The following is a 57671-nucleotide window of genomic DNA, read 5'->3' as shown; positions in this document are numbered from 1 at the left end:
GCAGCAGCATAGGATTGACCGGCAGCGGTTTCAGGCCGACCCCAATTTGTTTCGCCAGATCGGATGAGGTGGTTTCGCCTTTGACATCGGCGCGGATCGCATATAGTTTCGATTCATTCGCGATCAACGTCTGGCCACGCTTCGACAGGACGTAATCGAGCCAGAGTTTGGCGGCGTTCGCATGCCTGGAGGTTTTGCTGATGAACATGACGCGCGACAATACCAGCGTGTAATCCTTGGGCAATTGCACGCCGATCGACGGGTCTTTAGCGGCACGCACCAAAGCGTAGGAACCGAGGACGTTATAGCCAATCAGATTCTCGCCGGAAGAGATACGTTCCAGCATCGTGCCTGTGGACGATTGCACGCGGACGCTGGCGCTGCCGAAGGCTTTGGCGAGTTCCCAGAAATCCTTGTTTTCACGGCTGTCCTGCGTGATGAACATGAAGCCGACACCGGATTTTTCGATGTCGTAAGTCGTGACTTTGTTTTTAAATTTGTCGAGTTTGGACGTAATCAGTTTGGCAAATTCGGCATGGGTTTTTGGCACTTCGTCGGCACTGACCAGGCGCTTGTTGTACACAAACACGGCCGGTTCAAAGGTGGTGCCGTAGGCAGCATCGTTCCAGACGGCCCAGGCAGGGATGCCGTTGATTTCTGGCGACTTATAGGTCAAGCCGTAACCGTCGGAAACCAGCTTGGTCTGCAAATCCATGGCGGATGACCACATCACGTCGGCGCTATTGCCGCCTGCCGCTATTTCGGAAATAAAACGGTTGTAGACCTCGGTCGAGTTCATATCGTTGTACTCGACCTGGACCTCTGGATAGATGCTTTTGAAGTCCTTGAGCAGCGGCTCCACTGCCTTGGTGTCAGTAGCGCTGTAAATGACGATTTTGCCTTCTTTTTTTGCGGCATCGATGATCTTGCTGTAATCGGCAGGATAGCCCGCCGGTATCTGTGCAAAACTCAAGCCTGCCATGCCCAGGCTGATGCTGGCGATGCTCGTGACTATCCATTTTTTTGACATCATTTGTCTTCTCCAATGTTGTTTTTTATAAAAACCGATGAAACAAAATACTGATCTTTAAGACTTACGCAAGCTTAAGCAGATCATTCGAGCGCAAAGACGCTCTTGGTTTCTGCGTTTATTTTTTGCGTCAGTCCTATCAACGTACTAATCCAAATTCTTTGGCCTGCTGGCGATAATGATTGACGGCCTTGTCAATATAATTTGTCAGATCCTGGCCGGTCATCGCGAACGGATACAGGCCGTGTAATTTTCGTTCTTCGTCGAAGCCGGGTTGTGCCATCGCATGCTGGAACACGCCTACCCATTTTTTGTAATCGGCATCGCTGACCTGCGGCCCCATGTACACACCGCGAATGATAGGCCAGGTCACGTCATAGCCTTGTTCGCGCGCAGTCGGCACATTTGCCAGCGCGCCGGGCAGGCGCGCATCGGAGAGCACGGCCAGCACGCGGATTTTGTTGCCGATCGCATGCAGGCTGGCCTCAGACGCATCACCGGATACGGCTTGCACATATCCGGCCAGCAAGGCGGTAAAGGATTCGCCGCCGCCTTCAAACGCGACCAGACGCAGGGACTTGGGATCCACATTCGACTGCCTGGCAATTTGCGCCATTTTTAGCCAGTCCTGGCTGCCGATGGTGCCACCGGTGCCGATCGGAACTTGCGATGGCTTGTCTTTGATGGCGCTCATCAAGTCACGCAGATTTTTGTAAGGGGAATCGCTGCGTACTGCGATCATGCCGTAATCCGTGCCTATGCCAGCCACCCAGCGCACATTGCCGCTGGTCGATTGGCCGAACTTGCCCTCAGCCAGATTCAGCAGGGAACCGCCGGAGTAGGCGACCAGTGTATTTGGCTCCGCGCTACGCTGGGTAATGATCGAGGTCCATGCCACTGCGCCGACGCCGCCCGGCATATAGCTGATCTGCAAGGCCTGCGCGCCCAATGCTTTTTGTGCGAGCTTGCAGGTCTGGTCCATGCCGCCGCCCGGTTTCGCCGGGACGATGCATAGTGCCGGCGGACTCGCAAGCGCTGCTGCCGCCCATAGGCCAAGCAGGCAGCCGGTCAGTGCTAGTGCAGGTGTCGACGTTAATAGACGCATGTTGGGAGACGCAGGTTGGATCAAGGTAAATACAATTTTAAAGCTTGGAACAAAGTGTACGCGTTCCAGTCTTTCAGTAAGCTTTCAGCAGCGTATCTATTGCAATGGCGTGCAATGCAACATGCATAGGACCGACGCAAAAACCAAAACCGCTCACCACGGAGACACAGAGGAAAGGCAAGAGAGGAAAGGCTTCATGGCGTTTGATCTGTATTAAAGGTAACTTCTAAAAACCCCCTACTCGAGCGCATCGCGTCGTTACAAAGCCTCGCAATACCGACGTATTACTGCGTTTTGCGCCTAGCGTTGCATCTCGATTAAAGGGTTTTTAGAAGTTCCCTCAAATGAACCCGCAAGCTGGGTGCGCCCGCTGGCACGAAACGCCTCGGAAAACCGCATCCAGCTTACGGGTTCAATCTGAATTTTGCTAAGCAGCTTGTCATTTTGCGGAAGTTCTAATGAACAAAGCGTAACGGCGATCAATTTCAGTGGAACCTAGGCTGCCGAAGTTCTGTATCATAAAAAAGACGCACGCTACTCCCTTACACCCATTTACGACCATTCAACATGCGCATCCTGCTCGTCGAAGATCACGTAGAACTGTCCCGCTGGCTTTCCAAAGCGCTACGCGATGCGCATCTGACTGTCGAATGCGCGATGAACGGCGCCGATGCGGATGCCTTGCTGCACACCCAGGAATATGCGCTGGTGATACTCGATCTGACCTTGCCCAAAATGGATGGACTGGACGTGCTCAAGCGCATGCGCGCGCGCGGCAGCAAGGCGCCGGTCCTGATACTCACGGCGCGCGGCGGTTTGCATGAGCGGGTGCAGGGACTTAACCTGGGGGCCGACGACTATCTGGCAAAACCGTTTGAACTTGAAGAGCTGGAAGCCCGCGTCAAAGCCTTGCTGCGCCGCTCGCAGGGGAATGAAGCTGTCACCCTGAGCTGCGGCGCATTGAGTTTTGATACCGTCACCCGCTTATTCTCGTATGATGCAGCCGCGCTGTCGCTGACCCCGCGAGAGCATGCGGTACTGGAAGCCCTGATCACGCGCCGCGGGCAAGCGGTCTCCAAAGAAAAATTATTCGATGAAGTATTCGCCCTGGATGATGAGGCGAATCTGGATGCCATAGAAATTTACATCCATCGCCTACGTAAAAAATTAGAAGCCGTCAGCGCCGGTAGCGTGGCAATCACCACCTTGCGGGGAATCGGGTACCTGCTCGAGGTGCGTTGAATATCCGCTTCCTTTACTCTCAACAATACATCAATGAAATACAGCCTGATCCACGCTAAAGAACTCGATGCCTCGCTGATCGCTCGATGGAATCTGCTTCGAGTCTCATCCGCGCAATATCAGAGCCCTTACTATCATCCAACTTTCACCCAGATCGCTGCGCGCCTCCGGGACGACACCCGGATGGTGGTGTGTGAAGATGCCGGACAAGTGGTGGGATTCTTGCCGTTCCATCGCGTCGATTCGATGCAGGCGCGTCCGGTCGGTTTGTTCCTGTCCGATTATCAGGGACCGGTGACTGCGCCGGAGGTGCAATTGCCGTCTCAGCCTTTGCTGCGGGCGATGGGCGTGCGTTATCTGGGGTTTGACCATATGCCGCAAGCGCGCCAGGACTTCGCCCCGTATGCCTGGCAACATAGCCGTTCGCAGGTGCTGGATCTGGATGGCGGTTTTGAGGCGTATGCCGGCAGGCTGGCTGCGCTGCACAAGGTCAAACAGGCTGGCGTGTTGAAAACCATCAGGCAGATGGAGAGAAAACTTTCGCGCGAGCGCGGCGAATTACGTTTCACGATGCAAAGTGTCAGCGATCAGGATTATGAGCAGCTTTTGCAAGGCAAATCGGCACAATATATCCGCACCCTCGGCGCGGCACGCGACACCTTTGCAATTCCCTGGGTCAGGCAGATGCTGGAGCAGATACGTGCGCATAATACGGCGGATTTTGGCGGCTTGCTATCGACCCTGCATGTCGGCGATGAGTTAATCGCCGCGCATTTTGGCATGCGTGCCGGTAAGGTGCTGCATTTTTGGTTCCCCTGGTACCGGCTGGATTACGCGGTGTATTCGGCCGGCCTGATTTTGCTGAAAGAGTGCGCCAGCCATGCACAGGAATTAGGGTTGAGCCTGATCGACCTGGGGCGCGGCGAACAAGCGTACAAGACGCGTTTTGCCACCAGCACGGTGGCTTTATGCGAGGGTGCGATCAGCAATCCCGCCCTGCTAAGGCAAGCGCAACATGCGTATCTGCGCACGCGCCGGGCTTTGCGCGATTCCAGTCTGGGTCAGAAGATCAGAGCCTATAAAAATAAATCCGATCACCACCAATCCTGAACCGGGAGTATCCATTTTCATGCGCTGGCCCTTCTCAGGAAAGATCGATACCGTAGGCAGTTTGCGCGGCCAGTTTTTACGCTGGCTGCTGATTCCGCTGGTCATCCTGGTCGCGTTGAATGCGTTTTCTGTCTACCGCAATGCACTGGATGCGGCAGATCTTGCGTATGACCGCTCGCTGCTGTCTTCGGCCCGGGCGCTGGCTGAGCGGGTCGCTATCGTCGACGGCAAAGTGGTGGCCAACGTGCCGTATGTCGCGCTCGATAGCTTTGAAACCGATACGCTGGGGCGGCTCTACTACAAGGTAACTGGAGTGAATGGCGAATTCGTCTCGGGCTACGAGGATTTGCCGGGCTTGCCGAAGAATGTGCCGCGCTCAGATATTTATCCTGCGCTGGTGCATTTTTTTCATGCCGATTATCAGGGGCAGCCGATTCGTATCGCCGCATTATTGCAGCCCGTATATGACGACCAGATGCGCGGCATCACTTTAATCGAAGTCGGCGAAACCCTGGATGCGCGACGCGGTTTGTCACGTACCATACTGATCGACACCTTGCTGCGGCAAGCGGCGCTGGTGTTGGCGGTCGCGCTGATGGTCTGGGTCGCGGTGCGCTTTGTCCTGCATCCCCTGATGCAATTGAAAGAGCAAGTAGAAACCCGCGAGCCTACCGATTTATCCGGCTTTGATGCAAATCTGGTGCATAAAGAAATACGCCCGCTGATCAATGCCATGAACGGCTATATGGCACGCTTGCAAACCCTGATCAGCGGGCAAAAGCGCTTCATCGCCGACGCCTCTCACCAGCTGCGCACCCCGCTGACCGTGCTGAAAACCCAGGCGGAACTGGCGCTGCGTGAAAATGACGCGGCCGCCATGCGGCACATCGTGCAAAGCATCGCCGACACTACCGATGCCACCGTGCATCTGGCGAACCGCCTGTTGAGCCTGGCGCGCACGGGGTATGGCGCGGCAGAAGCGGCGATGGATCCGGTCGCCTTGAACCAAGTGGCACGTCAGGTCTGCGTGGAACTGGCCTTGCCCGCAGTAAAAAAGCAGATCGATATGTCGCTCGATGCGGATCAGGATGTCGTCATCCTTGGACATGAATTGCTGCTGCATGAAATGATTAGCAACCTGCTCGACAATGCCATCCGGTATACGCCGGAACATGGCCGGATTGCGATGCAAGTGAGGATGGAGGGCACAGCGCAATTGCGATGCGCAGTGCTGGAAATTGAAGACAGCGGGCCGGGAATCGCCCTCAGCGAGCGTGATAAAGTATTTGAACCGTTTCACCGCGCCGCCTCGTCTAGCCAGATGAATCCCGGCGGTGCCGGTCTGGGCCTGAGTATCGTGCGCGATATCGTGGAACTCCACCGCGGGCAATTGCAGCTGGATGCTGCTGCCCGGGGATCGGGCTTGAAACTCAGTGTGTCCATTCCGCTGCTGCCGTCGTCAGTGCACCAGACGGCTTAGTAATTTGACGGGATTTTTTGCCGCCCCGCTTTTAAATGCGGTACGATACTCAGTAGAGTATGATTTAAATCAAATTTTTCCCCATATCAACTAACCGCAGGAGCACCAGCATGGCAGATACTCCCCCACTCAAGATCGTTCAAGGCAGCGCATTAACCGAGCAACAGAAGAAAGATTTGCTGCACCGCCTGGCGCGGGTAGAGGGTCAGTTGCGCGGCATCCAGAAACTGATCGCCAAGGCCGCCGAACCGGCCGATTGCGATGGCATCGCCCAGCAGATGTCGGCAGCGCGCAAAGCCCTGGACCGTTCTTTCGTCACCTTGCTGACCAGTTCCATGGTCACGCATGCGGAAAAAGCCGGCAGCGTAGAAGAAGCGCTGGAGCGTGCCAAACATCTGTCTGCGTTTTTGGATAAATTCGCCTAAACCTGTTGCATGCCTTTTCTGGCTCGTATGTTTCTTAACTGCGCCTGGACAGGTCTGAATTTACCTGACACGACTAGCTGCGTCTTAATGCACCGGTATCCTGGTGCAGGCGCTGCTATTTTTGCTAATACTCTCTAATGCCATGAGGCCATGAGCTTACTATGATGAAGCTGACAATTCCCGTAAGCGTATTGCGCACCACGATTGCCGTTCCCTTTTGTGCTGCGGCGTTCTGCCTGATGTCGCTTGCCGCGCATGCACAGACGGTCAAAGAAGCGCCCTTGCGTGCCCATCTGGCGTTTCTCGCTGACGATTTACTCGAAGGTCGCGGCACCGGCCAGCGCGGCGGCGAGCTGGCGGTGCGTTATCTGGAGACGCAGGCTGCCGCGATCGGCCTGAAGCCCTTGAACGGCAATAGCTATCGTCAAGCCGTTATGCTGACCGGCGTCCAGACTTTGCCGGCCAGCAGCCTGCAATTTAATGTCGGCGGTAAAAGCATCGGCACCGAATTCGGCACGCAAGCCGTGTATGGCACCGGCGGCAATCAAACCGGGATCGCTTTCAACGCGCCCGTCATGTTTGTCGGCTACGGCATTCGCGCCGACGAAGAACGCTGGAATGATTATAAAAATGCCGATGTCAAAGGCAAGCTGCTGATCATGATGGTCAACGACCCGCAACCGACCGCCGCTGAGCCGCATCGCTTTGGCGGCAAGGCGCTGACCTACTACGGTCGCTGGACCTATAAATACGAACAAGCCTTGCGCGAGGGCGCGGCCGGCGTGTTGCTGATCCACACCACGCCATCGGCCTCATACGGCTGGAGCGTGCCGGTGAACAGCTTCAGCCACGAACGCTTCCATCTCGACGGTGCCGGCAATGCGCTGGAAGGCTGGTTGCATGAGAACACCGCCAAAGCCTTGTTCGCCGCTGCCGGCCAAGATCTGGACGCTTTGCGCGCCCAGGCGGAAAGCCGCGATTTTCAACCCGTGTTATTGAACGCGACAGCGCAAGTCGACCTGAAAGTCGCGGTGCGCCAGGTCGAGCAATTCAATGTGGTCGGCATCGTGCCGGGCAGCGATCCCAAGCTGAAAGACGAGGCCGTGATCTATTCCGCGCACTGGGATCATCTCGGAAAAATCGCCGCAGCGAACGGTGAAAAAGCCGATCACATCTGGAACGGCGCGATTGACAATGCCTCCGGCAGCGCATCGCTGATGGCGATGGCGCAAGCGGCGGTCGGACATCCGGCACGCCGCAGCCTGATATTTTTATGGCCTTGCGCGGAAGAGCAATATCTGCTCGGCAGTGCCGCGTATGTCAAGAATCCGCTCTGGCCCCTGGCAAAAACCAGCGCCGACCTGAATCTCGACAGCATGAATTTCGTCGGCAAGACACGCGACATCGGTGTGGCGGGCAGCGAACGCAGCAGCCTGCATGCAACGGCCGCTATCGTCGCAAAGCGGATGGGCATGCACCTGGCACCGCAAGTGCCGGATTTGTCCGGCAGCTATTTCCGTGCCGATCATTTCAATTTTGCCCGTGCCGGGATTCCGGCATTCAATGTCGGCTCTGCGGTGTTCTCAGGCGACGGACATTTTGAATTTGCCAGGGATGATCAAGCCGCGAACGCGATCATGCGCGATTTCACCAGGCACTATCATCAGGAAACCGATCGCTACGACCCAAAGTGGGATTTATCCGGCATGGTGCAGCAAGCGCAATTTACCCTGAATCTCGGTTATGCCGTGGCAAATGCGCCGCGCATGGCAACCTGGAAAGCCGGCGATGCGTTTGGCAAGGTTCAGCGCTGATGTGAGTTAGACGATCAGGCCGCCAGATGCCTGGCCTGTCTTTGCGGCAGAGATTTGGCTTCGGTTTTTTTCTCTGCGCTTTTTTGTGTGCTTTTGTCCAATTTTGCGGCGGATTTATCGCTGACATTTTTGCGGTTTGCTTGTCCGGCGTAATCGCTGCCCAAGATTTGTTCGACCAGCATATCGTCCATCCGGCGTTCCGTGCGCAGCCATTCGCCGACCAGCGCGGCCAGGCGTTCGAGCGCGATTCTGTGGGTTGCATCGGTGCGCTGATACAGCCAGTCGGATAAGTCCATGAAATTCTCAAACGGCGTCGCGCCCAGCAGATGCGGCAGGGTATGGCCGAAGCGACCGGAGTTCGCCACCAGGTCCCAGTAGCGGGCAAACCGCACCAGACGCTGCATGGTGCTGAAATCGATCGTGCTGTTCGCCAGTATGGTGTAAGGCGGATACGGGTCGAACACCATGCCCCATTCTTCGGTATGGCGGATGATAGGCGTGCCGCGCAGGCGTTTCAGGATGCCGAACTGGATTTCGTGTGGGCGGAGCGCGTACAGCTTGTTAAAGCCCGCAGCGAAACTCTCTACGGTTTCGCCGGGCAAGCCGGCGATCAGATCGACATGCAAATGGGCGTGCGAGTTTTCGCACAGCCAGCGGATGTTGTCGGCGGCTTTTTGGTTATCCTGTTTGCGGCTGATGCGCGCCTGTACTTCGGGATTGAAGCTCTGGATTCCGAGTTCAAATTGCAGCGTGCCCGGCGGGAATTTTTTGATGCCTTCTTTCAAGGCATCGGGCAGGTGATCCGGCACGACCTCGAAATGCGCGAACACCGGATCAGCGGGATTAGCTTCCAGTTTATCGAGGAAGAACTGCATGATCTTCAGGCTGGTCTTGATATTCAGATTGAAGGTGCGATCGACAAACTTGAACAAGCGGGCGCCGCGCGCATGCAGGCTTTCCATCTCGGCCAGGAAGAGCTCGATCTCAAACGGCCAGGCGGTTTTATCCAGCGCCGATAAACAGAACTCACATTTGAACGGACAGCCGCGTGAGGCTTCGACATACAAGGTGCGGTGCTGGATGTCCTCATCGCTGTAGAGCGTGTACGGCAAGGCGATGTCGGCCATCGGCGGCTGCACGCCGGCATGGATTTTCATCAATGGCTTCGGGCCGTTCAATACCTGACGACAAATCTCCGGGAAGCTCACATCGCCCCAGCCCGTGATGACGTAATCCGCCAATTTGACGATCTCCTGTTCGGCGGTTTCGTACGACACTTCCGGTCCGCCAAGGATCACGACGACCTCAGGCGCTACGCGTTTCAGCAAGGCAACGACCTTGGTGATTTCTTCGATATTCCAGATATACACGCCGAAGCCGACGATGAGTTTTTCTCCGGCATGACGGTGCGACAAGAGTTTTTCTACGATCTCGGTAGTTTTTGCGCCGGTCACAAATTCCTGCAAGCGGGTCTGCTGCTGCAAGGCGCCCATATTCGCGAGCAGATAACGCAGACCCAATGAGGCATGGGCGTAGCGGGCGTTGAGGGTAGAAAGCAATATGGTCATGAGGCAGGGCGTATGGCGACAAAGCGGCGATAAATTAAGGGGGAAGTCCGTATTGTACGCTGCTAGACCGCGCAAGCTGGGCGATATCCGATTGTTGTCAAAACGGTTGGATCTTTGATTCGCGACGTTCATCCTGCACTTTTTGCGTTTCGTCGCATCGCCATCGCAGGCGATAAACACATTGTCTACAGTGCTTACATCGACAGAGCAAATACCGATTCGGACAACGCACTGTTGAACCTAACTAACCTTCAATGAAAGAGGCACAGCAAATGAAAACAACGTTTACAACATCCGCAATTCTGGGTAGCGCTTTGGTTGCCGGCATCTTCGCCGTCGGCGCAGCGTTCCAGCCTGTTGCAGTCAGCGCCCCCGTTTCAGCAGCGCAAGTACAGACCGTGACGATCATCGCAACACGCATGAGCGCAGCGCAAAAACTAGCTTTCGATGCAGAAGCATCTGGCGTACAAACAGTCGTGATCAGTGCCAAACGTTTGACTGAAGAACAAAAAATCGCGATGGCTCAGGAAGACCGGGTTTTGCAGCTTGGGATTGCGGCTAAAGCGATCCGTACTTCACAAAAAAATGGCTAAGTGCTGAGCACGCAAGAGTCATGCAATACAGAAAAATGTGGACGATGCAGTCACCAGCCGCAGGACGGTAAAGCCAGATCAGTTCGTATCCAAGTCAAAACCATTTTGCAGATAGATGATTTTGCTTTGGACATGAACCAAGGGCGTCCTGAGGTAATCTTTAGCGAAACAATGCCACACGAGGACTTAGGCGCCCGGTGTGGCATTGTTCTTTTGCAGCGCCGCCGTAGTGTCGTATAGCTGGACATGATTCAGGTTAGTGAAACAATCGATCGCTTCTGCCGAGAGTCCGGCGCAGAGTCGCTGATCATTGGATTTCAGTTGGGCGTGATTGACCAATACGCGCATTTTGGCCAGCAGGTCGGCGTTATGCAGCAAATGTCCCAGCGGCGTCCAGACCGGCGCCTTGCTCCCGCCGGCCTGTTGCTGCAAGGCTTGCACCACGGTGGCCGGAAATTCCCAGCGTTGCGCGACCCGATACGACAGGGTGGCGGCGACCGAGGTAAACGCATGGTAAAAACTCGCCGAGTATTTAAACCGCGCTTCCTCGCATTGCTGGTCCAGCAGGCGGAACGCAATGATCAAACCGACGTTTTTCATCAAGCCCGTCAGAAAAGCCTGGAAAGGATCGAGCCCGGTCGCCAGCTGATAGCAGGCCAAGGCGCATTTTTCAGACTGGTTCCAGATATGCGGCGCGGCTCTGCGGGTGAAGTTGCCCGCATTCAGGTTGATGATGGGGCGGAAAGCGACTTTCGCAATCAACAGGCGCAAGCCATCTTCCCCCAAGACCATCACGGCTTTTTCCAGGCTATTGATGCGATCTGCCGGATTGTAGAGCGCGCTATTCACGGCGTTGATGACTTCGCCGACCAGCACGACGTCTTTGACGATATGCGACGACAGTTCAGCGGCCGAGACGGTTTTATTGCGCAGGCTGCCAAGCAATTGCGGAATCACGGTCGGCACGCGGGGCACCACCACCGCATCGTTTAAATCGGATGCCAGCAGTCCGTACAAAGCATGCAGGATTTTCTGTTCTATCTCCATGCTGCTGCCTTCGCCGGGACTGCCCATCAGCCAGTAAAAAAATAGCGGATCGATGGCAATCTGCGGACGCCACGCCTGCAATGCCGGTGGCGCGGTTGCGGCTACTTCAGCCGGTATTTTCGATTCAGCCGTCACAGGTGTAATCGTGCTGACAGGTGGACTTGGCTGCGGCGGGCTTGGCGCTATCACAGGGGTTTGCAGCGGTGCCGCTACCGGACTCTGTGCAGGCGGGGTTTTGCTGAATACTTGATTGAATAACTTGGACAGGAAATTCTGCACGATATTCCTTTCGGTTTATTATCTGAGCCGACTTTGATTCACATTCCAGATTCTCACGCAGTGTAACTTTAATTTCTCAAGCTGCGCGCGTCTGTTGCGGGCATCGGGCCAATTTGTCGTTTCATTGCAAATCCGCCAGGAGCTTCGATGTGCGGAGCAGGATAAGCCCGTTGAGCCGGGCTGGCGCGCTGAGTAACCGGGCCGCGCGGAACAGGCGCTAGTAATGTATGCCGCCAGAGAGGTCGACATGAGGGGGTGTGGGCTGGCTCAAGCCGCGATGCAGCGTGCGTAACAGGCTACCTTGCTGGTCGTCTTGCCCAAGGTGCCAGAACATCGCACCCGCCAGACCTTGCTGCTTCAGATAGGCGGTCTTGTATTCCAGCGACACTTCGTCGTCATAGCTGACGAAGATATGTTTTTCAGGATGCCAGAGCCAGGGGACTTTGCTTTCGCGACTGAAATAACGCACATAGCCCAGATCGGCTTTCAGCATGGCCTGGATTTCTGCATAGCTTGCCATGCGCGGCTCTTTGCGCTGAGTACAGGCGTCGCAGCCGATTAACAGGCTTGGATCGCCCTGATAATTTTCTGCCGATTCAGTCACAAAGCTTTGATACAGGCCGCGATTTTTTGGTGTGACCTGAAAAAATGCCCGACCATAAAATGGCATGCCCAGCACCATTTTGCTGGCCGGAACACCGGCGCGCAAATACTGCTTTACTGCTGCATCGACGGTATTCGCGAGAGGCGATGGGAAGAGTTTTTCCATGTTAACCTGATCCATGCCCGCCGATGTTGCCAGGTTGCGCAAAGGATTGGCGATCAGCGGTTCGCCCGGATCGCCGAATAAATGCGCATTGTGATTGCTGAGCTTTTGCCAGACCCCGTTCAGGTCGTAACTCATTAAATTGATGTAATCGAGTTGCTCGACGATGGCTAGCAATTGCGGGTAATAGCGCGCCATATTCGCCGTATCACCCGGACCTGCGATGGTGAGCTGATACGGTTTTTTAGCGCGATGCAGGTTCTCTTGAGTGAGTTGGCGACGGATTTCCGTTAACAACGCGACAAAGTGACCGGCGTCTTGCGGACGCGGATATTCCCAGTCAATATCGATGCCATCGAAAGCGTAATGGCGCATGAATGCGATGCACGAAGTCGCGAGTCTTCGCCGACTTTCCGGCGTGCTGACCGCGTCGCGATAGCGGTTTACGGTCGGACTGCTGTCGTTGCTGTAAGCCCAGCCGCCGACGGAAAATAAAATCCGCAGCCGGGGATTATATTTTTTCAGCGCCATTAATTCGCGGAACACGAGAGCGGCTTTGTCCGCTGCGACACCCTCCGGTAAATCGCACTCACCTGCCGGATTAATGTTGATGAAGGAAAAGTTGATATGCGTCAGCATCGCCGCCTTGGCCGGCGTAATGCGCACTACCGGGAATTCGGCCGCCTCGGGATAATGATTGATCTGTTCTTTTTCAAGCAGGTAATAGCCGATCACCACGTGCGAGTCGGCATTTTTGTTGGCGAAGCTGGCTAGCGGTAGTAACACGGCCGATATGAATGTTGCCGATATCAATGCGGCGCTGAGCAGAAATTGTTGCATTGTTCGTTTCATCGGATTGATCGACATTGATCCGGCAGGGTTGGCGAGTGCCTCGAGCATGCGATACCAGTGGATGCGGGTCAACAGATTTTTGAATGACAGGCTGGGCAAACATACCAGTAGCGTTTTCTCCCCGACAGAATGTCATCAAGGACAATACCAGAGCGGCTGTCCACTGATCTGGTATCTGGCTTCGCATGATGGTGTCCGTTTGCGTTGACCGCATTTACCTTATACTGCGTGCTTTGCAATACCGGAGGGCAGGATCATGAATGGCAAGGCGATCGATCATCGTTTGGAAGAGTTGGAAATCAAAATATCGCGCCAGGAAGATGTCGTGGATACCTTGAATCTGCTGGTTTATCAGCAGCAGAAAAAAATTTCCGAGTTAGAGGCGCTGTGTACCGCATTGGTCGGGCGTATGAAAGAGATGGCGATCAATGCCAGCCAGCAGAGGATTGTCGATGAGCGACCGCCGCATTATTAGGGCGATTGGATGAGGTAAAAAAAAAGGAACCGCAAGGGTTCCTTTTTTGCTTCAGCAATAATCGCCGGTTACGGTGTCGGCACGTAATTCAACGGTGTCCATGCATACGCCTTGCCTTCGCTACGTAGATAGCCTAGGCCAGGGAAAGACAAATGTGCCGCGCCGACCAGATAGCCTTGTTTGGCTGCATCGGCATAGGCTTTTTTGCGTTCGGCGGCGGCTGATTTGCTGTCAGTATCGAACTGTATCGTGATTTCGGGATGATCGAACTGGACTGCGGCGACGTGCATCAGATCGCCCCATAACATCAGCTTTTGCCCCTTGCTTTCGACCAGATAAATGCTGTGGCCTGCAGTGTGGCCGTGGCTGGCAATCGCTTTGATGCCCGGCACCAGCTCGGTATTGCCTTCAAAGGCCTTGAATTTGTCTGCCTTGACATACGGATTCAAGGATGCCATCGCACCCTGGAAAAAACCTTTAGAGTCAGCCGGTGCTTTATCCAGATTCGCCTGGCTCAGCCAGAAATCGGCATCTTTTTTATCGGCACGCACGATCGCATTCGGGAACGCCAGCTTATCGCCGTCAACCAGACCGCCTACATGGTCGGGATGCATGTGGGTGATATAGATTTCATCGACTTGTTCAGGCTGATAACCGGAGGCTTTCAAGTTGCCGGCGAGTTTGCCTAGGGTAGGACCGAACAAGCCGGCCGCACCGGTGTCGATCAGCACCAATTTGGTGCCGGTATTGATCAGGTAGCCGTTGACGGAGGTTTCCAGCGGGCTCTTTTGATGGAACTTATTCAAGCCTTTGGCAATGTTTTCCGGCGTCGTATTGGTCAGCAGCTTATCGACGGGCAGTTGTACGGTGCCATCAGATAAGGCGGTCACTTCAAAATCACCCAGCATGACGCGGTAGTAGCCAGGTGCCGGGGTTTTCACCATCGGTGCCGCCGCATGTGCGGCACCGATGAACGCGAACGAGGTGGTGGCAGCGATCAGCGCCAGACTACTGGCGCGCATAAAACGGTATAGGGAGCGGGTTGTGAAGTGGGTAGTGGTCACGTTGAATCTCCTGATGTGCGCAAAATAGCGTGGCGCCATTATGCCGAAATTCCCCGATTGCTGCTTCCGGCCTGAACGGAGAAACTAGGTCATTAGCGAGACAGTCAGTGCTTTGACTTCGTTGTCGGACTCTTCAAGGATGTGATGTACCGTACCGTCGCCGACCAGGAAATCAATTTCAGACGCAGCTTGTCGTATCGTTTCGGGCGAACGCGGATCAAGCGGTGAAGCAACCGGTGCCAGGTCATTCGCCAGCACCAGGGTGTCGCCCAGCGTTTCGGGCGGCATCACACGTATGCCCGACCAGAGCGCTTCGACGGCGGTCACGATACGTTTTGGCAGCAGCAGTTTTTTTAATACGGCGCGCCCGATCACGACTTCCGCAGGTTCGGTGATCTCGCCCAGACAGTCTTGATTGCCATCGCTGTCCTCATCCATTAAGGCGGGTAGCTGGTCGGCCCGCGACAACAAATAGAAACCGCTGACTTCATGCACGATTCCTGCAAACATGGCGGTTTCCGGATCGGTATTGCTGACTTTGATTGCCAGCGTATGTGCCAGCGCCGCGACGTGGGCGGAGTGTTCCCATAATTGATAGGCTTTCTGGCGCAGGGCCGGATTGCCGATGGCGTAGCTAAGCTGCCTGACCACCACGGATGCGACAATAGAGCGCAGCGTGCTGAATCCCAGAATCGTGACCGCGGTCCTGACATTGGTGACGCCGCCGCCGAACCGTGCATAGGCGACAGAATTGGCAATCGCCACCACACGCGAGGCCAGCAGCGGCTCGGTGAGAGTGAGCTTGGCGGCGGCTTCCAGGCTACAGTCAGGGTCATCCAGTAATTGCTGGATCTTCAGGGATGCATTGACGTTGGTGGGGAAAACCAATTCGCCCTGGTTTGCTTCCAGAACAATATTTTTGAGCGCTTCTGACTTTTTCATACGTGAAATTATACTCTCGCACAGACACGCTCAGCGTAGTGAAAACGCTGAAATGACGAGAAAGTTATCAGGTATTCTTGTCAAATTTCAATACTTTAATCAGCTTGTTTGCGGTACTGGCAATCAACGATGGCTCGTTCTTTGTCATGGCAACAGCGCTCGCCGCCACCGGCGTTTTACGCACAGGCGCGGCATTCTGATCCAGTTTGAAAGTGGATACGGTTTTGGCAAGCGCTTCCGCCTGTTCTTCCATGCTTTCCGCTGCCGCTGCCGCCTGCTCGACCAGCGCCGCATTTTGCTGGGTCATTTCGTCCATCTGATTAATGGCACGATTGACCTCTTCGATACCGGAACTTTGTTCCTGGCCCGCTGCCGTAATTTCGGCCATGATGTCGGCCACCTGTTTCACCGAGTTGACGATATCCCCCATGGTCTTGCCCGCGGCATCGACGAGCTTGCCGCCGGCATCGACTTTTTCGACCGAGTCGCCGATCAGGGTTTTGATCTCTTTGGCCGCGCTGGCGCTGCGCTGCGCCAGATTGCGCACTTCGGACGCGACTACCGCAAAACCACGGCCCTGTTCACCGGCGCGCGCTGCTTCGACTGCGGCGTTCAGCGCCAGGATATTGGTCTGGAAAGCGATGCCATCAATCACGCCGATGATGTCCACGATCTTGCGTGAGCTTTCTTTGATCGAGTTCATGGTGTTGACCACCTGGCCGACTTCCTTGCCGCCCTTTAAGGCAAAATTGGATGCCGAGACCACCAGCGTATTGGCTTGCCTGGCGTTGTCGGCATTGTGCCGCACGGTGGCGGTAATCTCTTCCATCGAGCTGGCGGTTTCTTCGAGTGCCCCGGCCTGCGTCTCGGTACGCGAGGACAGGTCGGCGTTACCGGTAGAAATTTCCGCCGAGGCAATCGCAATCGCATCGGTGCCGTTACGTACTTCGCCAACGATGTGATGCAGGTTATCGTTCATCTCTTTCAGCGCATTCAGCAATTCACTGATCTCATCCGAACCGCTGGTCGTTTCACGGAAAGACAATTCGCCGGCCGCCACCCGTTTGGCAATTTCGACCGCGTCTTGCAAAGGCGTGGTAATGCTGCGGGTCATCAGCACGGAGAAGGCCGCCCCCATCAACACCATCACCGCACCAATCCCGAACAAGAGCGTGGACAGACGTTTTCCTTTGCTATCCATGTCGCCAGCGACTTCTTGCGCTGCCTTGTTTTGCAAGTCGACCAGTTTATTGATCTCTACTAAAGCCTGTTGCTGCAATGGATCGATCTTGGTCGCGATGACTTTCACCGCTTCTTCGCTATTGAAGTTCAGGATCATCTTGTAAGCCTCTTTATTCGGCTCGTCGATCTGTTGATCCAGTTGATTGATGGTGTCGATGATCTTCTTTTCGTCGCCGCTCAGACCGAGTGCAATGAGTTTGTCGCGGGCTTCCAGAAAGCGGGTACGGTGGGTTTTGACGATGGCTTTTTGCTTATCGATTTCGGCGACATCCGTTTGCAAGCCGATATTCCGCAAGGCCAGGCCGCCTTCGAGCAGGCCGCTTTTCATGGCGGCAGCGAGAGCGGTTTTGTTATTCGAGTATTCGAGGCCGGCAATCATTTGACGACGGTTGCTTGCACTGAAAAAACTGTCGGTAATAAGCAACAATATCAACATCGCCAGGATTGCGCCAAAGCCGACGGCGAGGCGGGTTCCTATGCGTAGATTACGCAGATTCATAGCAGCTCCCAAATGTAAGAATGACGCTTCACCGCAGTCGAGGCGATGTGTATTACAACAAGGTAACAGAGTTTACAGCGTAGAAAATCCCGAATCAGGCAATGATCAGCAAACAAGCTCTGGTGTGCCGGATTAGCTCGTCGAAATTGCTGCCGTGTTCATGTTACGACAAATATTACTGCGGTGCACTAGGGCCTGTTTAGATATCTGATGTCTGTGGCATTATGCTGCATGTCATCATGATCATGGGCGGGAATTTGTTGACGCTTTTCATGAATTAAGTTAGTGGCCCCGGCCTGTTTTCATTCAATCATTTATTTATTCCACCATTCAACTTTGACGCGTATGGTTTTTTTCATTATTTTGCTGGCGGTGCTGTCGATGCTGCTGATGGTGGTCTGGTTGAAGTGGCGCGCTGCAGCCAGAGCCGATTACATACGCAGCTATATGTTTCCGGCCGGACTGTTGGAGCGCATGGCGAAACTCAGGCCGGAGCTGTCGCTGAAAGACCGGCAACTGGTCGCGCGGGCGCTGCGGCAATATTTTCTGGTGTATCTGAAGAGCGGCTATAAGCATGTGTCCATGCCTTCGCAGGTGGTTGATGATCTGTGGCATGAATTTATCCTGTACACCAAGAATTATCAGCAGTTTTGTCATAAGGCATTTGGCCGCTACATGCATCACACCCCGGCCGCGGTATTGGGCGTCAGCCAGCGCAATAACGATGGCCTGCGCCGTACCTGGTGGTTTGCCTGCCTCGAAGAAAACATCAATCCGCGGCGCGCCACGCGCCTGCCTTTGCTGTTTGCGCTGGACGCCAAATGGGATATTGCCGATGGATTCCGTTATGAACCGGATTGCAGCGCCTTGCGTAAAAATGGCAATGGCACGGTGTATTGCGGCGGCGATTTTTCCGATCTCGGATCCGGTGGCAGCCCGGACAATAGCGACAGCGTTTACAGCTTCAGCGACAGCAGTGACTTCGGCGGCAGTGCCGATAGCGGCGGAGACAGCGCTTCTTCAGGTTGCAGCGGCGGTTGTAGTGGCGGCTGCGGCGGCGACTGATTTTTGCGGCTTGAACTGTGCGCGATAGGCGACCGGCGATAAGCTGGTATGCCGTTTGAATAAACGCCGGAATGAGCTGGGATCGGCATAGCCGGTGCGCTCCGCGACTTGTTCCAGGGTAAGCGTGGTAGTTTCCATCAGGCGCTTGGCCAGGTCGATTTTCAGCAATTGCGCATAGCTGGCCGGAGTGGTGCCGAGCGCTTGATGAAAATGCCGGATCACGGTGCGTTCGCTGACCGCCAGATAATCGGCCAGCGCCGCTAGGCGGAAGCTGACATGGCGGTGCTGACGCAGCCATTTTTGCGCCCGCATCACCAGCCCGTCGGCATGCGATTGGCTCTCTTGCTGGGTCATGCCGGACAAATTCATATACGGCGTCTGGGTCGCCCGGTTGGCGTCGATCAGCATGGTTTTAGCCACGCTGGCCGCGAGCTCGGGACCGGCAAAACGGCGCACCATATCGAGCGCCAGATTCATATACGAGCTGGCGGCGCCGCTGGTCACAATGCCGCGGTATTCATCCAGCACTTCGCCCAGACGCAATTCGATTTGCGGATAGCGCGCTTTAAAGACGCGTTCCAGCCACCAGGCGGTCGTCGCATGGCCGTGTTCCAGCAAACCGGCTTCGGCCAACACAAAGCTCGCGCTGCAATTACTGACCAGCAAGCTCCCTTGCGCATGTTTTGCCCTGAGTAGCGCAAAGTAGGGCCGCAAGTCATCCAGCGTGCGCCACAAATCCTGCATGCCGTTACCCAGAAAAATACCCGGCAACATCAGCACATCTGCCTGCACGTCGCTGGCAAAGTCGCCGTTCACTTGCAATACCACGCCGGTAGGGGTCGTGACAGGTGCGCCATCGGCGGAATGGATAGACCAGCTAAACAAGGGCTGACGCTGCTCTTTCGCCTGCCCTTGAGCCATCCAGATGGCATTCGCAATCGCGAAGACATCAAGCGGCGCCGTCACCGGCGAAGCCATGCATTGCGGATAGATCCAGACGGCGATATGGGTCATGAGAAATAGCGTATAAGAAACGGGTCACGAAAGATTTCGGAATGAAAATATGGCAGTATTCGCACTAATTGCGTCAATATTGACACTATGCGATCCTTTGCGCAATACCTATAATGACTTTCAACCACATTTTCGCCAGGAACCCCATGGATACAGCGCACACCAAACGCAGCCTCACACCGGAAGGCTTAAACCAATTCGGCAGCCAATTCTTGCCCGGCCATCTGGGCATACGCATCACTGCGCTGGAGGGCAATACCGTCAGCGCCGAATTGACGGTCACACCGCAACTGCTGGCGCCCAACGGTTTCTTGCATGCGGGTAGCGTGGTGACGCTGGCCGATACGGCTTGCGGCTATGGTTGCATCAGCAATCTGCCGGCAGGTGCCAGCAGTTTCACCACGATCGAACTCAAATCCAATCACCTCGGCACCGCGCGCGAAGGTCTGGTCGAAGTCAAAGCGCAGGCCCTGCACCTGGGACGCACTACCCAGGTCTGGGATGCAACCGTCAGTCACCAGGGCAAGACCATTGCCCTGTTCCGATGCACGCAAATGGTTTTATTTCCCAAGGAGGCAAAATGAGCGAAGCGCAGACCACCGTCCTGCAGCAATGGCTGGCCAAAGAAGCCGAAGTTCGCGCCCGGATGCAAGAACCCGGCGTGATCCCGATGGAAAAAATGAAACAGCTCAGCGGCCTGGAATTTTTGCAAGGCATCCTGAACGGCGATTTCCCGATTGCGCACATAGGCAAGACGCTGGACTTTTTCCCGGTCGAGGGCGAAGCCGGCCGTATCGTGTTTCAGGGTACGCCGGGACGCCAGCATTACAATCCGCTGGGCAGCGTGCATGGCGGTTATTTTTGCACCCTGCTCGATTCCGCCGTGGGTTGCGCGGTGCAATCGATGCTGCCGAAAGGGATCGGCTACACCACGCTGGAAATCAAGGTCAACCTGATCCGCGCACTGACCGACAAAACCGGACCGGTACGTGCCGAGGGCAAGGTGATCCAGGTCGGCCGGCAAGTCGGCACCGCCGAGGGTCGCATCGTCGATGCCGGCGGCAAGGTGTATGCGCACGCGACCACCACCTGCCTGGTGTTTCCATTGCCATAAAGCGGGGGGTGCTTTTCAGCTTTGTCACTGCCCGCATCTGGTGGAGCTGACCCGCCTAAGATCCAGGTTGGCTGACTCAGGCCAGCAATTAGTCAGGTCGCTGCAGGCCAACCCGCCCGCGCCGCCCGGCGCAAACAGGACTGCACGATGGCGCGGTGAAACGGGGCGATCAATCTGATGTACACACGTCCCAACATATTGTGGCAATGCACGACGGTCGACAGTGTCAGGTGACGTTGCGTGTCTTGGCCGAGCGTCGCGCTGTGCAGCATGACGGATAGTCTGAAATCCAGATGCATGTCGTTCTCGCCCAGCACGATTTCCGTCGCGCTTTTTTCAATGATTCTGAAGATCTGGATATGTTGACTGTCGGCGGCGGCGCTGGCTTCCAGCTGGCGCGCAGTCTTGATGCCGAAACCCGCCACCAATATGTCGCGTAAGCGCATTAATTGTTGAGTCCAGGGTGCTTGTTGCGCGAAGATAAATCGGGCCAGCACTTCAGGATCATGGCTGGCCTCTGCTGGCAGGCGCACCGTATAGGCGTCGGCCAGATCGGGTTTGTCATACAAGCGGGTAATGCGGGAATGCTCCGGTAAATCACTGGCAACGGCATGGTGGTAGGCGTACTGCATGATGAACTCCTGTGATGGTCGTTTTAATGATCAGGATGACGAGGTGTTGCAAATTCATATGTATTGCTCAGGACTTCCGGCGCAATAAGCCGATTGCCGGTGGAAACGCCAGCCAGAATCCCGACACAGGCATCAGCACCACGCCCAAGATCGTCAACATCAGCGTACCCAGCCCGATTGAGCGTGCCGACGGGAAATTGCCGGCCTGCTCCAAGGTATGTATTGCCATTCCCAGCAACGCCAGCACGGCACCGAAGAGTAGAAACCAAATCGCAGCGGCAATCAGCGGATCATTGCCGACGCTATTAAAAACGCCGCGTTGTACTACCTGTATAAAAATTTTTCCAAAAACCAGGCAGGCGAACATGGTATGCAGTGCCGCGACCCAACAAAACCATTTGCCTATCCAGGGGCGTTTTGAGCTGGTAGTTAGTGACATGAGAATTTCCTTTTTATTTATCAGGACTTACCCATAATGGTAAGCCAGCGTTCACATTGAATCCGCAGGCCGGATGCAGCTTTCAAAGGCGTTTCGTGCCAGCAGGCGCACCCAGCTTGCGACTTCGTTTTAATATCAATACGCCATGGAGTTTTTCCTCTGGCTTTTCTCGGTGTCTCCGTGTCTCTGGGGTGAGTGGTTTCGGTTTTTGCGTAAGTCTTGTTTAGGATAGATCGGTGCCGTAGAGAAGCTATTTTTCTGACCTCATGCGACCTGAGTCAGCGCTGGCCGAAACAACTCAGGATTGAGCCAGGGATTGCCGGTATCGACGACCGCACCGATTTTTTTCAGCATGTGCATCATGCCCATATAGGCGCGATCAAAATAAGGCATGTCTTCGTGATAGGTTTGCGCCAGCCTGACCAGGGTTTTGCCGTGACTGGTATCCGGTGCCGGATAAGCCGTTTTATGCCGGAAATCAAACCGCCGCATGGTGAAAGGCTGCAACTGCCAATCGATCAGTGCCGCCGCCGCAGGTAGTAATTGCGTTTCAAAATCCTGCAAGCTCAACTCCGGCCGGATCAAACCCAGTTCGATATACGCCAGCCGTACAGGGGCAAAGGATTTCGTCAGCTTGCCGTCCAGCAGGCCGTGCCAGGCTTTGGCCATCGACGCACAAAAGCCATGAGAGATCGATTTGGTGCAGCCAAAGTCGAGCACACCCAATTGCCTGTCCGCCATAAATAAAAAATTGCCGGGATGCGGATCGGCATGCAAGCGACCGAGTTCACAGACGCTATGCCAGAACCAGTCGAACAGCAATTGCCCGTAATGATCGCGCGTTGCCTGATCGGGACCGGTTGCCAGCCATTCGTCCAGATGCAGGCCGTCGAGTCGTTGCATGCTCAATATGCGTTGGCTGGAGTGGCTCGTCAGCACTGCCGGGATCACGATACCCGGCAAGCGCACCCGCTCGGCGAACCAGCGCAGTTGCGCGGCTTCATGTCCATAATCGAGTTCTTCTGCGAGCTTGTGTTCAAGTTCGCTCATGATGCGGTCCACCAGTTCCCTGCGGGGAATCAGATCGGAGCCAAGCGCCATGGTGTGCAGCAGGCCGCGCAGCATGCGGATGTCGCTGCTGATCGATGCGGCGATGCCCGGATATTGGATTTTTACGGCGAGTTGCGTGCCGTCGGCCAGGCTCGCATGATGCACTTGTCCCAGACTCGCGGCGGCAAACGAGACCGCATCAAACTGGGCAAACACCTGCTCGGGCGCTTGTCCGAATTCGCGGCTGAACACTTTATGCACCAGCGCCCGGTTCAGCGGCGTGACCTGATAACAGCCTTTCGCTAATTCACGGCGGATGCCGACAGGTAAAAAGTCGGTTTCCATGCTCAACATCTGAGAAAGTTTGAGCGCCGTGCCTTTCAATTGATTTAAAGCGCGAAATAAGATGCGTCCCAGCTCGGCTTCATGCTGATCCTGCGCCGTGATTTTGGCATCGTCCTTGCGTGTCAACTGCCGCGCCTTATGCCCGACATGGCTGATGCCCACATGCGCGAGCGCCAGGCCGCTGATGGCGCTGCGGCCGAGTTTGCTCGACGGAGGATTTTTGCTCATATAATCTGATCCTTAATCCGACCTGCGCTCAGGCAGCCAGGCCGCGTTTGGCCAGCTTCAATATATCCAGCAAGCCGGAACCGTTTTGCATCAGGCGCGACAATTGATTGCGGATTAAAAAGCTGGCGAGTTCCGACAGTTTATTCACCACGCCGCTCTTCAAGGCCAGTACCAGCACTGCCAGCGTCAGATCCACCAGTTGCGTGGTGTCGGAAAATTCTTCAGATTCATCCTTGAGCCAATACGCAATCACGGCAAACAAGTAGTCGGCGAATAAACCTCCCAGCAGGTTTTTAAAATCGCAGGCAGCGATTTCGCTGCTCTGCTCCGCCGCGGCTATAAACGCAATAACCTGCGCTTTCAAGGCCTGTTGACCCGGCATCTGATCGCGCATCATCAACAGCGGCGATTTACCGACGACGCTGCGGGTCATCTCGACAAACTCACGATCTGCCAGCAGCAATTCCAGTAAGGCGTCGACTAGCCTTTGCAGCCGTTCTTGCAGGCCGAATTGCTCTAGACCCGGCGTCTCCAGCGTGACTTCCAGCACGATTTCTATGCACAGCTCGTAGTAGGCGAGCAGCAGCTTTTCTTTGGTCGGGAAGTATTTATAAATCGTCGCATCACCGATCCCCGCAGCCCGCGCAATCTGCTTCATGGTGCTTGCCTCATAACCTTGTTCGGTCATCATATCGACCGCAGTGCGGATCAGATGGCGCCGGGTTTGCTCTTGCTGGGATTTGGAAGTTTTCATTTTGGATACTTACTATCTTTAAAATTCGAAATTATTGACATCAATGTATATTAAGTATTTTAAAAGTGCAAGTAAATACCATTTTAACGATGGTAAGTATGGATTGATCGTCAGATTGGATAGAGTCGTGAAAGTGCTGGCGGTCAGTTCAAAGAACCAGCGTGGCATGGCGAATTGATGCTGTCCATGTGGGTGGTGTTCTTGCTAGGGCGCTGGATCGCCTTGTTTTTATGCCGATAGCCTTGCTTAGCGTATCAGGGCTGAATGCTGCGTCCTGTTTATCGCAAGACGCACATCAACTGGGGATGAATAGTCGGTTTCCAAAAAATAAAAGCCTCTTTTCCTTACGAAAAAGAGGCTGATCGGCGATCTCAGACAGGTCACCCGGCCTGAGATTGCCGCTTACAAATAGTCTTACAAGCCGCAGCTTACCAATTATTTGGAAGCTGCTGGCGCAGCTGCGGATGCTGAAGCAGATGCCATTTTTTTAGCATGTTTTTTCTTCATAGCTTTTTTCGGTGCGGATGCGTCTGTTGCAGCAGACGCTGCTGGTGCAGATGCCATTGCAGAAGCAGAAGCGGATGGCGCAGCAGTGTGTGCAGCAGCGAAAGCAGAAGCGGCGAACAAGCTAGTAACCAAAGCAGCGATGAGTTTTTTCATTTTTATACCCCTGAAATTAAACGATTAAGTTAAACATCTACGATTCATATGAACCTGTACCTATAACGCAGAATAATTATAAGTGGTTGACCATCTATTTTTTAAAATAAAATCAGATTTATCTGCAGAACTAGAATTGACCTGGAAATAGTCAGGCGAATAGTTGAAGCCTGCCGTCGATTTGTTTCACACTAGCGGCTGCTTAACGTTGTCATCCGGCCAGCGCGACTTGCGCGCTATGGCGCATGTTGTATGATGCCCGGTCGATAGCACCCTGCGATCGCACTCGTTTTTGGAACTCCCAATGCCTTCTTTTGCTCAGGTTCTGTCGCGACATTTTCTCATTTTCGGCCTTTTATTTTGCAGTGCGACAACCAGTTTTGGCGCTGCTCATATCCCGGCGTCGGACGCGACGGTACTCGAACGATTGCCGTTTAAGCCGAACGATCCGGTGGCGCGTGAGCTGGCGCAAATGCGTGCCGAGTTGCAGCGCAACCCAACCAGTCTCGAGGTCGCGGTCAAGCTGGCGCATCGCTATTATGGGATGGTGGGCGAAGAGGGCGATCCGCGTTACCTTGGTTATGCGCAAGCGGCTCTGGCACCCTGGTGGGAGATGCCGCGGCCGCCGGTGGAAGTCCAGGTGTTGCGCGCCGGGTTGTTGCAGTTCCGCCACGATTTTTCCGGCGCTATCGCTGATTTAGACAGCATACTGGCGCGCAATCCTCGCCATCCGCAAGCACGGGTATTGCGTGCCGTGATCGAAATTGTGCAAGCCAGCTACGATCAGGCCAGAACGGATTGCCGTGCATTGCAGGGTCTTACCAGCGATCTCATCGCGATCGGATGCGAGGCGATGGTGGATGGCCTGACAGGTAAAGTGGCCGATGCTTATACGACTTTATTGGGCGCTTATAGCAGCGCAAAGAATGTCGCCCCCGACGTGCAATTATGGGTACTCACCCGCCTTGCCGAATTAAGCCAGCGCCAGGGGAAAATCGCACTTACCGAAACGCATTTCAAACAAGCGCTGGCACTCGGCATCTCCGATACTTTTTTATTCGCGGCTTACGCTGATTTTTTGCTGGACCAACAACGTCCGGCAGAAGTCGTGGCACTGTTAAAAGATAAAACCCGTTCCGACACTTTGCTGCTGCGCCTGGTATTTGCCGAGCGCCGCCTGAATTTGCCGGCGGCCAAAGAGCGTGAAGCAACGCTGGCGGCACGTTATGTGGCCGCTCAACTGAGAGGCGACACCGTGCATCAGCAAGAGGAAGCCCGTTTTGCGTTGCAGGTACAAAACAATCCGAAAAAAGCACTGGCACTGGCCCAGGAAAACTGGAAAGTGCAACTGGAGCCACGCGATGCGCGTATTTTTCTGGAGGCGGCATTGACCCTGAAAGACCCGCATGCAGCCCAGCCCGTGCTGCACTGGCTGGCAAATAGCCGGATTGAGGATGCATATTTAATACGCCTTGGCCAACAATTAACAGCGCTGCAGGCGGCACCTCAATGAAACGTTTATTCCTGATACTCGCTGGATTTTTTTGCGCGCTGAATGCCTGGGCGCATAAGCCAAGCGATAGCTACCTCAGCCTGGTCGTCAAAGACAGCGTGATCAGCGGGCAATGGGATATTGCGTTACGCGACCTGGATTTTGCGATCGGCCTGGATGCGAATGGCGATGCCGAGATTACTTGGGGCGAGGTGCGCGCCAAACATGCGGAGATCGACGCCTATGCGATGTCGCGTCTGCATTTGGCTACCCAGGATAAAGTTTGTCCGATCCAGGTCACAGAGCGCTTAATTGATGATCATACCGACGGTGCTTATGCGGTATTGCGGTTTAAGGCGCAATGCAGCGCAGCAGTTAGCGTATTGCAGGCGCGCTATACCCTGTTTTTTGATATCGATCCCCAGCATAAAGGTCTCTTGCGGCTGGAATATCAGGGCCAGTCCAGCACCGCCATTTTCAGTCCCGACAAGGCCAGCCAGGAATTCCGTTTAAACCAGGTGAGCCGGTTGCAGCAGTTCGTCGATTACGCTCGCGAAGGCGTCTGGCACATCTGGATAGGTTTCGACCATATCCTGTTTTTGCTGGCTTTATTGCTGCCGGCCGTTGTAGTGCGGCAAGATAAGAAATGGCAGGCAGTCAGTGCCTTTAAGCCCGCGTTCTGGTCTGTCCTGAAGATCGTCACGGCATTCACCCTGGCACATTCAATCACGCTGACCTTGGCAACCCTGGGCGTCATCAGCCTGCCGTCGCGCTGGGTGGAATCGACCATCGCGGCTTCCGTAGTGATCGCCGCATTGAATAATATTTTTCCCTTGTTCCGCGAGAGACGTTGGATCATGGCGTTTTTATTCGGCCTGATACATGGGTTTGGGTTCGCCAGCGTGCTGACCGATCTTGGTTTGCCGCAAGGCGCCCTGGTACTGGCGCTCGTTGGTTTTAATCTGGGGGTAGAGGCGGGGCAGCTGGCGATTGTTGCAGGCTTCCTGCCGCTGGCGTTTGGCTTACGGTTTAGCTGGTTCTACCGGCGTCTGGTGTTATTGGGCGGCTCAGCCATCATCGCGCTTCTGGCGGCGATCTGGTTAGTCGAGCGGGTATTCGATATGAAGCTCATGCCGTTTTAAAAACCAGTCGGCATATCAGCTTATTGCTGGTATCTCGCATGAGTTTTGATTGCCTTGCAGCATAAATTCAAGATCCTTTTTCAAAAAAGGGCTATGCATTCCTTCATTGCCATTTGATTAATTAATTTGCATTGTCATTTTTATCACCTAATGTGAAGCTCGCCGGCAGGCATTTGTGCCGGCGGGTGTTTTTAAAAATTTTTCACAAGGAGATTGCAATGACAAACGACATATCGAACCAAAAATTACGTGGCTCGGAAAAACTGTTAAGTGCCTGGAAAAACCGGACACTGACCGAAGAATCGGTACGCGAAATTGCCCGCGCCCTGGATGAATCACCGGCCCAGGTATTGGGTGCCCGCGTAGTCGGCGGCAGCAGCGCAACCGGCGTGCAATTATCGCTTAGCTATGAGGGAGACGATACGCCACGTTGCGGCAACGATATCCTGTTCTGGCTGAAATGGCATCGCGTACATGGCGGCGAAATGCATCCGCCAAGGATCATTATCGACGGCACCCCTTTCCCTGACCTGGTCCGGATGGAGTTGAACTTCGGCGATGTCACACCGGGACTGCCAGACATCCAAGGTTTCGATGGGCAACTGGTTCGCGGCGGCAGTTTTGGCGGCTGATGGTATGACTGAGATCGACGCACATCTTTTCCAAAGCCCGACCGGTATCGCGCCGGTGTTGCAAGTGCACCCGACCCGCCGCTGCAATCTGGCATGCCTGCATTGCTACACCTCGTCTGCGCCTTCGGTGAGCGAACAATTGGACTGGAATTTGTTGTCGACGTGTGTACAAGATGCGGCGCTGCTGGGCTACCGGCAGCTCGCCGTATCGGGCGGCGAGCCGCTGTTGTATAAACAATTACCCGAGCTGTTGTCACAGGCGCGCGCACTGGGCATGCTGACCAGCATCACCACCAACGGCATGCTGGCGACACCGCAGCGCTGGGCGCAGATCAGCGATTTTTTAGATGTGGTCGCCGTCTCGATCGACGGCAGCGAAGCAGAACATGATGCCATGCGCGGGCAGCCAGGCGCTTATGCTAAAACGCTCGCGCACCTGGCTGTGATACGCGCATCCGGTGTGCCTTTCGGCCTGATCTTTACACTGACCCAGCACAATGTCGACAGTCTGGAATTTGTCGTGCAGCTCGCCGCACAACAAGGCGCCCGTAGTGTGCAGGTACATCCGCTGACGCTGTATGGCCGTGCCGCAGAGACCTTAGCCGATGCCAGACCCGATGGACTGGAATTATTGGTCGCGCTGGCTGAAGCCAAAAGATTGGGACAGCAACTTGGTGTGACAGTGCATGTCGATGCCATCAGTTTGCAGCAGCTCCATACCTATCATCGGCACCTGGTGCCCAGTCTTCCGGTTACCCGTTTACCAGAAGTAGCGCCGATCCTCATCGTGCAAGCCGATGGCGCGGTGGTTCCTTTAACTCACGATGTGAATCATCAACTCTGGCTGGGCAGTTTGCATGATGCCCCGCTACACTTGCTGGCACCTGCCTGGATGCAGCAAGGCCGTGCTGATCTGCTGGCGCAGGCCTGCGCGCAAACCTGGGATGAACTTAGCCAGCACTATCATGCCGGCCAGCCAGTGGCGATTCAAAATGCCGCCGTGTATTGGTATGACGAAGTCGCCGCCAGCACGCGCCGTCATCTTGGAATGCCGGTGATGCGATGCGTGCAGGCGGCTTAGGATGCTTTCTCTAAACAGCAGATTCTGGGCAAATAAAAAACAGCAGCTATCAATCAGATAGCTGCTGTTTTTATGTGTGATAGCCCGTTACTGAAGCAATGCAACAGAGTTTAAGTCTGAGTTACTTTGCTGGTGCTGCTTTCACTTCGTCTGCTTTTGGCGCTGTTTTTGCAGCGTGTTTTGCCTTAGCGCGTTTCGTGTGTTTCGCGGCTTTTTTCTCTGCAGCAGGTGTCGTTGCTGCAGCAGGCTTGGTTTCAGGTTTGGCTTCTGCTTTGACATCGGCTACTGGAGCGATGGCAGTCGGCATTGCAGTCTTTGTACCGGCGACAGCTGGCGTTGCCGGCGTTTTTGCCACACTCGCTGCCGGTGCTGCCTGCGCTACCGCTGCGGTAGCTGTTGGCGCTGCTGGCTTAGCAGGTGTTGCTGGTGTTTGTGCGAACGCTGTACCCATGGCGAAGGTAGCAGCAACGAGGGAGGCGGCGATCAGCTTGTTCATGATTAATCCTGTTCTATGTTTGTTTGTATTACGTAGTCAATCTACGTATGCCAAGAACGCGGCCCGATGCCAATGTGTTGACAATGAATGTGTTGCGAATTGTTACTTCGATTTTTTGGGTAGTTGCGCAAGAAAAATTTTCAAGCGCCGTCAACATGGCCTTGATCATCAATTTGAGTGACAATACAGATCACTCAATAAAGAATGTATTCGCTCATGACGACCGAAAAAAAGCTGGCGATCTTGTTTGTATGCATGGGGAATATCTGCCGGTCGCCGACGGCTGAAGGCGTATTTCGTGCACGCGCCAGTGCTGCCGGCCTGGAACAGAGCTTGTTGCTCGACTCGGCGGGAACCCATGCTTATCACGTTGGCGAACCGCCCGATGCGCGCTCGCAAGAATTCGCCGCAAAACGCGGCATTGATTTATCGAAGCAAAGAGCGCGCAAAGTCGTTGCCGGCGATTTCGCGCGTTTTGATTTGCTGCTTGCCATGGATAAACATAATCTCGCCATGCTCGAAACGATTTGTCCCGCCGCGCATCGACATAAACTCGCGCTGATGATGAGCTATGCCAGACACAGCGATGCCGACGAAGTACCCGATCCCTATTATGGAGGAACACGCGGCTTTGATCTGGTACTTGACTACATTGAAGATGCGTCAGATGGTTTGATTGAGGCCATCAAAGGCAGACTCTAGTTTATTCGCCTGTGCAGATCATCACCGCTTGGAGTAGCATCCCTCATCTATATTCATGATGAGGGGCTGGGCCAACGTATGGAAGAGCAACAATTACACTCCCTGCTGGAGGCATTAATGCCGACCCCGGCTTATCTGGCAGGCGCACTCTTGTTCGGCATCCTCGGTTTCGCCGCCTATCGCTATGGCAAAAAAACCGGGCGCAGCAAAACCAAGTGGACGGGCGTGGCCTTGATGTTTTACCCGTATCTGATCGGCAGCGATACCCGCCTGCTCTATGCGGTTGGCGCTGTGTTATGCGCTGTGCTGTACTTCTATCGCGACTGAGTCCGCCTACCCTGCAATGGCAGGAAGCGCGGGCAGGATTTTTTCCATCTCTTCAAATTGCAGATGCTCGACCAGCATTATTTCTTTGCCGTTGTCTGAGGGAAAAGGCTTGAAGCGGCCAGTGCGGACATAGCCTCTGCGTTCGTAATAGGCGATCAACTCTTGCCGGACGCTGATCACGGTCATCCAGATTTTATCGACTCCCCAGCAGCGCTGTGCGCGGACTTCGGCAGTGTGCATGAAATGCTTGCCGATGCCATTGCCTTGCAGGCCCGGCTGCACCACGAACATACCGAGATACGCTGCATCCCCGGTTTTTTGTAAATGCACGCAACCGATGATTTCTTCACCTTGCAAGCACAGCAGTATCAAGGAATCGTCTGCCTGGATCAGTTCACGCACCTCTACCGCGTGAATCCGGTTGCCCTGCAGTAAATCCGCTTCGGTAGTCCAGCCTTGCCGGCTACTGTCGCCGCGATAGGCGCTGTTGACCAGAGCGGCAATCTGGTCGGCATCGGCAATGACAGCATCGCGGAACTGGATGCCGTCTCGGGCAGGCTGGTTATCACGGTGCATGGTTGTCCGGTTATTTTCTTTAAAGCCACAGGATAGTACAAGATGCATTCCCCATCCAGTCCCGATGCTGCGCTAAAGCAATCACCTCATGAGGTCATGGCAGCTCTTTGCCAGATCGGGGCTTTGCATTTCAGGTCGCAAAAACCGCATTTCATCCATCCAAAACCGCAATTCGAAACTTAAGTGATTGAAGCTGGTCTGATACAGGCCGATACTGCGCCATCTGTATAAGCTAGCCCATTCCTCCTCATTCACCTGCACAGGGATTTATCATGTTACGTAAAACACTACTGGTCCTCGCCATTGCATCTGCCCTGGCGGCCTGCAGCAAAGATCATAAAGACGCCGACAAGGCCAGTGCCAGCTCTGCAGCCAGCGCGAGCGCTTCCGCGGACAACAAGCCGGCGCCACCGGTCGCCAAACTGACGATCGCGCCGGAAGACATCATGACGGTGCAAAGCAATGCCCTGGCATCCGGGCCGGTGATCACCGGATCGATCCAGCCGGAACGTAAAGCTGACCTGCGCGCCGAAGTCTCGGCCGTCGTGCTGCAGGTGCTGAAAGAGAATGGCGACGTCGTGAAGCGCGGCGACATCCTGGTCAAGATCGATGAGACCTCGATCCGCGACAATCTCAGTTCTGCCGAAGACAATGCCCGCAATGCCGCCTCAGCGCTTGATCAGGCAGATCGTGCGCTGCAGCGGCTCAAGACGCTGCGCGCCTCCGGCATGACCTCGATGCAGGCGCTCGATGATGCCGAAGTCCGTCGTAATAGCGCCCAAAGCGAACTGTCGGCATCCAAAGCCCGCGCCGTACTGGCCCGCCAGCAATTGCAGCGCACTCTGGTGCGCGCCCCGTTTGACGGCGTGGTCAGCGAGCGCAAGGTGTCGGCCGGCGACACCGCGTCTATCGGCAAGGAATTGGTCAAAGTCATTGATCCGACCAGCATGCGTTTTGCGGGGCGCGTATCGACCGACAAGATTGCGATGGTCAAAGTCGGTCAGCCGGTCGGCTTCCGCATCAACGGGTATGCCGGACAGGAATTCCGCGGCAAGGTCACCCGAGTCGATCCCGCCGCCAATGATGTAACCCGCCAGGTGGAGGTGCTGGTCGGCTTTGCCGATAGCAACCAGCCACGCGTCTCTGGCTTGTATGCCGAAGGCAATATCGAAGCGGCGACCATCAGCGCCCTGATGCTACCCGAGGCCGCAGTAGTCAAAGCGGGCGACAAATCCTATGCATGGAAAGTCAATGGCAAAACCCTGAGCCGCGTCGACCTGCAAATCGGCAAACGCGATCAGCGCACCGGCAATTACGAAATCCGCAGCGGCCTGACAGCAGGCGACATCATCATGCGCAGCCCGAGTTCCGGCTTCAAGGACGGTCAGGCCATCGAGATGGCCGCCGCTAAAGTCACACTGGCCGCCGCCACCTCAGCGCAAGGGAAATAATCATGTTCTTATCCGACTTCAGTATTAAAAGGCCGACAGCGACCATCGTCCTGATCGTCGCCCTGATGGCTCTGGGACTACTGGCGCTGACCAAATTGCGCGTGAATCAGAATCCCGATGTCGAAGTGCCAGGCCTGTCCGTGATCATCGCCTACCCCGGCGCCTCGCCAGACACGGTCGAGCGCGAGATCATCAACCGTATCGAAAAATCCCTGCAAAGTATCTCGGGTGCCACTGAAGTGTATGCCAGTGCCCGTGAAGGCAATGCGCAATTTGACGTGATGTTCTCGTTCAAGAAAAACATGATCGAAGCAACGGATGAAGTCCGCAATGTGATTTCCAGTGTGCGCTATAAATTGCCTAGCGAAATGCGGGAGCCCATCATCCAGCGCTGGGATCCGTCGGCACAGCCCATCATCAACATGGCGCTTTCGTCCAGCAAACAAACGCATGCCGAAATCTCGCGCCTGGCAGAAGATAAACTCGCCGACCGTTTGCGCGGCATCAGCGGCGTCGCTACAGTGGTCGTGAATGGTTCCCTGAAACGTGAATTGTCGGTCTTGCTGCGCGCAGAAAAATTGCGTGAATTCAATGTCTCAGTCAGCGATGTAGTCGGCGCCTTGCGTGCGCAAAATACCAATGCACCGGTCGGTAAAATACGCGGTACGTTGGACGAAGAAAGCATTCGCCTGGTCGGCCGGATTGAATCACCGGAAGAATTCCAGGGCATCGTGGTTAAACGCAATGGCGACCAGATTGTACGGCTGGCCCAAGTAGCCAGCATCGAAGATGGTTTTGCCGACGTCAATGGGATGAGTATCCGTAGCGGCAAACCGAATGTCGGTATCCAGATTACCCGCTCCCGTGATGCCAGCACGGTCAGCGTCGCCAAATCGGTACGCGAAGCCGTGAAAGAGATCAACAAGGATCTCGATAAAGAACAACTGGGTACAAAACTCGAAATTACCCGTGACGGCGGCAAAGATGCGCAGAATAGCCTGAACAATGTGATCGAATCGCTGATCCTCGGCGCCGGTTTAACCATCTTTGTGGTGTATGCCTTCCTGAATTCCTGGCGCTCCACCCTGATCACGGCGCTGAGCCTGCCGACCTCGGTGATCGCCGCCTTCATCGCCGTCTGGTTGTGCGGTTTTACCCTGAACTTCATGACCTTGCTCGGCTTGTCACTGGCGATTGGCGTACTGATCGACGATGCGATCGTGGTCAGGGAAAATATCGTGCGTCATATGCAACGCGGCTCCGACCGCCGCACGGCAGCGCTCGAAGGTACCGCTGAAATCGGTCTGGCAGTGGCAGCGACAACGTTTTCTATCATTGCAGTATTTATCCCGGTTGCCTTCATGCCGGGTATGCCAGGCGAGTGGTTCCGCCCTTTCGCCTTGACGGTGACTTGCTCGGTATTAGTCAGCCTGGGAATTTCATTCACGCTCGACCCCATGCTGTCCGCCTATTGGGGCGATCCTGCCGATCATCACACTGCGCCGAAAAAAGGCATCAGCAAGGTACTTGCACGTTTCAACGACTGGTTTGATCACCAATCCGATCGCTATGGCCGTGTCATTGCCTGGGCCTTGCATCATCGACGCTGGATGGGGGCGATCGCCCTGATCAGCCTGGTCGTTGCTTTGGGTCTGCAAGTGAAGTGGGGCGGCACCAGCTTCTTGCCGACTGCCGACTCCGGCAACCTGATGATAGAAGTGCGCACACCGGCCTCCTCTTCACTGGAATATGCGCGTCTGAAAATGGAACGTGCCGCCGCCATCGCCCGCACACTGCCGGAAACCAAGGACACCAACAGCAATATCAACCCGGCCGGTGGCCGTATCTATGTCGATATCGGCAAGCGTACCGAACGCAAGCGCAGCGCCAAAGAAATCGCGGTTGAACTCCGTGAAAAAGTACGTACGCTGGTCGGTGCTGAATATGTGGTGCTGGATGACCTGAACAACGGTGCGCGTAAGCCGGTGCAAATTGATTTTACCGGTCCGGATTCACGTAAGCTGTTAGAAATCACCAGCGCTTATATGGATAAACTGCGCCAGGTGCCGGGTGCGGTGGATATCGGCCTGTCCGAACAAGACCCGAAAAAAGAACTGAAGATAGAGCTCAATCGCGGCCTGGCGAATTCCATGGGGATTTCATCAAATGATGCGGCCCAGGCTTTGCGCGTTGCCTTCGCCGGTATCGAAGTCGGCGACTGGGTTGATCCTACCGGCGAGACCCGCGACGTTGCCGTGCGCCTGCATCCGGATGACCGTGTCAGCAAAGAAAATATCGAACGTTTGCCGATTGCTGTCACCGGTACCAATCAAATGATCCCGCTCGATCAGATCGCCTCGATCAGCATGGGCAAGGGACCGTCCGGTATCGAGCATGCCAATGGCAAACGCACCATCACGGTGTCCGCCAATGCCCAGGGCCGCTCGAACGGGGAAGTGATTGAAGACGCCATGAAGCTGGCCAAATCCTTTGACTACCCGCCCGGCTACGGCCTGTCACTCGGTGGTTCCGGCCAGGATCAGGAAGAAGTTTTTGGCGCGATGCTGATCGCCCTGATCTCCGGTATCGGCCTGATGTACCTGATCCTGGTGATCCAGTTCGGCTCCTTCACCGCACCTTTGGGCGTCATGCTGTCCCTGCCGCTATCCCTGATCGGGGTGGTGCTGGCCTTGCTGATCACGGGCAGCACGCTGAACCTGATGAGCTTCATCGGCATCATCATGCTGATGGGACTGGTCGCCAAAAATGCCATCCTGCTATTGGATGCCGCACGTAAAAATGAAGCCGACGGCATGAATCGCGAAGACGCTCTGATGCAAGCGGGTCGCATCCGTTTGCGCCCTATCCTGATGACGACCTTCGCGCTGATTGCCGGCATGACGCCCGTGGCTTTGGGCCTGGGTGAAGGCGGTGAATTCTATCGTCCGCTGGCCATCGCGATTATCGGCGGCACCATCACTTCGACGATTTTGACACTGCTGGTGGTACCGACCTTCTACGACAGCATCGAAATTGCCCGCGATCGCATGATGCTCAAGATGCATGTCCGCATGGAGCGCTATAACGCCGCATGGGGATTCATCATGACGATGCTGGAAGCGCTGTTCACACTGACTTTCTTACGCCTGGTTTATCGCAGTCTGAAAAAATTAGTACAGTTGATTTCCGGTCGCGGTCGCAAACCAGCCGATGCGTTGACGCTTAACCCGGTTCCTGAGCGGATGAATTGATCCTTGGTATCGGTAGGCGCGGCTTCGAATGATAAATAGATGGCAAAATAGCAAAAAATATAGTATTTTAAAAAATATTTTAGGATAAATGTGTTTATCCGAAATAACCCAGTATCCGATCTCACCAGCGATATGAGCCAAGCTGTGGGATAAATTCTCTCGTTTATATAAATATGAGGAGTATTGATGAAAGCAATTTTATTAACTGTAGTGGCAAGTCTACCTTTATTAGCATGTTCTACCAATGAACTGGCATCCAATGAAACCGTCAAGGAAGAAGCGGTTTATATGACGGGTAGCAATATTCCTAAAAAGAAAAGCGCTGCCGCCGGGGTTAGAACAATGGATGCTGAATCTATTGAGGACGCTCGCCGTCTTGCCAATCCTGCAGCCAACAAAGGTGGTTAAATCTAATTGCAACAATTATTTACCCGGATATATCAAGATCGGATAGCTCACGTTGACGTGAATCTTTTTTGTTATTCGATTAAAAGCCTGTTGTCAGTCAGTTTGATTGACAGCAGGCTTTTTCAATTGAAGTGCGATTGAAATCACGACGATCTCGGAGCTGGTCGAAGGCATCGATCTTCAAAGGAGCGAATTCAAAAAGCTGCTAGGTCTTCACAAAATGATCCTCGCTATCCTTCCAGCGATGCCTTGTCAGCGCGCGGTGCATAGAGCGGCTTGCCCGGAATAATCGGCACCCGCATGTCGAATCACGCCTGAATCAGGCGGAAATGACTTGATGACGGCTGATTAAGCGCGTTTTCGATGCCGAAAGCCAGATTCTCAGCCCGCTAACAGCGCAAGAGAGTAAACTACGCGCCATATTGTTTCGCATTTGCGATACGAGCCCTAAATGAAATGCTGAGAACGCCATGTCCGATACCCCCCTCCCGCTGTTTGCCGATCTACACCTGAGCGAGCCTTTATTGCGCGCCTTGAAAGAAGTCGGCTATGAATTGCCGTCTCCGATCCAGGCCGCGACCATCCCGCCTTTGCTGGCCAATCGCGATGTGCTGGGCCAGGCGCAAACCGGCACAGGTAAGACGGCCGCCTTTGCGTTGCCGATTTTATCGCGCATCGATATCAGGCAGACCACGCCGCAAGCACTGGTGCTGGCGCCGACCCGCGAACTGGCGATCCAGGTGGCGGAGGCTTTTCAGCGTTATGCGACGCATATCCCGGGTTTTCACGTACTGCCTATTTATGGCGGCCAGAGCTACGGTCCGCAGTTATCGGCCTTGCGCCGCGGGGTGCATGTGGTGGTCGGTACGCCAGGCCGAGTGATTGATCATCTGGATAAGGGCTCGCTCGATTTATCCAAGCTCAAGACTCTGGTACTGGACGAAGCCGATGAAATGCTGCGCATGGGCTTTATCGATGATGTCGAGCGCATTCTGCAAGAGACGCCTGAGACGCGCCAGACCGCCTTGTTCTCGGCCACCATGCCGTCGGTCATCAAGCGTATTGCCCAGACTTATCTGAACAAGCCGGCCGAAATTACCGTCGCCGCCAAAACCGGTACTGCCGATAATATCCGCCAGCGCTATTGGCTGGTCAGCGGCATGCATAAACTCGATGCGCTGACACGGATCCTGGAAGCCGAAACTTTCGACGGCATGATTATTTTTTCGCGTACCAAACTCGGCACCGAAGAACTCGCCAGCAAACTCGAAGCAAGAGGCTTCTCGGTGGCGGCGATCAACGGCGACGTCCAGCAACAGCAACGCGAGCGCACCATACAGCAGCTCAAAGACGGCAAAATCGATATCCTGGTAGCGACCGATGTCGCCGCCCGCGGCCTGGATGTGGAACGCATCAGCCACGTGGTGAATTACGATGTACCGCACGATCCGGAGAGCTATACGCACCGTATCGGCCGTACTGGCCGCGCCGGTCGCAGCGGGGAAGCGATTTTGTTCATCACGCCGCGTGAAAAGAATTTGCTGAAGGCGATAGAACGCTCAACCCGCCAGCCGATTTCTCCGCTGGAGTTGCCGACTATCCAGGCCGTCAACGACGTGCGGATTGCGCGTTTTAAAGAGCAAATCACGGCAACGATTGCACTCGGCGAATTGGAATTGTTCCAATCCGTGATCGAAGATTACGAGCGCGAAAACAATATCCCGGCGATCGAGATCGCTGCCGCCCTGGCCAAAATGGCGCGCGGTAATGAGCCGCTGCTACTCGACAAAAACAAGAAAATGGCGAGCGACGATAGCTGGGATAAAGAACGCGCTGCACGCAATAAATTCGACCGTCCTGAACGTAGTGAGCGCAACGACAGGGGCGATCGTGGCGACAGATTCGAGCGTAGCGAACGCGGCCCGCGTCCGGGCTATGAGCCGAAAGAGCGCATCATCCGCGAAGCCGATCCCGGCATGCGCACCTTCCGTATCGAAGTCGGGTATGCGCACGGCGTCAAGCCAGGCAATATCGTCGGTGCGATCGCCAATGAAGCGAATCTCGACTCGAAAAATATCGGCCGCATCGAAATCTACGACGATTACAGCGTGCTCGATTTGCCGCAGGACTTGCCGCAGTCCACGTTGGATCAATTGCAATCCGTGCGGGTTGCCGGACAAGCATTGCGCATCCATGCCGATGGCGCTGCCGGCAAATCGCCAGCCGCAAACCGCGCCCCATCATCAAGCCCAGCAGTACCGGATCGCGCAGCGAAACCGCGCGCCAGCGCCAGCAAACTCAATGCCACCGTCGAGCGCGCCGTGCATGCCGACCCGCGTGAAGAAGCCTTCACAGAAAAACATGGCGACGCCGCAGAGCGTCCGGCCAAATCGAAAAAAGACCGCCCGGCTAAAGCCATCGCTCCCACGCAAAGTTACCGCATCGAAGTCGGCCGTGCGCATGCCGTCACGCCGTCCAACATCGTCGGTGCGATTGCCAATGAGGCAGGGCTGGAAGCCAAACATATCGGTCGCATCGAGATTTTCGATAACTACAGCTTGCTCGATCTGCCGCAAGGCATGCCGAAAGAATTGCTGAAACAATTGAAAACTGTCTGGGTCGCCGGCAAGCAACTGGATATCAGCGAATCCTTCGAGAAACCGGCCGAGTTCATCAAACCGGCGCTCAAAAAATCCGCATTCGCGGCAGAGAAACCGCGCAGTAAAGCTGCGCCAAAAATTAAAACAGACCGCAAACCGGACGCCGCCAAACCGCATCGCAAAGGCGCGAAATAATCAGTACAGCAGGGAGCCGGTAAGGCTAGTACCGGCGTTTGAAATCTTCTGTATCGGAGTCACACTTCGAGCGGCAAATCCAGATAGAAACTGGTGCCTTCCCCCGGCACGCTCTTGACCGTGATTTGTCCGTGCAAGATCGAGTTGACGATGTTGTAGCAAATATTCAGGCCGAGTCCGCTGCCGCCTTGCCCGAGTTTGGTCGTGAAGAAGGGATCAAAGATGCGCTTCAGGTTTTCTTCGGGAATCCCGGCGCCGTTATCGGCAAACTGGATTACTACCCGCTGGGGATCGGGGCGGGTCGCACTGATCCTGAGTTTCCCCGGCCCCCTCAGATCGAATGCATGCAGTAGCGCATTCTCGACCAGATTGGTAATCACCTGTCCCAGAGCACCGGGGTAACTGTCCATGCGGATGCCCATCGGCACATCTTGCATCACCATATGCCCTGCATGGGCAATCCGTATATTCAGGGTCGCAATGATGTCATGTATCACTTGGTGCAGCTCAAATGGACGCCGATGTTCTGAGGTGCGATCGACCGCCACCTGTTTAAAACTGCTGACCAGCGTCGCGGCACTGCTCAAGCCGCGCATCATGATGTCGGCGGAGAGCCTGGCTTCTTCGCAAAACTGGCTTAAATCCGAACGGCGCAGGCTTTGCTGCGCCAGTTTTTGTATCAGGGTATTGGTGCTGTCTTGCAAGGTCGAGGCCACCAGCAGGCAGTTGCCTATCGGGGTATTCAGTTCATGGGCGACACCGGCCACCAGCGAACCTAAGGCCGCGAGTTTTTCCTGCGCGATCAGATGCTCCTGCGTCTGGGTTAAGCGTTGGTAGGCATTGGCATTCGCCAGCGCAATCGCGCCATAAGCGCACAGCGTGCGAAAAATCATCCTTTCCCGCTCGCCATACGCATGCTCCCTGGAGGATTGTATGGTCATGACGCCGAGCACCGTGCCAGCACTCATCAGCGGGCCGAACAAGGTGCTCAGTACCGGTTCGGTGCCGGGAATCAATCCCGGGATGTCATCGCCGGCCGAAAGCTCGACCAGGATATCGCGGCGCTGTTTAATGCAGCGTACCGAGTTCGATACCATGCTCGACATGTAGATCGTATCCGGTGCAATCGGCTCGCCGTTTTCGACTCCGTAAGCCGAAGTCATGCTTTGCTGATCGGGATCCATCAGATAGATCACAAATGCCGTCACATGCAGCAAGCCATGCACATGGCGATTGAGTGCCTGGAAGACGGCATTCGCATCCAGGCTGCCGGTAATATCCTGGCCAACCTGGCCGAGCCGCTCCAGAATATCGCTCGATTGCTGCAAGACTTCAGCCCGCCGCGCTTCGGCGTTGGCCAGTTGGCGCAGGTATTCGCTTTCGGCGCGCATGCGCTCGGTTTGCAGGCTGATTTGCATGGCGGTGGCACGATTGGCGGCTTCTTGCGTATGGATTTTTTCTCGTGCAGTAATCGCCATACGGCTGAACTGGAACGCCTCTTGATAATGGCCGAGTGCCGCCTGCGCATCGGCAACCTCGTCCAATAATTCTCCGGTGACTGCGTAGCCGCTGATACCGGCGGCCAGATCCAGGGCCTGCTGCAGATAATGCAGCGCCGCGCTGGTTTCTTGCATAACGCCGGGCGCCGGCAATGACTCCCGCATATGGATCGCTGCCAGTACCCGCAACACATCGATACGGCGATAATTATCTTTACTGTACTGAGCGAGCAACAAGGCCTGTTCTGCAATAGACAGAGCGTCTTTTGCCTGTCCCAGCAAAGACAAGGCCCGCGCCTGCCCGCGCCGGGAACCGATCCTGAAATCAAGCTGGTCGCGCGCATCGGCTTTCTCTTGCAATAAGCGGAAAGATACCAATGCCTGCTGGTGGTCGCCCAGATCCAGCAATAAGTCACCCTGGTAACGCAAGGCCAATAAATAAATCCTGGCTTCCGACATCGGCGCCAGGGTCTCAAGTGCATCGGCCAATAATTCTTTTGCCACATCAAAGCGACCCAGGCGGCGCATGGTTTCCGCCATTTGCACCAGGGTACCGCCTGTCGTCGCAGGCCAGTTTTTTGGACCAGCCAGATCATGGGCGGTCTGCAGCCATTGCAGGGCGGTCTGATGGTCGTTGAGGCTATTAAAACCGTCACCGATATTACTCAGCACAGTCACGGCACGTCTGAGCTCGCCATACTTCAGGCAAAATTCATAGGCCTGGATCGCATGCGAAATCACACTGCCAAAATCACTCGACATCGTGCCCGCATAAAAGAAATATTCATGGGCGCAGGCGACCACGACGGGACGCGGATCAGCCAGTTCGCGTTGATAGCGATCGTTCCAACGCTCGATCGCTTTCGGTAAATCGCGAAAAATCATTTGTGTCGCCAAAAAAGCATTCGCCATTGCCTCGCGTTCGGCATCGCGGCAGAGCAGCGCATCGCGGATCGCCAATTCCAGCTGCTCAACCAGAGCGTTGATCTGTCCCCGGTTATGCGCAATTGCCGCCAGCAGATAATGGGCATCGCTCGATCCCTGCTTAGCTTGATCGCCATCCATCTGCGCAAATGCCTGCAAGGCCTGTTCTGCCAGGCGTTCGGCATCCTCGAATTGTGCATGCAACCAACATGCTTCTGCCCGCACCAGGAGTAAACGCGCCCGCGCCCATTCCTGGGCCGCAGTCAGGCTATCCTTAGGCAATACATAGTCGATTAGGGCATCGGCTTCATTGGCTAACAAGATGGCACGTTGGGTATCACGCTGTCGCAAGTGCCAGGCCAATGCCACCATCTTGTCCAGACGTTGCGCGCCCTGCAACGAAGAGAGTTCTTCCTCCCAGCAAGCGATATCGTCATTCGTAACAAGAAAATCCATAGCAGTCTGGTCTTGGAAAATGGTCGTGGTAATCGGGGGTGCTTATCAATGGGAGAAAACAACCGAGCCACGCAATAAAAAATGCTGTGGTGACTGAATAGTACCGTGATTATTGCGCTACGGCTATGTCCGCAACGCAGCGTGAATTGTGCCGGGATCAGCGCTGCAAGCGGCACTCAGACCGATGCGAGACTGAGGGCGGTTTTCAGCGCGGGTAAAGCATAATTTGCAGTCAGAACACGCTTGATCCATGCGCGTCGCCGGGTCAAATCAGGCTGTAACACGCATGGATCATGCGCCTTCTATTTTGGGTAGTTATCAACCTATGCCTCGGCGCAATGCGCTCGCCATGTTTTGAATATGACAGTCGCCCGGTCAGCGTCGTCAAACCCGGCACCAGCGCCACCTAAGGGACGGTCAATACGCTGCGCGCGCCGAGGGGAATCCGGATGCGATGGGCATCCGTTTGCGCAACCAAGAAACGATTGAAGAAACTGTTCTTTAGATTTATTTTGCCGTCGGCAATACCGTCACGCTGATCGTCTTGCTCATGCCGGGGCCGTAAGATTGATGCGCGCCATTACCGAATTGCAGCGTCAGCGTGTGCTTACCCGGCGGTAAAGACAATTCCACTTCCGTCTGGCCTTTGCCAAAATGCATGTGCTTTTCATCAAACGGGACAGGGTTGCCAGATGCCAGCGCCGCACCGTCAATGATCAGGTGGTGATGGCCGGTTTTTTCGGTCATATCGCCGAGGGGGGCGATTTTCATGCCTTCCAGGCCGAATTTCACTTTAAACGGGGAACTCACTTCGGCATTATCGGCGGGCGCTTCAAAAAAAGTCCGTTCGGCCGCCTGCGCCGACAGCATGGACAAGCCGCTGATCAGCAAGGCGGCTGCGGACTGACGAAACGTATGACGACACTGTTGAGAGAGCAAGGACGCGGTCATGATGATTCTCCATAATTGTTGTGGCAAACAGGAACGGGCAAACTCAAGACCCTGGCTTTGCTCAAGTTTTGCACGCGAACTATTTTGCGCTATTTTTTTATAAAATTCCTAACAAAACTCTCAATTTTGCCAAATTTTGTAATTGCGCACTGTATCCTTGCTGTACTACCTCTATTTCGCCTTGAATGAAAAATCCCATGAACAAATCCGAAGCCATCCAGATTGCCAATGACTCATTGCAAATGAATTTGCTGAATGAAGGCAATACGCAATTTTCCAAAGTGGTCCGCTACGCCAGCGATGAAGGCTGGTGGCTGAATATTCCCCTGGCGAATTTTCGTAAAGAATGTCATTTCCTGATCTGCAACGAAAAAGCCAGAACCATCCGCCACCTGTGCATCAAGGCGAACAACATCCTGAGTCCGGCGACCAAGTTCCGCGTCAAGGATGGGATCGCCGATATTTTTATCTCGGCGGCCAATCCCAAGAAAATGGTCGATGTGTTACAGGGCGGCACCAAGTACAGTTTTACCAAGCATCTGGTGGATGAGCATCGTTACTAAGTTGCCAAGCACGCTTTTATTCCGCTGCCGGTAAGGCCCCGTCGACCGCGGCTAACCGGTTTTTTTCCGCAATCCACTGCGACATATATTGGGTGCTCCGGTGCTGGTGATGGTGCAACATCAATCCGACGAAATTCGCTTGCCGCCGTTCTGCGCAATGCTGTTCGGCTTGTTGCAAGGCCATGATTAATTCAGCGGCGATGCGCGGGCGCTCAAAGCGTTGCTGCAAAATCTGATCGCCCTGTATTTGCGCCTGCTGCCATAGCGCACGGTCCTGATACAGATCGAACGCCGCCTCAACAAAACCATCGGGATCATCGGCCACCGCCCCGCCCCAGGGCAAAGCGCCGTGCATGCCCTCGCTGCCTATCGTGGTGGTCACGCTAGGCGTGCCGCAGGCCATCGCGTCGGCCAGCTTGCCTTTGATCCCGGCACCGAAGCGCAGCGGAGCCAGGCAGACCCGCGCCTGCCGCATGGCGGCATGGGCATCGGCGACCCAGCCGATTACATGAAAACCCTGTGCCGGATTGTGCAAGGCCATGGCCTTGGGCGGCGGGTAGGCACCGGCGACATGCAGTTGCGCCTGCGGCAAGCGTTGCCGCAGCTTGGGCCAGAGTGCGTGTTTCAGCCATAGCACCGAATCCCAGTTCGGTGCGTGCCGGAAGTTACCGATACTCAAAAAATGCGTACGCTGCCCGAATGCTGGCCGCGGTATTTCGCTAGCGCCGGGCGACGGCATCAGCATCAAGGCGCAGTGATGCAGCAGCGCGGCGGGCACGCCGAATTCTTTTTGCAGCAATGCGATCTCGGTATCCGAGATCATCAGTGTCAGGTCGCAGCGATAGATCGCCGCGATCTCGCGCTGGCTCATTTCCTCGTTCACCATGACGGCACGCAATGCAGCAGGACTGGCAGCGACCGGCGGCACGCTGTGACGTGCCGTCTCGTTGCTGCAGTGCTGCTGGGCGCGTTTTAACAAGAGCTGGCGCGCCTGGCGCAAGCTGTGCAGATCCTGGGTATCCAGGACTCGTAAAGCCTGCGGGCAAGTGCGCGCGACCCGCCAGCCGAACTGCTCTTCGGTAAAGAAGCGGTCGAACAACACGATGTCCGGCCGGTATTCAGCCAGCATCGCATCAAAACTATCGCAATTTAAGGCGATGCTTTTTTCTTCGACGCCCAGCGCAGACAAATCGGCACGGTGGCCGGATAACGCGGCGGCCGAAGCGAATCGTACTTGCCAGCCCTGGGCGCGAAACAGCGTGATGAATTCCATGCTGCGGCTACCCGCCGCCGATGAGGCTGGCTCGGCCCAGACAAAACCGAGGATCAGGATTTTTTTATTCTGTTGCATGGATTTTGATGTAAATAGGGGAGTATTTTTTGTTTACCAGGTAAAACAAGCGGGTTAAACCTCATTTTTAAGCATACTCCTACCCGGTATACGGCTTATGCAAAGCCGCGTGCGCCTTGCAGTCCGCCGGTATGCAGCACCAGCACCCGCTGGCCGCCGCGCCATTGCCCGTTCTGGCATAGCTGCATCAGCGCATATAAGAGTTTGCCGGTATACACCGGTTCGACCGGTATCCCGGTCTCTGCCGCAAACGCCTGACAGAACTGGCGCAGAAGCGGCGGCGCTTTGCCATAGCCGCCGTGATGATAGTCGGTCAGCAACTGATAATTATCGTAGCCAGGATAACCGGCTTGCGCCAGTAAATGCGCAATCTCGCCATGCAGATAGCCGGCATTTTTTAAAGCCGCAATTCCCACGACCCGGGAGCGGCCGCGCAAGCCTGCCAGGACACCGGCCAGTGTGGCGCCGGTGCCGCAAGCCAGCGCAATGCTGTCGGGTACAAAACCGATTTGCGCAATCGCCTCGTCGACCAGTTCCGCTACGCCGCGCAGTGCCCCGGCAGTGCTGCCGCCTTCCGGCAACCAGACATAATCTGCCTGCGGCGCATAGTCATTCAAGTGTTCCGCCAGTTGCGAGCGCCACGCATCCGGCTGTTCGCGCAAGTGGCGATAGGCATCACGCGTCAGCGGAATGATCTGCATCCCCAAGGCGCGGCAATCATCGAGCGTCGCTGTTTGCATCTGCGGTGCCGCCCGCACCAGGCCGATCGAGCGCCAGCCGGACAGCGCCGCCGCATGCGCCGTTGCATGCAAATGATTCGACCATGCGCCACCCATCGTCACCAGGTCAGGCGAACGCCCCGCCAATTGTTGCAAAGGATATTTGAGTTTGCGAAATTTATTGCCCGACACCTGAGGGTGCAGCAAATCGTCGCGTTTCACCCAAAGCTCAAGGCCCGGGAAAAAATCGGAGAGCAAATGCTGACAGGGTGAGACAGAAAAAGAAAAAAGTGTTTGGGATTGCATGGAAAATTGCCGACGGCAAACTTCAAAATGGTAGAGTAAGCGTATTATCGCCTGACATCTGCGGTGGAGCCGCGATACAAGGGCGATAAATCCGCAAATTCTAGCGTCTGACAATCAAGGTATTGGGAGAATCCGATGTCCAGCGACAAAACCCCACTGAACCGGAAGGCGGAGCTGCAGTTGTCTCAGGCAATTCATCAGCTCAAAACCGGCGCAGAAAAAGCAGAGGTACTACCCTTGCTGGAAACCGTCATGGCGCATCTCGAGCGCATGACCAGGCACGATCCGCTGACCGGCGCACTGAACCGGAATGCGCTGATCGACAGTCTGAATACGGAACTGAACCGCTCGCACCGTACCGGCCACACTTTTTCAGTCGCGATTATCCGGGTCGATCGCTTTCAGGACATGATGGATCAATACGGCCGGGCAGCCGTTGTACAGATTTTGCGCAAACTCACCGAAGAGACCCAGCAACTGCTGCGCACCCTCGACTCCTTTGGCCGCAACAATGCCGACGAATTCGTGATCGTGATGCCCACCACCTGGATCGACCAAAGCATCAAAGCCATCGATCGCCTTAAGCAAACCTATGCAGCGATTGACTGGACCGGCGTCGCCGACGGTGTCCAGATTTCCTTTTGCACCGGACTTACCACCAATGCGCGCGGCGATACTGCCGAAGCCATGCTGGAACGCGCCCGTCAGGCGCTGGCAGCGGCCCAAGCCAAAGGTCCGGATAGCGTCAGTCAGATCGAAGCTGACCTGCCCGGGTTTTGACGCGGCAGCACCTTGTATGGTATCGGCCCAATTTTTTATGCCCGGGAACTTGCGGGCGGGTAAGCCACACTAAGCCGATACAAAAAACCATCAGAGGGAGAACTGCATGAGCAAAGCATTACGCTTGGCATGGATAGTAGTGGGCGTCGTCATGAGCGCTGCCGCGCCGCAGATCTATGCCACCGGCGCAGCTGGCAGTATCGTCGGTAAAAGCGAACAAAATGCTGAGCAAGTGCTGGATGAAAAAGCCGAGCAGCTCAAACTGCGCAGCGACTATATACGCAAAAATTACAGCAAGTTTGAATACCGTATTCCCATGCGCGACGGCAAACGCCTGTTCACCGCAGTGTATATCCCGAACGATGCCAGCGCCGGCAAGCGCTACCCGATGCTGATGCAGCGCACCCCGTATTCGGTCGGCCCTTACGGCAGCGCGCAGTACAAACACCTTTTGGGCGCCACCGCCGACTACGAGAAAGACGGTTTTATCTTCGTATTCCAGGATGTGCGCGGCACCCATATGTCGGAGGGCGACTATGTGAATATGCGTCCGCAGATCGAGAAAAAATCGAAAACCGATTTCGATGAAAGCACCGACACCTACGACACCATAGACTGGCTGATCAGGAACGTCCCGCATAACAATGGCAAGCTCGGACAATGGGGTATTTCGTATCCCGGTTTTTATACGTCGACCGGCGCGATTGATTCGCATCCGGCCTTGAAAGCCGTCTCGCCGCAAGCGCCGATTGCCGACTGGTTCCGCGGCGACGACATGCATCGCAATGGCGCCTTTAATCTGCAAATGGCGTTTGGTTTTTTCAGCGGCTTTGCCAAACCCAGACCAATGCCGACCGATATCGATACCGATAAAGCTTTTCATTACGGGACGCCGGACGGCTATCAATTTTTTATCGATCTCGGTGCCTTATCGAATGCTAATCCCCGGTATTTTAAAAATGCGATTCCGTACTGGAATGAGATCGCCCAGCATCCGAATTACGATAGCTACTGGCAAAGCCGTAATCTGCTGCCGCATTTAAAAAATATCAAAGCCGCAGTGTTGACCGTAGGCGGCTGGTACGACACCGAAGATTTATACGGTCCTTTGCAAACCTACAAGGCGATAGAAAAACAAAATCCCGGCATCAGCAATACGCTGGTGATCGGCCCCTGGACGCACGGCGGCTGGACCCGCAGCGATGGCGATAAAGTCGGCGATACCAATTTCGGTTTTAAAACGGCGCTGAGTTATCAGCCTGTCGAATTTGCCTTTTTCAAGCATCACCTGAAAGGCGGCGCCAAACCGGACCTGCCGCAAGCCTGGATGTTTGAAACCGGCGCCAACCGCTGGCGCAGTTTTGACGCCTGGCCACCCAGGAATGTCGCGCCGAAATCGCTGTATTTCCATGCCGATGGAAAACTGGATTTTAGCGCGCCGGACGACACCACAGACACGGCAGCGTTCGACGAGTATCTCAGTGATCCGGCTAAGCCGGTGCCGTATACCACCGAGATTTCAACCCGCTGGAGCAATCAATATGTGGCAGCCGATCAGCGCTTTGCATCGCGTCGCCCGGATGTCGTCACTTACCAGACCGATGTGCTGGAACGCGATGTCACGCTGGCCGGACCGTTGACCGCGAACCTGTTTGTCAGCACCACCGGCAGCGATGCCGACTTCGTGGTGAAACTGATCGACGTCAATCCGGCCGAGATGAAGGCAGCGGACGGTGAAGTGAATCGCGGTGCGCAACAAACCCTGGTGCGGGGCGAACCTTTCCGTGCGCGCTTCCGCGAGAGTTTTTCTGTACCCAAACCGCTTGTGCCGAATGAAGTAAGCAAAGTGAATTTCAACATCAATGATGTGCTGCATACCTTCCAGCGCGGCCACAGGATCATGGTGCAGGTACAGTCGAGCTGGTTCCCATTCATCGACCGAAATCCGCAAAGCTTTGTACCGAATATTTTTGAAGCGAAGGACAGCGATTTCATCAAGGCGACCCACAGGATTTATCACGTCAAAGCGCAGGCCAGCGCTTTGCAAGTGCAGGTCCTGCCGGCCATTGATGAGTGAGAGAAATGAGTGAACGGAATTGAATAAGGGAAGCGGGATGACAGTGATTCGCCAGGTCGTCCCCCTCCGCTTGCGCATTCGTGCCGATATGTTTACACGACTGGCGGCATTGGATTTGCCTTGATTAAAAACACCCCAGAAAATATTATTAGGTGATTCAGCAGTAAACGTGTATATTGCGTCCTGTACTTGCATCAAGTTGTTATATTGTTGGTCCCAAATCTGCATGGCTGTTCTTCTAGTCGTTCTGTTTTACTTCCTCCGGTTTCATCTCTTGGTTACAAGTGCCTCTCAGGCAAGCTAGCCTATATTTAAAATTTAAAGGAAATAACATGAGCACGCAAACAGGCATAGTCAAATGGTTCAACGATGCTAAGGGCTTCGGCTTTATCACACCAGATGCAGGTGGTCCGGATTTATTCGCCCACTTTCAAGACATCCAGTCTTCCGGCTTCAAGAGCCTGTCGGAAAACCAGCGCGTTTCTTACGAAGCCGCTGTTGGTCCTAAAGGCGACAAAGCTGGCAATATCCAGATTCTTTCTTAATCGATGGCATCGACCATCTCTGGTCGTCGATACCCGACTAAGTAGTCGTCCTGCCGTTGCTTTTTCTGATCAGTCATACCGGTCGCTGGCACCACGCAGATAGCATGGGTTGGCGGTGAAAAGAAATTGCAGCAGCAAGACAAAGATTTCACAAGTTAGAACAAGGCCGCAAGGTTTTTTCTAATGCGCAGATGAATTCTTACCGGCCAGCGGCACCACGCAGATAGCATGGGTTGCTGGGAAATGGTTTAGTTCTTCAGTGAGTTGTCACCGCAGCGAAAAATAGTGCAGGCATGATGCCGGCACATTGTTCAAACGCGCATCAATTCCAACCGGCCGTGTCATTAAGGTATCAGTGGCGTCGGAAAATGGTTTAGTTGATTTGTGAAATAAAAACATTCGTTCTACCGTAAAACATCTTCGCAAGAACATGGATAAGCAGTACAGGCGACTCAAACCGTCAGGGGCACCGCGCAGATAGCACGGGTTCTTGACCTGGCCAGCGGCACCACGCAGATAGCATGGGTTGCTGGTGAGTCGTTGCAATGAATGGTAAGCCCGCTTTTGGCGGGCTTTTTGCGTTGTGGGACGCGAACGATGCGTGAATCGATGGCGCTATTTTGCCGCTTCTTTTTCTTGCAGCGAACGCCACATGACCTTGCCGGTACCCGACTTGGGCAGGCTATCGACGAATTCGACGAATTTCGGCACTTTGTAGGCCGCCATTTTTTCGTGCGCCCAGCTCATGATGTCCTCGGCACTGACATCGCTGCCGGGCTTTTTGACGATCACGGCTTTCACGGTTTCGCCGCGATACGCATCGCGGGCGGCGATAATGCAGCATTCCTGAATACCCGGATGCTGGTACATCATGGATTCGACTTCGGCGGGCCAGACTTTAAAGCCGCTGGCATTGATCATGCGCTTGAGCCGGTCGGTGAAAAAGAAGAAACCTTCCTCATCCATATACCCCAGGTCGCCGCTGCGGAAGAAGCGCTTGCCATCGAGTTCGGCAAACGATTCCCTGGTTTTTTGCGGATCGTTCCAATAACCCTGGAATACATGCGGGCCGTTGATCCAGATCTCGCCAGTCTCGCCTTGTTTGACTTCTTGCAAGGTGGTCGGATCGACGATGCGCGAGTCGGTGCTGAAATGCGGAATGCCGAGGCATTGCTGCTTCATGCGTTGCGGTGGATTCAGGTGCGATGGCGCCATGGTTTCGGACAGGCCGTAGCCTTCCATATAGGTCTGGCCCGATAGTTCCAGGAGTTTTTGCGCGATTGCCGCCGGCATCGCAGCGCCGCCGCCGGAGACCCGGTTCAAACCGGAGATATCGTATTCTGCGAGTCGCGGATTCGACAGGAAATCAATCATCATCGACGGCACCAGCGTCCAGTTCGTGACCTTATAACGGGTGATGAGCTGCCCCGCCACATCCTTGTCCCAGCGCGGCAGCACCACCAGTGCGCCGCCACAAAAGATCATGCTGTTCATCACCGATTGCATGCCGGTGACGTGGAAGAAAGGCAGTACCGCCAAGGCCACATGGTTCGGTACGATAGAGCCAGACCATGCCGGGCTGGCGGCAATATTGAACATCACCGAACGGTGGTTGTGGATGCAGCCTTTCGGCTTGCCCGTGGTGCCTGAGGTGTAGGGCATGCAGGCCAGATCATCGGGGGTAGCCAGGTGCGGGCCGACTTGATAAGCGGCCTGACTACCCTGGGCAATCGCGTCTTTCCAGGCGATGATGCCCGCCTGCACAGGCACATCGCGCGGCGCACGCACAAAGTCCGGCACCGTCAGTGTAGTGTCTTTAGTCAGATGGTCGGAATAGGTCGCCACAATCGCATGCTTTAATCCGCTACTGCCGACCAGCGCTTGCATGCGCGAGAAAATTTCTTGCGAAGCGAGCGCGACGTTGGCTCCGCTGTCCTCTATGTAGTGGGCAAGTTCATCGGTCATCAGCATAGGATTGACCGGCACCACCATCGCATCGGCACGCATGATCGCGTAATACGCAATGATGAATTGCGGCGAATTCTGCATGTCCAGCAAGACGCGGTCACCGCGCTGCACGCCGCACGCTTTTTGCAGATAGCCCGCCAGCGCCAGCACTTCTGCATGCAATTCGGCATACGTCAGTATGCTGTCATAAAAAATAATCGCAGGCTTGCTGGGATAACGCAGGGCGGCGATTTGCAGATTGGTATAGACGCTGGTTTCCGGCGCGATCAGATGATGCGGCAGACCGGGCGGCCAATGCGGGTAGTGGCTGGTATTCATGTCTTGTCTCCGTTGTTGGCTGAAAGTGCGGTCGGTTGACGTTTCTATGCGAGACAGCTTCAGTCATTTTGCATGGCGCATCAATGCGGCTATGCCATGCGGTGTTGCGCTTGCTGATTTTCACTGCGCTGGCGTCAATTGCGTCAATCCGGAATTTGCTTTTAGAGTATTGCACCTAAGTCTTATTTTGGCACGATCGTTCGCAAATTACAACGATCTATTTTTGTGCCAGCCGATTCGGGCAGACAAGGTAAAAAAATCCCGATATAGCGAGGATTGAAGTTAATTGAAGGTAGATTGCCGATTGTAATCAGGCCGGTCCAGCTAGCGCGGCGACCGCTTTCAGCTCACCCATCATGGTGAGCCGGTGGGAGGCCAATGTGAGACTTTATCAGTTCTTTCGGACTGCATCAGGATGATTTTTCAAGCCCATTTCGCGTTGCCTGGTCAGCGTGGTGGTAGCCACAAAAATTTCGCGCAGGAAGTACACAAAACTGCCGATCAAGGCGAGGATGCCGCCCACGAATAGTCCCGCAATCAGCTTGTCCAGGCGCAGATCGGTCGCATCGCCCATGAACAAGGCAGCGATCACCAGGCAGATCAGCAAGCCGCAGGCAGTGCTGAGTGTGATGGCGCGGTTGATCAGGTGCGAGCGCTCATAAAGTTCGTTCAATTCCTCACGCAAACCGGGTTTGTCGATCGCGCTAACATCGCTTTGAAATAGATCTTCCAGGCGACGTGAGCGATCGATGATACGGGCCAGACGATTGGTCAGAACGGTCAGATTGGTGCCGACACCAGTGAGTAAGAAGACCGGTGCAATCGCGAGCTGGATAATATGGCTGACATCGCCTAGTTGTAAGTTGATCACAGTGATTCCGTGTATTGTTGAGGACGATGCACAATTTTAGCAGCCTTGAACTAATTCAGTTACTTGCGTTAATAAGTTAAGGCGCGCTGCCACATGATGAAACAGGAGAAATGACTATGTCTGAGTTTACCCGCATGCCGGCGATCTTTTTTGGTCACGGCAGCCCGATGAATGCGCTGGAAGATAATCGCTATACCCAAGCCTGGCGCGGTTTTGCCGAACGTTTTGCGCGACCGCAAGCGATCCTGGCGGTCTCGGCGCACTGGACCACCTACGGCATAGGCGTGACCGCGATGGCGGCACCGGCGACGATCCATGACTTTGGCGGATTTCCGCAGGCTCTGTTCGATATCCAGTATCCGGCGCCCGGTGATCCTGCCCTGGCGGCTAAAATTGCCGCCCAGCTGGCGCCTTTAGCGGTACAGCTCGATCAGCAATGGGGCCTGGATCACGGGACCTGGTCGGTGCTGGCCAAGGCGTATCCGGCGGCCGATATTCCGGTAGTGCAACTGAGCCTGGATATGAACCAGCCGGCGGCTTTTCATTTTGAGTTGGGGAAAAAATTGGCCGCCTTGCGCAACCAGGGCGTCATGATTATCGGCAGCGGCAATGTGGTGCACAATTTACGCCGCATGGATCCGCGCTCTTCCGGCTATGACTGGGCGATACGGTTTAACCAGGCGATGCGCCAGGCCATGCTGGACGGGGATTTTGAGCAGGTGGTGAATTATCAGACGCTGGGTCAGGATGCCATGCTGTCGGTGCCGACCTCCGAGCATTTTTTACCGTTGCTGTATGTACTGGGCGCTAAAACGGCGCAAGACAAACTCGAGATTGCGACCGAAGGCATGGAACTCGGCGCGATCAGCATGATGTCGGTGCTGGTGTCGCAGGACGGATGAGCAAAGATGTGTGCATCCGATTCATCCCGCAATCGCGCTACGTTGCTTTAAGGATGAAAAGTTTTAAAACCTCTCAACAAGAGACGCGGAGACACAGAGAAAAAGCAAGAAACATGTGGAGTTCTTTGGAGAATCTAGCATCTCACAGGATCTGGATATTTACCCGCCTGAGCCAGTCTGTAACGCCGGTCGTCAGGCCGGTTTGGCTGGCAAAATCAGTTGCACTTCCAGGCCGCCTTCATGCAGGTTTTTTAACTGTACGCTGCCGCCATGTTGTTGCGCGATGTTTTGCGCGATCGTCAGACCCAGGCCGGTACCGCCGGTATCGCGCGAGCGCGAAGTCTCGGTGCGGTAAAACGGTTCAAACACTTTTTGCAATTGGTCTTCCGGTATACCGCTGCCGCCGTCGCGGATCCGTATGTGCATGAATTTGCTGCCGGCGTCGCTGCTGGTTTCCAGGCTGACTTTCGCGAATTGGCCGTATTTGACCGCATTATCGATCAGGTTGGTCAGGCAACGGCGCAGCGCTTGCGGCCTGGCCATGACCGTGATGCCTGACTTGCCGGAGAACACCACATCCTGCCCGGCATCGGCAGCATCGGCACAGACGCTGTCGAGCAGCGAATCCAGATCCATCGGGCGTAGCGCTTCATTGCTATCCATGCTGCGCGCCAGATCCAGGCCTTCTTTGACCATGGTTTGCATGGCCGACAAATCGCCGATCAGCTTATCGCGCAATTCGGTATCGCCGACTTTTTCCAGACGCAGGCGCAAACGCGTCAGCGGGGTTTGCAAGTCATGGGTAATCGCTGCCAGCATGTGGGTGCGTTGCTGGATGTGCTGGCGGATCCGCGATTGCATTGCATTAAACGCCTTGGTCGCTTGCAAAATTTCAGTCGATCCACGTTCCGGTAAGGCCGGGCGATTGATATCATTGCCCAGATCCGTTGCGGCCTGAGCAAGCTGTCTTAAAGGCCGTGTCGTCATGCGCGCCACCAGGTAAGCGAGCACCGCAATGCTGCACAGGAAAGCCAGCAGATACAAGATAAAATCCGGACGGAAAGGCGGTAGCGGACCGCGCGGCGGTAATGAGGTCAAGCGCAATTCTGTCCCATCGCGCAAGGTGATGCCCAGTTCCTCGCAGGGACCGCGTAGCGAACGTGCTTCCGCCGGAAGGCTATTGCAGCCCTCGGAATCCGGTGGCAGGGACTGTACCCGAAACCTCTTGCCGAGTCGGTCGCTCAGCGCCGCTGCATACACCGAGCGCGGTGCTTCGCTCGAGCTCGCTACCGGCAAGGTCGTGACGCGCAAACCCAGTCGCGGTGCGGTCGCCAGGAAAGCTTGTCGGCTGGGGGCCGGCAAGGCATCCAGCGCCAGCACCAATTGCTCGGCGCGTTCTACCGCCCGCGATTCGCGAAATTGCTCGAAGGTTTTTTGCCGCTCGCCGAATGCCAGCCACCAGGTGAGTACGGTAGAGCTGACCACGCCCAACAGCAGGATGCCGAAGATGCGGCCCGACATCGATTGCATGAGCTTCATGTAGCGTGTTCCGCGGTGACGGTGACGGACAAGACGTAGCCGCCGTTGCGCACCGTTTTAATGATCTGCGGCGAACGCGCATCCTCGCGCAGCTTTTGCCGTAAGCGGCTGATCTGGATATCGATGGAACGATCAAACGGATCGGCATCGCGTCCGTGCGTCATATTCAGCAACTGATCGCGATTCAGGATGCGGTTTGGATGATCCAGGAAAATAGTCAGCATGCGGAACTCCGCACCCGATAAGGCGATCACCATATCGTCAGGACTGATCAGGTGACGGGCGGTCAGATCCAGCGTCCAGCCAGCAAACTTGAGGCGTTGAATTTGCTCGCCATCGCTAGCGAGTGCCGCCGACTGGGTACGCCGTAAGACGCTGCGTATGCGCGCCAATAATTCTCGCGGCTCAAATGGTTTCGGCAAGTAATCGTCGGCACCCATTTCCAAACCCAGAATCCGGTCCAGCGGTTCGCTGCGCGCGGTCAGCATGATCACCGGCATGCTCGACTTGGCGCGCAGGTTGCGACACAGAGTGAGGCCGTCATCGCCGGGCAGGTTCAGGTCGAGCACCACCAGATCGACTTGATGTGCGTCGAGTGCCGCCCACATGGCATTCCCGTCGGCCGCCATCATGGTGCTGTAACCATGTCCATCCAGATAATCCGCCAGCAGGCTGCGGATGTCGCGATCGTCATCAACGATCAAAATTTTGCTTGAAGTATCCATGACTCTCATTATGACGATCTGACGCTGGCGCAGAAAATGGTTTTTGTATCGGCTTGTTATGATAAACCCATGTGGAAACAATGCGAAACACGCAGGTCGCTTATTCCGGCCGCTTGTTACAGTGCGATACAAAGCAGTGTAACGCCGACACTTGCCGGTTACATCATTGGACCAAGATACCTCCCATGTGCAAGGCACATAAAGTTCGCAGTGGCTATGGTAATGACAAACTCAGTTCACAAAATTCACGAACAAATTTGTCTATCCATGTATCCAATACCCCATGAGGAAATAATGAACACGATAAACAAACCATTGATATTCGCTTTGACAGCGATCTCCCTGAGTATGAGCGGCGCGGTGTTGGCGCAATCAACACCGCCAGCCCCACCGCCGCCAGCCATGCACGATAAAGACGATATGGACCATGCAAAATGGGCTGAAAAAATGCAAGAGCGCATGCTCAGGCATCAGGTCGAGCTGCATGACAAGCTGAAGCTGACGACAGCGCAAGAGCCCGCCTGGAAAACTTTTATTGAAGCCGTCAAAGCGCCGCCAGGTGCCCAGCCAATGCGGGCAGATCCCAAGGAAATGGACAAACTCAGCACGCCGGAACGCATGGAAAAAATGTTGGGGATGATGAAAGATCGCCAGGCAAAAGCGGAAGCGCATCTGGCTGCATTGAAAACCTTTTACGGCGTACTGACAGCTGAGCAGAAAAAAACCTTCGATGACAGTCATCGTCACATGCAGCATCGCATGGGTGATGAGATGGAACGCGGCATGCCTCGCCCAAAGGGGCACGACGGCAAGCCTGAGCAGCCTGGGATGGACAAAAAATAAGCGGGAGGTAGCGGACGGCAATCCACATCACTACCCTGGCCAGTAAACACCGGTAACAGAAGAAAAGCACTCCATCACGGCACTGCACACTGCTTTGATGGAGTTTTATTTAGGACTTGCGCAAAACGCCAAGTTGCTTACCACAACGTACAGGGAACTTCTAAAAACCCTTTAATCGAGGTGCAACGCTAGGCACAAAACGCAGCAATACGTCGGTATTGCGAGGCTTTGTAACGACGCGATGCGCTCGAGTATGGGGTTTTTAGAAGTTACCTACATTAAACCCGCAGGCTGGATGCGGCTCGCAGAGGCATTTCGTGCCAGCAGGCGCACCCGGCTTGCGGTTTCGTTTTTTAATTTCTATTAATCTGGCAATTAAACAGGTGAATCAATTCAACTTAGTTCTCACTTCGTCACTCCTGCGAAGACAGGAGTGACGCAACCCCTGCATGGCGTAAGTCGAAGCAGGGGTTGCGCTGACAGATCGCTAAGGATCTCAGAGCGCCGTTCAGGCCAGGTCGAAACGATCAAGGTTCATCACCTTGGTCCAGGCTGCGGCGAAGTCGTCGACAAACTTTTGCTGAGAATCGCTACATGCATAGACTTCGGCCAAAGAGCGCAGCTGCGAGTTTGAACCGAAGATAAGATCAACCACCGTACCGGTCCACTTCACTTCACCCGTTGCCCGGTCACGTCCCTCCAGTACCCCGGCCGAGGTAGCGGACTTCTGCCACTTGGTACCCATGTCCAGCAGGTTCACGAAGAAATCATTGGTCAGAGTTTCGGGGCGCTTGGTAAGCACACCGTGCCTGGCATGTCCGGCGTTGGCATCCAGAACGCGCATACCGCCGATCAGCACGGTCATCTCGGGCGCCGTCAATCTCATCAACTGGGCTTTATCCACCAGCAGCTCGGCCGCGTATGCTTCCAGGCCGGAGCGGATGTAGTTGCGGAAACCATCTGCGACCGGTTCCAATACGGCAAAGGACTCAACATCGGTTTGCTCTTGCGACGCATCCATACGTCCCGGCGTGAAAGGAATCTGCATATAGTTACCCGCCTTTTTCGCCGCAGCCTCGACCGCCGCAGAGCCGCCCAGCACGATCAGATCAGCAAGAGAAATCTTTTTGCCGTTGGATTGCGCCGC

Annotated in this window: 51 protein-coding genes (2 of these 51 cut by a window edge); 27 read left to right on the top strand and 24 right to left on the bottom strand. The window is 55.0% G+C overall.

Features of this window, described 5'->3' with window-relative positions; translation table 11 throughout:
- Both LPB67_RS10970 and LPB67_RS10965 read right to left on the bottom strand, forming a co-directional pair.
- Nucleotides 1-982, bottom strand: partial view of an ABC transporter substrate-binding protein gene (locus LPB67_RS10970; protein ID WP_410482731.1) — the 5' portion only. Its footprint begins 68 nt before the window's first position; the window shows 982 of its 1050 coding nt (coding positions 1-982); its start codon is at nt 980-982; the stop codon falls past the left edge of the window.
- Between the two features lie 187 nt (nt 983-1169).
- Entirely contained in the window at nt 1170-2135 is a 966-nt protein-coding gene (locus tag LPB67_RS10965) for a Bug family tripartite tricarboxylate transporter substrate binding protein (protein ID WP_262837216.1), read from the bottom strand.
- A gap of 567 nt (nt 2136-2702) precedes the next feature.
- On the opposite strand from LPB67_RS10965, the gene LPB67_RS10960 reads away from it, so the two are divergent.
- The 5 genes from LPB67_RS10960 (at nt 2703) to LPB67_RS10940 (ending at nt 8206) form a co-directional block, all read left to right on the top strand.
- Nucleotides 2703-3377, top strand: coding sequence for a response regulator (locus tag LPB67_RS10960; protein ID WP_262837215.1), 675 nt, complete (start codon nt 2703-2705; stop codon nt 3375-3377).
- A gap of 33 nt (nt 3378-3410) precedes the next feature.
- Nucleotides 3411-4487: a GNAT family N-acetyltransferase gene (locus LPB67_RS10955; protein ID WP_262837214.1), complete on the top strand. Its 1077-nt coding sequence runs from the start codon at nt 3411-3413 to the stop codon at nt 4485-4487.
- A gap of 19 nt (nt 4488-4506) precedes the next feature.
- The gene (locus LPB67_RS10950; protein WP_262837213.1) at nt 4507-5967 is read left to right on the top strand and encodes a sensor histidine kinase; all 1461 of its coding nucleotides are present in this window, start codon (nt 4507-4509) and stop codon (nt 5965-5967) included.
- A gap of 110 nt (nt 5968-6077) precedes the next feature.
- Complete coding sequence (locus LPB67_RS10945) at nt 6078-6392, top strand: metal-sensitive transcriptional regulator (RefSeq protein ID WP_262837212.1); 315 nt, start codon at nt 6078-6080, stop codon at nt 6390-6392.
- A gap of 161 nt (nt 6393-6553) precedes the next feature.
- Nucleotides 6554-8206 carry a M28 family peptidase gene (locus LPB67_RS10940; protein WP_410482728.1) on the top strand — a complete coding sequence of 551 codons (1653 nt, stop codon included), beginning with the start codon at nt 6554-6556 and terminating at the stop codon, nt 8204-8206.
- Between the two features lie 14 nt (nt 8207-8220).
- Here LPB67_RS10940 and LPB67_RS10935 read toward each other — a convergent pair whose 3' ends face one another.
- Nucleotides 8221-9774 carry a B12-binding domain-containing radical SAM protein gene (locus LPB67_RS10935; RefSeq protein WP_262837211.1) on the bottom strand — a complete coding sequence of 518 codons (1554 nt, stop codon included), beginning with the start codon at nt 9772-9774 and terminating at the stop codon, nt 8221-8223.
- Between the two features lie 272 nt (nt 9775-10046).
- On the opposite strand from LPB67_RS10935, the gene LPB67_RS10930 reads away from it, so the two are divergent.
- Nucleotides 10047-10367: a hypothetical protein gene (locus LPB67_RS10930; RefSeq protein ID WP_262837209.1), complete on the top strand. Its 321-nt coding sequence runs from the start codon at nt 10047-10049 to the stop codon at nt 10365-10367.
- Nucleotides 10368-10553: 186 nt separating this feature from the next.
- Here LPB67_RS10930 and LPB67_RS10925 read toward each other — a convergent pair whose 3' ends face one another.
- Nucleotides 10554-11693, bottom strand: coding sequence for an HDOD domain-containing protein (locus LPB67_RS10925; RefSeq protein ID WP_262837208.1), 1140 nt, complete (start codon nt 11691-11693; stop codon nt 10554-10556).
- Between the two features lie 217 nt (nt 11694-11910).
- Entirely contained in the window at nt 11911-13299 is a 1389-nt protein-coding gene (locus LPB67_RS10920) for a glycoside hydrolase family 18 protein (RefSeq protein ID WP_262837207.1), read from the bottom strand.
- A 268-nt stretch (nt 13300-13567) separates the two neighbouring features.
- Between LPB67_RS10920 and LPB67_RS10915 the strand changes: the two genes are divergently transcribed.
- Nucleotides 13568-13786, top strand: coding sequence for a SlyX family protein (locus LPB67_RS10915; RefSeq protein ID WP_262837206.1), 219 nt, complete (start codon nt 13568-13570; stop codon nt 13784-13786).
- A 68-nt stretch (nt 13787-13854) separates the two neighbouring features.
- On the opposite strand, the gene LPB67_RS10910 is transcribed toward LPB67_RS10915, so the two are convergent.
- The 3 genes from LPB67_RS10910 to LPB67_RS10900 all read right to left on the bottom strand — a co-directional run bounded on the left by LPB67_RS10910 (nt 13855) and on the right by LPB67_RS10900 (nt 17533).
- Nucleotides 13855-14808: an MBL fold metallo-hydrolase gene (locus LPB67_RS10910; protein ID WP_262837426.1), complete on the bottom strand. Its 954-nt coding sequence runs from the start codon at nt 14806-14808 to the stop codon at nt 13855-13857.
- A 126-nt stretch (nt 14809-14934) separates the two neighbouring features.
- Entirely contained in the window at nt 14935-15792 is an 858-nt protein-coding gene (locus tag LPB67_RS10905; RefSeq protein WP_262837205.1) for an HDOD domain-containing protein, read from the bottom strand.
- A 67-nt stretch (nt 15793-15859) separates the two neighbouring features.
- Nucleotides 15860-17533, bottom strand: coding sequence for a methyl-accepting chemotaxis protein (locus LPB67_RS10900; protein ID WP_316685187.1), 1674 nt, complete (start codon nt 17531-17533; stop codon nt 15860-15862).
- A gap of 345 nt (nt 17534-17878) precedes the next feature.
- Here LPB67_RS10900 and LPB67_RS10895 point away from each other — a divergent pair, with 345 nt between their 5' ends.
- Nucleotides 17879-18598 carry a glycine-rich domain-containing protein gene (locus LPB67_RS10895; protein ID WP_262837204.1) on the top strand — a complete coding sequence of 240 codons (720 nt, stop codon included), beginning with the start codon at nt 17879-17881 and terminating at the stop codon, nt 18596-18598.
- Here LPB67_RS10895 and LPB67_RS10890 read toward each other — a convergent pair.
- A complete protein-coding gene (locus LPB67_RS10890; protein WP_262837203.1) occupies nt 18554-19612 on the bottom strand; it encodes a GlxA family transcriptional regulator in 1059 nt (352 codons plus the stop codon). The two genes, LPB67_RS10895 and LPB67_RS10890, sit on opposite strands and share 45 nt — an antisense overlap.
- Nucleotides 19613-19758: 146 nt before the next feature.
- Between LPB67_RS10890 and LPB67_RS10885 the strand changes: the two genes are divergently transcribed.
- Both LPB67_RS10885 and LPB67_RS10880 read left to right on the top strand, forming a co-directional pair.
- A complete protein-coding gene (locus LPB67_RS10885; RefSeq protein ID WP_262837202.1) occupies nt 19759-20196 on the top strand; it encodes a PaaI family thioesterase in 438 nt (145 codons plus the stop codon).
- Nucleotides 20193-20726 carry a PaaI family thioesterase gene (locus tag LPB67_RS10880; RefSeq protein WP_262837201.1) on the top strand — a complete coding sequence of 178 codons (534 nt, stop codon included), beginning with the start codon at nt 20193-20195 and terminating at the stop codon, nt 20724-20726. The genes LPB67_RS10885 and LPB67_RS10880 overlap by 4 nt, the downstream gene beginning before the upstream one ends.
- Before the next feature lie 92 nt (nt 20727-20818).
- Here the strand turns inward: LPB67_RS10880 and LPB67_RS10875 are convergent, their stop codons facing one another.
- From LPB67_RS10875 to LPB67_RS10860, 4 genes are all read right to left on the bottom strand, one after another.
- On the bottom strand, nt 20819-21358 hold the full coding sequence (locus tag LPB67_RS10875) for a DUF2867 domain-containing protein (RefSeq protein WP_262837200.1): 540 nt from the start codon (nt 21356-21358) through the stop codon (nt 20819-20821).
- 67 nt (nt 21359-21425) lie between these two features.
- Nucleotides 21426-21797 (bottom strand): DUF6463 family protein, encoded by a 372-nt coding sequence (locus LPB67_RS10870; protein WP_262837199.1) that lies wholly within the window; start codon nt 21795-21797, stop codon nt 21426-21428.
- Between the two features lie 264 nt (nt 21798-22061).
- Entirely contained in the window at nt 22062-23420 is a 1359-nt protein-coding gene (locus LPB67_RS10865) for an ABC1 kinase family protein (protein WP_262837198.1), read from the bottom strand.
- A 28-nt stretch (nt 23421-23448) separates the two neighbouring features.
- On the bottom strand, nt 23449-24174 hold the full coding sequence (locus LPB67_RS10860) for a TetR/AcrR family transcriptional regulator (RefSeq protein WP_262837197.1): 726 nt from the start codon (nt 24172-24174) through the stop codon (nt 23449-23451).
- A gap of 439 nt (nt 24175-24613) precedes the next feature.
- Between LPB67_RS10860 and LPB67_RS10855 the strand changes: the two genes are divergently transcribed.
- From LPB67_RS10855 to LPB67_RS10835, 5 genes are all read left to right on the top strand, one after another.
- The gene (locus tag LPB67_RS10855) at nt 24614-24862 is read left to right on the top strand and encodes a hypothetical protein (protein ID WP_262837196.1); all 249 of its coding nucleotides are present in this window, start codon (nt 24614-24616) and stop codon (nt 24860-24862) included.
- Between the two features lie 276 nt (nt 24863-25138).
- Nucleotides 25139-26347 (top strand): hypothetical protein, encoded by a 1209-nt coding sequence (locus LPB67_RS10850; protein ID WP_262837195.1) that lies wholly within the window; start codon nt 25139-25141, stop codon nt 26345-26347.
- Nucleotides 26344-27468: a HupE/UreJ family protein gene (locus LPB67_RS10845; RefSeq protein WP_262837194.1), complete on the top strand. Its 1125-nt coding sequence runs from the start codon at nt 26344-26346 to the stop codon at nt 27466-27468. The genes LPB67_RS10850 and LPB67_RS10845 overlap by 4 nt, the downstream gene beginning before the upstream one ends.
- Before the next feature lie 218 nt (nt 27469-27686).
- Entirely contained in the window at nt 27687-28100 is a 414-nt protein-coding gene (locus tag LPB67_RS10840) for a hypothetical protein (RefSeq protein ID WP_262837193.1), read from the top strand.
- Nucleotides 28101-28104: 4 nt separating this feature from the next.
- Nucleotides 28105-29181 carry a radical SAM protein gene (locus LPB67_RS10835; RefSeq protein ID WP_262837192.1) on the top strand — a complete coding sequence of 359 codons (1077 nt, stop codon included), beginning with the start codon at nt 28105-28107 and terminating at the stop codon, nt 29179-29181.
- Between the two features lie 121 nt (nt 29182-29302).
- Here the strand turns inward: LPB67_RS10835 and LPB67_RS10830 are convergent, their stop codons facing one another.
- Nucleotides 29303-29677 carry a hypothetical protein gene (locus tag LPB67_RS10830; RefSeq protein WP_262837191.1) on the bottom strand — a complete coding sequence of 125 codons (375 nt, stop codon included), beginning with the start codon at nt 29675-29677 and terminating at the stop codon, nt 29303-29305.
- A gap of 216 nt (nt 29678-29893) precedes the next feature.
- Between LPB67_RS10830 and LPB67_RS10825 the strand changes: the two genes are divergently transcribed.
- Nucleotides 29894-30379 carry a low molecular weight protein-tyrosine-phosphatase gene (locus LPB67_RS10825; protein WP_262837190.1) on the top strand — a complete coding sequence of 162 codons (486 nt, stop codon included), beginning with the start codon at nt 29894-29896 and terminating at the stop codon, nt 30377-30379.
- 78 nt (nt 30380-30457) lie between these two features.
- Nucleotides 30458-30706: a hypothetical protein gene (locus LPB67_RS10820; protein ID WP_262837189.1), complete on the top strand. Its 249-nt coding sequence runs from the start codon at nt 30458-30460 to the stop codon at nt 30704-30706.
- 6 nt (nt 30707-30712) lie between these two features.
- Here the strand turns inward: LPB67_RS10820 and LPB67_RS10815 are convergent, their stop codons facing one another.
- Nucleotides 30713-31282, bottom strand: a complete 570-nt coding sequence (locus LPB67_RS10815) for a GNAT family N-acetyltransferase (protein WP_262837188.1) — start codon at nt 31280-31282, stop codon at nt 30713-30715.
- A 272-nt stretch (nt 31283-31554) separates the two neighbouring features.
- On the opposite strand from LPB67_RS10815, the gene LPB67_RS10810 reads away from it, so the two are divergent.
- The 4 genes from LPB67_RS10810 to LPB67_RS10795 all read left to right on the top strand — a co-directional run bounded on the left by LPB67_RS10810 (nt 31555) and on the right by LPB67_RS10795 (nt 39187).
- Nucleotides 31555-32733: an efflux RND transporter periplasmic adaptor subunit gene (locus LPB67_RS10810; protein ID WP_262837187.1), complete on the top strand. Its 1179-nt coding sequence runs from the start codon at nt 31555-31557 to the stop codon at nt 32731-32733.
- A 2-nt stretch (nt 32734-32735) separates the two neighbouring features.
- On the top strand, nt 32736-35984 hold the full coding sequence (locus tag LPB67_RS10805; protein ID WP_262837186.1) for an efflux RND transporter permease subunit: 3249 nt from the start codon (nt 32736-32738) through the stop codon (nt 35982-35984).
- 186 nt (nt 35985-36170) lie between these two features.
- Nucleotides 36171-36392 (top strand): hypothetical protein, encoded by a 222-nt coding sequence (locus LPB67_RS10800; RefSeq protein WP_262837185.1) that lies wholly within the window; start codon nt 36171-36173, stop codon nt 36390-36392.
- A gap of 470 nt (nt 36393-36862) precedes the next feature.
- Nucleotides 36863-39187 (top strand): DEAD/DEAH box helicase, encoded by a 2325-nt coding sequence (locus tag LPB67_RS10795; RefSeq protein WP_262837183.1) that lies wholly within the window; start codon nt 36863-36865, stop codon nt 39185-39187.
- A gap of 59 nt (nt 39188-39246) precedes the next feature.
- Here LPB67_RS10795 and LPB67_RS10790 read toward each other — a convergent pair whose 3' ends face one another.
- Entirely contained in the window at nt 39247-42066 is a 2820-nt protein-coding gene (locus tag LPB67_RS10790) for a GAF domain-containing sensor histidine kinase (RefSeq protein WP_262837182.1), read from the bottom strand.
- Nucleotides 42067-42573: 507 nt separating this feature from the next.
- Nucleotides 42574-43017 carry a DUF4399 domain-containing protein gene (locus tag LPB67_RS10785; RefSeq protein WP_410482727.1) on the bottom strand — a complete coding sequence of 148 codons (444 nt, stop codon included), beginning with the start codon at nt 43015-43017 and terminating at the stop codon, nt 42574-42576.
- A 197-nt stretch (nt 43018-43214) separates the two neighbouring features.
- Between LPB67_RS10785 and LPB67_RS10780 the strand changes: the two genes are divergently transcribed.
- Nucleotides 43215-43580, top strand: coding sequence for a hypothetical protein (locus LPB67_RS10780; protein ID WP_262837181.1), 366 nt, complete (start codon nt 43215-43217; stop codon nt 43578-43580).
- A 16-nt stretch (nt 43581-43596) separates the two neighbouring features.
- On the opposite strand, the gene LPB67_RS10775 is transcribed toward LPB67_RS10780, so the two are convergent.
- On the bottom strand, nt 43597-44931 hold the full coding sequence (locus tag LPB67_RS10775) for a glycosyltransferase (RefSeq protein WP_262837180.1): 1335 nt from the start codon (nt 44929-44931) through the stop codon (nt 43597-43599).
- A gap of 95 nt (nt 44932-45026) precedes the next feature.
- Nucleotides 45027-45956 carry a 1-aminocyclopropane-1-carboxylate deaminase/D-cysteine desulfhydrase gene (locus LPB67_RS10770; protein WP_262837179.1) on the bottom strand — a complete coding sequence of 310 codons (930 nt, stop codon included), beginning with the start codon at nt 45954-45956 and terminating at the stop codon, nt 45027-45029.
- Nucleotides 45957-46091: 135 nt separating this feature from the next.
- Between LPB67_RS10770 and LPB67_RS10765 the strand changes: the two genes are divergently transcribed.
- The 3 genes from LPB67_RS10765 to LPB67_RS10755 all read left to right on the top strand — a co-directional run bounded on the left by LPB67_RS10765 (nt 46092) and on the right by LPB67_RS10755 (nt 49358).
- Nucleotides 46092-46736: a GGDEF domain-containing protein gene (locus LPB67_RS10765; protein WP_262837178.1), complete on the top strand. Its 645-nt coding sequence runs from the start codon at nt 46092-46094 to the stop codon at nt 46734-46736.
- 106 nt (nt 46737-46842) lie between these two features.
- Nucleotides 46843-48813, top strand: coding sequence for a CocE/NonD family hydrolase (locus tag LPB67_RS10760; protein WP_262837177.1), 1971 nt, complete (start codon nt 46843-46845; stop codon nt 48811-48813).
- A gap of 332 nt (nt 48814-49145) precedes the next feature.
- On the top strand, nt 49146-49358 hold the full coding sequence (locus tag LPB67_RS10755) for a cold-shock protein (RefSeq protein WP_262837176.1): 213 nt from the start codon (nt 49146-49148) through the stop codon (nt 49356-49358).
- 615 nt (nt 49359-49973) lie between these two features.
- Here LPB67_RS10755 and LPB67_RS10750 read toward each other — a convergent pair.
- Both LPB67_RS10750 and LPB67_RS10745 read right to left on the bottom strand, forming a co-directional pair.
- On the bottom strand, nt 49974-51644 hold the full coding sequence (locus LPB67_RS10750) for a long-chain fatty acid--CoA ligase (RefSeq protein WP_262837175.1): 1671 nt from the start codon (nt 51642-51644) through the stop codon (nt 49974-49976).
- A gap of 391 nt (nt 51645-52035) precedes the next feature.
- Nucleotides 52036-52512, bottom strand: coding sequence for a DUF2721 domain-containing protein (locus tag LPB67_RS10745; protein ID WP_262837422.1), 477 nt, complete (start codon nt 52510-52512; stop codon nt 52036-52038).
- 119 nt (nt 52513-52631) lie between these two features.
- Between LPB67_RS10745 and ygiD the strand changes: the two genes are divergently transcribed.
- Nucleotides 52632-53417: a 4,5-DOPA dioxygenase extradiol gene (ygiD, locus tag LPB67_RS10740; protein ID WP_262837174.1), complete on the top strand. Its 786-nt coding sequence runs from the start codon at nt 52632-52634 to the stop codon at nt 53415-53417.
- Between the two features lie 192 nt (nt 53418-53609).
- Here the strand turns inward: ygiD and LPB67_RS10735 are convergent, their stop codons facing one another.
- Both LPB67_RS10735 and LPB67_RS10730 read right to left on the bottom strand, forming a co-directional pair.
- Nucleotides 53610-54956 carry an ATP-binding protein gene (locus tag LPB67_RS10735; protein ID WP_262837173.1) on the bottom strand — a complete coding sequence of 449 codons (1347 nt, stop codon included), beginning with the start codon at nt 54954-54956 and terminating at the stop codon, nt 53610-53612.
- Nucleotides 54953-55681 (bottom strand): response regulator, encoded by a 729-nt coding sequence (locus tag LPB67_RS10730; RefSeq protein ID WP_262837172.1) that lies wholly within the window; start codon nt 55679-55681, stop codon nt 54953-54955. The genes LPB67_RS10735 and LPB67_RS10730 overlap by 4 nt, the downstream gene beginning before the upstream one ends.
- Nucleotides 55682-55975: 294 nt before the next feature.
- Between LPB67_RS10730 and LPB67_RS10725 the strand changes: the two genes are divergently transcribed.
- A complete protein-coding gene (locus tag LPB67_RS10725) occupies nt 55976-56524 on the top strand; it encodes a Spy/CpxP family protein refolding chaperone (protein WP_262837171.1) in 549 nt (182 codons plus the stop codon).
- Between the two features lie 508 nt (nt 56525-57032).
- Here LPB67_RS10725 and katG read toward each other — a convergent pair.
- Nucleotides 57033-57671, bottom strand: partial view of a catalase/peroxidase HPI gene (katG, locus tag LPB67_RS10720; RefSeq protein WP_262837170.1) — the end only. The gene runs 1563 nt beyond the window's last position; only the last 639 of its 2202 coding nucleotides appear in the window; its start codon lies off the right edge, out of view; it ends in the stop codon at nt 57033-57035.

Origin of the sequence: Undibacterium sp. Jales W-56 (assembly GCF_025548535.1) — a bacterium.
Lineage (GTDB): Bacteria > Pseudomonadota > Gammaproteobacteria > Burkholderiales > Burkholderiaceae_D > Undibacterium.
The sequence above is the reverse complement of the archived record's forward strand: the minus strand, read 5'-3'. Positions and strand labels throughout refer to the sequence as shown.

Excerpts from the sequence above, each read along its gene's own strand:
- LPB67_RS10965 (WP_262837216.1), bottom strand. The coding sequence starts at position 2,135 with ATGCGTCTATTAACGTCGACACCTGCACTAGCACTGACCGGCTGCCTG.
- LPB67_RS10960 (WP_262837215.1), top strand. The coding sequence starts at position 2,703 with ATGCGCATCCTGCTCGTCGAAGATCACGTAGAACTGTCCCGCTGGCTT.
- LPB67_RS10955 (WP_262837214.1), top strand. The coding sequence starts at position 3,411 with ATGAAATACAGCCTGATCCACGCTAAAGAACTCGATGCCTCGCTGATC.
- LPB67_RS10950 (WP_262837213.1), top strand. The coding sequence starts at position 4,507 with ATGCGCTGGCCCTTCTCAGGAAAGATCGATACCGTAGGCAGTTTGCGC.
- LPB67_RS10945 (WP_262837212.1), top strand. The coding sequence starts at position 6,078 with ATGGCAGATACTCCCCCACTCAAGATCGTTCAAGGCAGCGCATTAACC.
- LPB67_RS10940 (WP_410482728.1), top strand. The coding sequence starts at position 6,554 with ATGATGAAGCTGACAATTCCCGTAAGCGTATTGCGCACCACGATTGCC.
- LPB67_RS10935 (WP_262837211.1), bottom strand. The coding sequence starts at position 9,774 with ATGACCATATTGCTTTCTACCCTCAACGCCCGCTACGCCCATGCCTCA.
- LPB67_RS10930 (WP_262837209.1), top strand. The coding sequence starts at position 10,047 with ATGAAAACAACGTTTACAACATCCGCAATTCTGGGTAGCGCTTTGGTT.
- LPB67_RS10920 (WP_262837207.1), bottom strand. The coding sequence starts at position 13,299 with ATGCAACAATTTCTGCTCAGCGCCGCATTGATATCGGCAACATTCATA.
- LPB67_RS10915 (WP_262837206.1), top strand. The coding sequence starts at position 13,568 with ATGAATGGCAAGGCGATCGATCATCGTTTGGAAGAGTTGGAAATCAAA.
- LPB67_RS10910 (WP_262837426.1), bottom strand. The coding sequence starts at position 14,808 with ATGCGCGCCAGTAGTCTGGCGCTGATCGCTGCCACCACCTCGTTCGCG.
- LPB67_RS10905 (WP_262837205.1), bottom strand. The coding sequence starts at position 15,792 with ATGAAAAAGTCAGAAGCGCTCAAAAATATTGTTCTGGAAGCAAACCAG.
- LPB67_RS10900 (WP_316685187.1), bottom strand. The coding sequence starts at position 17,533 with ATGAATCTGCGTAATCTACGCATAGGAACCCGCCTCGCCGTCGGCTTT.
- LPB67_RS10895 (WP_262837204.1), top strand. The coding sequence starts at position 17,879 with ATGGTTTTTTTCATTATTTTGCTGGCGGTGCTGTCGATGCTGCTGATG.
- LPB67_RS10890 (WP_262837203.1), bottom strand. The coding sequence starts at position 19,612 with ATGACCCATATCGCCGTCTGGATCTATCCGCAATGCATGGCTTCGCCG.
- LPB67_RS10885 (WP_262837202.1), top strand. The coding sequence starts at position 19,759 with ATGGATACAGCGCACACCAAACGCAGCCTCACACCGGAAGGCTTAAAC.
- LPB67_RS10880 (WP_262837201.1), top strand. The coding sequence starts at position 20,193 with ATGAGCGAAGCGCAGACCACCGTCCTGCAGCAATGGCTGGCCAAAGAA.
- LPB67_RS10875 (WP_262837200.1), bottom strand. The coding sequence starts at position 21,358 with ATGCAGTACGCCTACCACCATGCCGTTGCCAGTGATTTACCGGAGCAT.
- LPB67_RS10870 (WP_262837199.1), bottom strand. The coding sequence starts at position 21,797 with ATGTCACTAACTACCAGCTCAAAACGCCCCTGGATAGGCAAATGGTTT.
- LPB67_RS10865 (WP_262837198.1), bottom strand. The coding sequence starts at position 23,420 with ATGAGCAAAAATCCTCCGTCGAGCAAACTCGGCCGCAGCGCCATCAGC.
- LPB67_RS10860 (WP_262837197.1), bottom strand. The coding sequence starts at position 24,174 with ATGAAAACTTCCAAATCCCAGCAAGAGCAAACCCGGCGCCATCTGATC.
- LPB67_RS10850 (WP_262837195.1), top strand. The coding sequence starts at position 25,139 with ATGCCTTCTTTTGCTCAGGTTCTGTCGCGACATTTTCTCATTTTCGGC.
- LPB67_RS10845 (WP_262837194.1), top strand. The coding sequence starts at position 26,344 with ATGAAACGTTTATTCCTGATACTCGCTGGATTTTTTTGCGCGCTGAAT.
- LPB67_RS10840 (WP_262837193.1), top strand. The coding sequence starts at position 27,687 with ATGACAAACGACATATCGAACCAAAAATTACGTGGCTCGGAAAAACTG.
- LPB67_RS10835 (WP_262837192.1), top strand. The coding sequence starts at position 28,105 with ATGACTGAGATCGACGCACATCTTTTCCAAAGCCCGACCGGTATCGCG.
- LPB67_RS10830 (WP_262837191.1), bottom strand. The coding sequence starts at position 29,677 with ATGAACAAGCTGATCGCCGCCTCCCTCGTTGCTGCTACCTTCGCCATG.
- LPB67_RS10825 (WP_262837190.1), top strand. The coding sequence starts at position 29,894 with ATGACGACCGAAAAAAAGCTGGCGATCTTGTTTGTATGCATGGGGAAT.
- LPB67_RS10820 (WP_262837189.1), top strand. The coding sequence starts at position 30,458 with ATGGAAGAGCAACAATTACACTCCCTGCTGGAGGCATTAATGCCGACC.
- LPB67_RS10815 (WP_262837188.1), bottom strand. The coding sequence starts at position 31,282 with ATGCACCGTGATAACCAGCCTGCCCGAGACGGCATCCAGTTCCGCGAT.
- LPB67_RS10810 (WP_262837187.1), top strand. The coding sequence starts at position 31,555 with ATGTTACGTAAAACACTACTGGTCCTCGCCATTGCATCTGCCCTGGCG.
- LPB67_RS10805 (WP_262837186.1), top strand. The coding sequence starts at position 32,736 with ATGTTCTTATCCGACTTCAGTATTAAAAGGCCGACAGCGACCATCGTC.
- LPB67_RS10800 (WP_262837185.1), top strand. The coding sequence starts at position 36,171 with ATGAAAGCAATTTTATTAACTGTAGTGGCAAGTCTACCTTTATTAGCA.
- LPB67_RS10795 (WP_262837183.1), top strand. The coding sequence starts at position 36,863 with ATGTCCGATACCCCCCTCCCGCTGTTTGCCGATCTACACCTGAGCGAG.
- LPB67_RS10790 (WP_262837182.1), bottom strand. The coding sequence starts at position 42,066 with ATGGATTTTCTTGTTACGAATGACGATATCGCTTGCTGGGAGGAAGAA.
- LPB67_RS10785 (WP_410482727.1), bottom strand. The coding sequence starts at position 43,017 with ATGACCGCGTCCTTGCTCTCTCAACAGTGTCGTCATACGTTTCGTCAG.
- LPB67_RS10780 (WP_262837181.1), top strand. The coding sequence starts at position 43,215 with ATGAACAAATCCGAAGCCATCCAGATTGCCAATGACTCATTGCAAATG.
- LPB67_RS10775 (WP_262837180.1), bottom strand. The coding sequence starts at position 44,931 with ATGCAACAGAATAAAAAAATCCTGATCCTCGGTTTTGTCTGGGCCGAG.
- LPB67_RS10770 (WP_262837179.1), bottom strand. The coding sequence starts at position 45,956 with ATGCAATCCCAAACACTTTTTTCTTTTTCTGTCTCACCCTGTCAGCAT.
- LPB67_RS10765 (WP_262837178.1), top strand. The coding sequence starts at position 46,092 with ATGTCCAGCGACAAAACCCCACTGAACCGGAAGGCGGAGCTGCAGTTG.
- LPB67_RS10760 (WP_262837177.1), top strand. The coding sequence starts at position 46,843 with ATGAGCAAAGCATTACGCTTGGCATGGATAGTAGTGGGCGTCGTCATG.
- LPB67_RS10755 (WP_262837176.1), top strand. The coding sequence starts at position 49,146 with ATGAGCACGCAAACAGGCATAGTCAAATGGTTCAACGATGCTAAGGGC.
- LPB67_RS10750 (WP_262837175.1), bottom strand. The coding sequence starts at position 51,644 with ATGAATACCAGCCACTACCCGCATTGGCCGCCCGGTCTGCCGCATCAT.
- ygiD (WP_262837174.1), top strand. The coding sequence starts at position 52,632 with ATGTCTGAGTTTACCCGCATGCCGGCGATCTTTTTTGGTCACGGCAGC.
- LPB67_RS10735 (WP_262837173.1), bottom strand. The coding sequence starts at position 54,956 with ATGAAGCTCATGCAATCGATGTCGGGCCGCATCTTCGGCATCCTGCTG.
- LPB67_RS10730 (WP_262837172.1), bottom strand. The coding sequence starts at position 55,681 with ATGGATACTTCAAGCAAAATTTTGATCGTTGATGACGATCGCGACATC.
- LPB67_RS10725 (WP_262837171.1), top strand. The coding sequence starts at position 55,976 with ATGAACACGATAAACAAACCATTGATATTCGCTTTGACAGCGATCTCC.